Raw genomic sequence first — 57,237 nt, forward strand, 5'->3', positions numbered from 1 at the left:
TCAGGAACTGGCCTGTGTAGCTTTCCGGGACTACGGCAATGTCTTCCGGGGTGCCCTGGGCGATGACCAAGCCGCCGCCGGAGCCGCCCTCGGGGCCCAAGTCGAGGACCCAGTCGGAGGTCTTGATGACGTCGAGGTTGTGCTCGATGACGATGACCGTATTGCCCTTGTCCACCAGGCCGTTGATGACAGTCAGGAGCTTGCGGATGTCCTCGAAATGCAGACCGGTGGTGGGCTCGTCGAGGATGTAGATGGTGCGGCCGGTGGAACGCTTCTGGAGTTCGGCGGCCAGCTTCACGCGCTGGGCCTCACCGCCGGAGAGCGTGGGGGCGGACTGGCCGAGACGAACGTAGCCGAGGCCGACATCCACCAGGGTCTTGAGGTAGCGGTGGATGGAGGTCACCGGCTCGAAGAATTCCGCCGCCTCCTCGATCGGCATATCGAGGACCTCGGCGATGGTCTTGCCCTTGTAGTGCACCTCGAGGGTCTCGCGGTTGTAGCGCGCACCGTGGCAGACCTCACAGGGGACGTACACGTCCGGGAGGAAGTTCATTTCGATCTTGAGGGTGCCATCACCCGAGCACGCCTCGCAGCGGCCGCCCTTCACGTTGAAGGAGAACCGGCCCGGCTGATAGCCGCGCACCTTGGCCTCGGTGGTGGCCGCGAACAGGGTGCGGATCTTGTCGAAAACGCCTGTGTACGTAGCCGGATTCGAGCGCGGCGTGCGGCCGATCGGCGACTGGTCGACCTGCACCAGCTTGTCCAGGTGATCGAGACCGTTGACGCGGGTGTGGCGGCCGGGCACCTGCCGCGCGCCATTCAGCTTGTTCTGGAGAACAGTGGCCAGAATGTCGTTGACCAGCGTCGATTTACCCGAACCCGACACGCCGGTGATCGAAGTCAGCACGCCCAGTGGGAAACTCACGTCGATGTTCTTCAGGTTGTGCTCGATCGCGCCGACCACCGTGAGCTGCTTGCGTTTGTCGATCGGCCGCCGCACCAGCGGCACCTCGATCTGCTCACGGCCGGAAAGGTAAGCGCCCGTGAGCGATCCCTTGTCCTTCAGCAGCCCCTCGTACGGACCCGAGTACACCACCTGACCGCCGTGCTCACCGGCCAGCGGGCCGATATCGACCACCCAGTCCGAGGCGTGAATGGTGTCCTCGTCGTGCTCGACCACGATGAGCGTATTGCCGAGACTCTTCAGCCGCGTGAGGGTTTCGATGAGCCGGCGATTGTCGCGCTGGTGCAGGCCGATCGACGGCTCGTCCAGCACGTACAGCACGCCCACCAGGCCGGAACCGATCTGGGTGGCCAGGCGAATACGCTGCGCCTCACCGCCGGACAGCGTGGCCGCGGCGCGCGAGAGCGTCAGGTACTGCAGACCGACATCCAGCAGGAAGCCCAGACGAGCCTGGATCTCCTTGATCACCTGCGCCGCGATCGCCGCCTGGCGATCGTCGAGGGTCAGGGAGTTCAGGAACTTCGCGGCATCACCGATGGACAGATCCGACAGGTCCGCAATGGATTTGCGCTCCGGCCCCGCCGACAACGTGACCGCCAGAATCTCCGGCCGCAGTCGCGCGCCATTGCAGACGGGGCACGGGATGTCCCGCATGTACCCGTCGTAGTGCTCCTTCATCGCCTCCGATTCGGTGGCGTCCATGCGCCGCTGCAGGAACGGCATCACGCCCTCGAAATCGGCATAGTACGAACGCTTGCGGCCGTAACGGTTGGTGTAGGAGACGTGCACCTGCTCGGAGCTGCCCTCCAGCACCGCCTTGCGGGCCTTGAGCGGCAACTGGTTCCACGGCGTGTCCATGGAGAAGCCGATGGCCTCGGCCAGGCCCGACAGCAGACGGGTGAAGTATTCGGCGGTCTGGCCGCGCGACCAGGGCGCGATCGCACCGTCAGCGAGGCTCAGATCCGGGTCCGGCACAACGAGATCCGGATCGACCTCCTTCCGGATACCCAGACCCGTGCAATCCGGGCAGGCGCCGTAGGGCGAGTTGAAGGAGAACGATCGCGGTTCCAGATCCTCGATATCGAGGGGATGCCCGTTCGGGCAGGCCAGCCGCTCGGAGAAGCGCCGTTCGCGATCGTGGGCGTGCTCGTCGCGATCCACGAAGTCCAGCACCACGATGCCGTCGGCCAGCCGCAGCGCGGTTTCGATCGAATCGGTCAGGCGCTGTTTGGAACTCGGCTTCACGGCGAGGCGGTCCACGACCACCTCGACGTCGTGCTTCTCCTGCTTCTTCAGCTTCGGCGGATCGGTCAGCGGATGCACCACGCCGTCGACCCGAACCCGCGAGTAGCCCTGCGAGTTCAACGACTCGAACAGGTCCACGAATTCGCCCTTGCGGGTGCGCACCACGGGCGCGAGCACCTGGAACTTGGTGCCCTCCTCCATGTCCAGCACCTGATCCACGATCTGCTGCGGGGTCTGCTTGGCGATCAGATGACCACAGACCGGGCAGTGCGGGGTGCCCGCGCGCGCGAACAGCAGACGCAGATAGTCGTAGACCTCGGTGATGGTGCCGACCGTGGACCGCGGATTGCGGTTGGTCGACTTCTGGTCGATGGACACCGCCGGGGACAGGCCCTCGATGAAATCCACATCCGGCTTGTCCATCTGCCCCAGGAACTGGCGGGCATACGCGGACAGCGATTCGACGTACCGCCGCTGACCCTCGGCGAAAATCGTGTCGAAGGCGAGCGAGGATTTTCCGGACCCGGACAGACCAGTGAAAACGATGAGACTGTCGCGGGGTAGGTCGAGATCGACCCCTTTGAGGTTGTGCTCCCGCGCTCCGCGCACCGTCAGGCGATCCGCCACTGGCCATCCTTCCAACGTTTCAGCATCCAGACATACCCCCGACGCCATGCTAGGGGCACCCACCGACAAGTTTGATTACGCGTGCTGAAACGCTGGTCACAGTCTGTTTATTGCGAGATGTGACTAGACCGGCCGATCGGCGGGCACGGCCGTGGCGCCCGCCACACTCGGCAGCGCCCGCCGCACACAGCCCGCGATGGCCCGCGGCTGCAGGACCCGATCCCGGTCCCGGTCGCGCGAGCGGCCCTCGGCGCCGGCCGCGGTGACCAGCGCGAGATCGCCGTCGAAGCGCCGATACAGCAGCCGACCGCGGCGAGTATCGGCATCGGTGAAGAACAGATAGGGCAGCCCGCCCAGGCACAGCCGGGCCCTCGCCTCGTCTTCGAGCAGGACCGGCACGCCGTCGCGCATCCGGCCCTGGGTCCGCACGCCGAGCGGACCGGTCCAGCAGACCACCGCCTCGGATCCGGTCTCGGCATCGATGAACAGGTGCGCGTCGTAATCCATGGCATCCAGCACCCGCGCCGCAGCGGCGGGTGTGGCCACCTGTAATCGACAGTCCTTGCGCCGCACGATCGGTCGCGGCTCGGTCACCGCGGACAGCGAGGGCCGCGCGGGATCCGGCCAGGGCCGGGACAATTCGTCCGGCGGGCAGCCCAGCCGCAGATCCAATCGCTCCAGCGCGAAGGTCGCCGCGAACCGCCCCGGCCCGGCGACCTGCACCCGGAACGCCTTCGCCGGCGTCCGGACACCCGCCTGCACCAGCGTGGTCTCGTCCTCGGAGTCGGGCCAGCGCAGGCGTGCCCGCACCGGCCCTTGGACCCCGTGCCGGCGCAGGATCCTGCCCAATCCGCGCACCACCCGGGTCACCTCCCCCGACGGGACGGGCCCGTGCGTGGTCACCACGAAATCCGGATCGAGTCCACTCGACCACACGTCGAATGCGCCCATAGCCGACCCCGCTCTCCCTGTTCCGACCCGGCAACGCGCCTCCATGGCAACACACCACGGTCACCCTCGACAGTGCCGAAGGTCCCGAAACAGACCACTTTCGGGGAAGAGTCTCCGACAAAAGATTGCCGGATAAATCTCCGGACTGTTCGGGCGCCGGAAATTAGGGACCTTCGGCGGTATCCGCACCTCTTCCCGCGAGATACGTTTGCCCCTACCATTTCGCGCGCCCACGACCCGAGCTTGGAGGCCGTCGTGATCAAAGTCTTCCTGGTCGACGATCACGAGATCGTCCGCCGCGGTCTGACCGACCTGCTGGAGGAGGATCCCGAACTGACCGTCGTCGGCGAGGCCGGTGACGTCGCCCAGGCACTGGCACGGATCCCGGCACTGCGCCCCGACGTGGCGGTGCTGGACGTACGCCTGCCCGACGGCAACGGCATCGAACTGTGCCGCGACCTGCTCGCCGACATCGACGACCTGCGCTGCCTGATCCTCACCTCCTACACCGACGAACAGGCCATGATGGACGCCATCCTGGCCGGCGCCAGCGGCTACGTGGTCAAGGACATCAAGGGCATGGAGCTGGCCAAGGCCATCAAGGAGGTGGGCGCGGGCCGTTCGCTGCTGGACAATCGCGCGGCCGCCGCGCTCATGACGCGGCTGCGGCGCAGCACCGAATTCGACGGCCCGCTGGCCGGTTTGACCGATCAGGAACGCAAGCTGCTGGACCTGCTCGGCGACGGCCTCACCAACCGGCAGATCGCGGAACGGATGTTCCTGGCAGAGAAGACCGTCAAGAACTACGTGTCCCGGCTGCTGGCCAAACTCGGCATGGAACGCCGCACCCAGGCCGCCGTCCTGGCCTCGAAATTGCGTACGGGACAGCCACGTTCGGCATGACGACCATCCGGCAACCTCGACCCGAATAGAATCCCGCTTGCCGTGTCGTATCCGCCGGACCGCAGGACAACCATGCACGACACACCCCGCACCGGTCCCTACTCGGTGCGTGAAACGCTGTCGCAGTTGCGATTACGCGAACTACTCACCGAGGTCAAGGACCGGGTCGAACAGATCATCGACGCCCGGGATCGCATCGACGGGCTGGTCGAGGCCATGCTCGCGGTCACCTCCGGCCTCGATCTGGACCAGACCCTGAGCACGGTCGTGCGCGCCGCCACCATCCTGGTCGACGCCCGTTTCGGGGCGCTGGCGGTGCGTGGGCACGAACAACAGCTCAGCCAATTCATCTTCCGCGGCATCGACGAGCAGACCCGGGTCCGGATCGGCGCGCTGCCCGAGGGGCACGGTGTGCTCGGCCGGCTACTCGATGTGCCCGAACCGCTGCGCCTGGACGACCTCGCACGCCATCCGGCCGCGACCGGATTCCCCGCGCACCATCCGGTCATGCGCACCTTCCTCGGCATGCCGGTGCGAATCCGCGGCGACGTCTTCGGAAACCTGTATCTCGCCGAGAAATCCGGCGGGCACCCCTTCACCGAGGACGATGAGGTGCTGCTGCAGGCGCTGGCCGCCGCGGCCGGCATCGCCGTCGACAATGCCCGGCTCTACGAGCAGGCCCGCACCCGGCAGGCATGGATCGAGGCCACCCGCGATATCGCCACCGAATTCCTGGCCGACACCGAACCCAGCAAGGTGCTGGCCCACGTGGTCGAGCATGCCCGCGAGCTGACCGCCTCCCGACAGGCGCTGCTGGCCGTGGTCGCCGATCCCGACGACACGCCCGAAGACGTCGCCGAACTCGTTGTGGCGCAATGGTCCGGCCCCGACGAGCCGGCGGACGGGCACGCGGTAAGCACGGTGTCCACCGCCGTCGGGCAGGCCCTCATCACTCGCACCCCGCTGCGCTTCGACGACGCCCGCCACATCGATCTGGGCACGCCCATCGCCGATATCGGCCCGGCCCTGGTGCTGCCGCTGCACACCCCGGACTCCACCCTGGGCGTGCTGATCACGCTGCGCGCCGCCGAATCCGCGCCCTACACCGACGAATTGGTGGAGCTGATCGCCGCCTTCACCGATCAGGCCGCGCTGGCCATGCAACTGGCGGTGGCACAGCGCCGCATGCGCGAACTCGACATCCTGACCGACCGCGACCGGATCGCCCGCGACCTGCACGACCACGTCATCCAGCGGCTGTTCGCCATCGGGCTCTCGCTGCAGGGCACGGTGCCGCGCGCCCGGGTCCCCGAGGTGCAGAAGCGGCTGGCCGACGCCATCAACAATCTGCAGGACGTGGTGGAGGAGATCCGCACCTCCATCTTCGACCTGCACGGCGGCGACGGGCACAGCACCCGGCTGCGCCAGCGCATCGAACGCGCGGTCAAGCAGCAGACCACCGCCACCGACATCCGGGCACTCATGCACATCACCGGACCGCTGTCGGTGGTCGAGCCGGCGCTCGCCGATCACGCGGAAGCCGTGGTGCGCGAGGCGGTCTCGAACGCGGTCCGGCATTCCGGGGGCGACACCATCACCATCGACATCGGCGTGGCCGACGATCTCACCATCGTGGTCTCCGACAACGGCCGCGGCATTCCGGACGACATCACCCCCAGCGGCCTGACCAACCTGGCCCGGCGCGCCGAACAGTCCGGTGGCAGCCTGGCGGTGTATCCGCGGCGCGATCCGAGCGGCGACGGCACCGGGACGAAACTGCACTGGTCGGTGCCACTGCATTGACTCGCTGAGATCGAGCGTTATCGACTCGGCGAGATCTCGGGTGTCGTCAGCCGACCGGGCCGAGCACCACCGCGGAGTTGTTGCCGCCCATGCCCAGCGCGGTCTTCACCGTGATGCCGTCGACGCCGTGCCGGACGCCGTTGACCAGATTGGGATGCGCGGGCGCCACGATCGGGGCCGACACCAGCAGCCCGCGCTCGTAACCCATTGCCGCGACGGCCACTTCGACCCCGGCCGAGGCGGCCTGGCAGTGCCCGACCAGCGGCTTGAGCGCCACCACCGCCGGGCGATCGTCGAAAAGCTCCGCCAGCAGCGCGGTTTCGGCTGCGTCGCACTGGGCGGTGCCGGAACCGTGCGAGTTGAGGTAGGCGACCTCGTCGGGACGGACATCGGCGCTGTCCAGGGCGCAGCGCACGCACTCGAAAATCTGGGAGTAGGACGGCTCCACGGAGATCACATGGTGGCCGTCGTTGGACATGGCCCCGCCGAGCATCGCCGCATAGGGTCGCTCGGCGTCGCGGGTCGCCAGGAACGCGACCGAGGCCTCGCCGAAAACGAAGCCGCGGCTGCCCTGCTGGAAGGGCCGGCAGGCATCGAGGGGGTCGGCGTCGTCGACCGCCGCGCCGAGTGTGACGAACGGCTGCACCATCTCCGGAATCCCGGACAGGTCGGTCGCGACCACCAGCACGTCGTCGGCGATGCCCTGGGCCAGCCACAGCTGCGCGGTGACCAGGGCCACGTTCGCCGAGGAGCAGGCTGCGGTCACGTTCATGGCCGGGCCGTGAAACCCGAACTCGCTCATCAGCATCGACACCGGGGTCGAGGGAAGAAGTCGAAGATAGTCGCGCGAGCGCCGCTGCCCACCCTCGACGGTGTAGAAGTCCCGCCACTCGTAGGCGTTTCCGAGCACGATGGCGTGCAGCAGGCCGACCGTCCGGCCGGGCCGCCAGCAGCGTTCGCGCGCGTCGGCCACCGCCTCGCGCGCCGAGCCGATGACCGCCCGTAGGTAGCGGCTGGGCGGTAGATCCGGATCGCCGCCGTTCGGTATGCGGGCAATCCACCCCTGCCGATCGCGTCCGGGCCCGTACCCTGGAAAGAGCCGGGCTGCCGGTTTGCCGGTCAGCAAACCTTCCCAGAGGGTTTCGCGGCCCCAGCCGTACGCGGTGACGGCGCCGATGCCGGCAAGCGTCATATGATCTTGATGCCGACCTGCGGTCACCGGGACGGGGATGGTGCCAGGCATTTGCATCGCTCCTCTCGGGCCGTTGCCCGTAATGATCACCACTCACGGGCCGATGCTGTGTGGAACTGTGATTCATTCAATACGGTCAGCAAGGGGCACCAGCAAATTTGTAGATAACAGAATGGTGCCGTGCTCCAGTGACGTGTCGGAACGACGATCAGGGGGTGCATGACGTGATGGGTAACGATCGGGCAAATGACTCGGCCAATGCCGAACAGCTGGCCCAGCGATACCGGTCCCTGGTGGACTACAGCCCCGACGGGGTCGTGGTCCACGAGCGTGGCACCGTCGTCTACGCCAACCCGGCGATGCTGCGGCTGCTCGCCGCCGCAGATCCGGAAGATGTGATCGGGCAACCGGTCACCAATTTCGTCGAACCCGGTTCCGTCTCCGCCATGCTCGACCGCATCCGCCGCCTCACCATCGCGGGCACGGCGTCCGACCCCGCCGAGATGACGCTGATGCGATGCGATGGCGGCAGCGTCGAGGTGGAGACCGTGTCGGTGCTCACCGCCTGGCACGAACACCTCGCCTACCAGGTGGTGGTGCACGACCTCACCCCGCAGCGCCGCGCCGAGGCCGCCCAGCAGCGCGCCGAACATTTCTTCACCGCGGTGGTGTCGCAATTGGAGGAGGGGGTGGTGGTGATCGACCGGCACGGGCGCATCGAATCCGCCAATCCGGCCGCGCGCCGCATCTTCGGCTACGACGCCGACGATCTCGTCGGCGCCCACATCTACGACATCCCGCTGAGCCTGCTGGACGCCAATGCCCAGCCCATGCCGACGTCCTGGTATCCGGTGATCCGCACCCTCGCCACCGGGGAGACGGTGACCCGCTTCGTGTTCGGGCTCGACCGGCCCGACGGGCAGCGGCGCTGGCTCTCGGCCAACAGCCGGCTGCTCAACCCCAGCGATCCGGACTCGGCGGCGGTGTCGTCGTTCAACGACATCACCGAATTCCGGGCCAGCCGAAGGCAATTGGAGTACCAGGCCACCCACGACCCGCTCACCGGGCTGGCCAATCGGGCGCTGGTGCTGTCGCGGCTGGCGGCGGCCCTGGGCACCACCGAGACCCTGCCCGTGTCCAGTGTGCTGTTCATCGACCTGGACGGGTTCAAGGCCATCAACGACACCCTCGGGCACGCCATCGGCGACACCGTGCTGCAGATCGTGGCGCAGCGGCTGCAGCGCGGGCTGCGCTCCGAGGACATCGTGGGTCGTATCGGCGGTGACGAATTCCTGGTGCTGCTGTCGGGCCGCACTCTCGGCGACGATCTCGACACGCTCATCGCACGGCTGCGCCAGAACATGGCCGAACCGATCATCGCGCGTGGGCACCGCATCCAGGTCGACGCCTCGATCGGGGTGACGGACCTGTGCACAGGCGACAATCGCACCCCGGAGGCCGTCCTGCACGACGCCGACCTGGCCATGTACCGGGCCAAGCCGCCCAACCACCAGAACGGAACCCTCGGCCGGCGCAGCGACAGCACGCATGCCTCCTGAATCTGGCAGTTTCGGGGCTTGTTACCTGGCGGTACGGCGCGCGAGGGAATCGCGAACTAGACTCGACAACTCTGTTCTCGATGCTTCGCGCCCCGTACCCAACACGGCGGACGTGGTGAAGAAGGAGTTCCGTTTTGCCCGACCTCACCGAGGAGCGTTCCGTGTCCGATTCCGCTAACGCGGCTTCCCCGGACCTGGAGCGCGAGCAGCAGTACCTCACGAAGCTCTACGAACAGCTGGACGGCATGCGCGCCTATGCCCAGCGGCGGCTGCGTACCGTGCTGCTGGAGACCGGCGGCACTCCGCAGGCCCGCAGTGAGCGCGAGTCGTTCACCCAGCTCTACTCCGAGGACCTGGCCAAGTACGACGCCGCCGAACACGGCCTGTGCTTCGGCCGCATCGATATCGCCGAGAACGGTGACAGTGAGCACCGCTACATCGGGCGTATCGGCATCCTCGACGAGAGCGCCGATTACGAGACGCTGCTGCTGGACTGGCGCGCTCCCATGGCCCGGCCCTTCTACCTCGCCACCACCGCCGCGCCCGACGGCGTGACCCGGCGGCGGCACATCCGCTCGCGCAACCGCACGGTCACCGGGGTCAATGACGAGTACCTGGACCTGGATGCCGCGCAGCGCGCCGGGGTGATCGGCGGCGACGGCGGCGTGGGCAGCGAGAGCGCCCTGCTGGCCGCGCTCAATGCCGCCCGCACCGGGCACATGAACGACATCGTCGAGACCATTCAGAGCGAGCAGGACGCCATCATCCGCTCCGAGCACAAGAGCGTGCTGGTGGTCCAGGGCGGCCCCGGCACCGGCAAGACCGCGGTGGCGCTGCACCGCGCGGCGTACCTGCTGTACACGTACCGACAGCAGCTGGACAAGGCCGGTGTGCTCATCATCGGCCCGAACTCGACCTTCCTCGATTACATCGGCCAGGTGCTGCCCTCGCTGGGTGAGACCGGGGTGCTGCTGTCCACCGTCGGCAACCTGTACCCGGGAGTCCAAGCGACACTGGAGGATTCGCTGCGCGCCGGGGAACTCAAGGGCTCGCTCGACATGCTCGAGGTGCTCAAGAAGGGGGTGCGGGACTGGCAGGAGGTGCCCCGGGAGCCGATCCAGCTCTACTTCGACGGGCACCAGCTGGAACTGGACCGCAAGATCGCCGCCAAGGCCCGCGGCCGCGCCCGCTCCTCGCGCCGCCCGCACAATCTGGCCCGGCCCGTCTTCGCCGCCGCCGTCGTCGACGCGCTCACCGATCAGCTGGCCGCCGCCATCGGCGCGAACCCGCTGGGCGGGCGAAACCTGTTGAGTCAGACCGATCTCACCGAGATCCGCGACGAGATGCGGGCCGATCCCGAGATCCAGCGCGCCATCGCCGGACTGTGGCCCATCCTCACCCCGCAGGAGGTGCTGGGCGGGCTGTGGGCCGACCCCAAGCGCCTGGCCGATGCCGCCGGGCAGCTGAGCCACGCCGACCGGGCCGAGCTGTACCGGTCCGACAGCGGCGAGTTCAGCGACGCGGACGCGCCCCTGTTGGACGAGCTGGCCGAACTGCTCGGCATCGACGACAGCGAGGAGCGCGACCGCGCCCGCCGCCGCTGGCGCGCCCAATTGGCCGAGGCCCAGGACGCGCTCGACATCCTCACCGGTTCCGCGCCCCAGGATCTCGAGGACGATCTGGATCCCGAGCTGCTCATGGCCTACGACCTCATCGACGCCTCCCAGCTGGCCGAGCGCCAGCAGGTGCGCACCCGGCAGACCACCGCCGAACGCGCCGCCGGCGACCGCACCTGGACCTACGGCCACGTCATCGTGGATGAGGCACAGGAGCTTTCGGCCATGGCGTGGCGTATGGTCATGCGCCGCATTCCGAATCGCTGGATCACCGCCGTCGGCGACGTGGCCCAGACCGGCGACCCGGCGGGCGCCTCGTCCTGGCAGCAGGTGCTGGAACCCTATGTGGCCAAACGCTGGAAGCTCACCGAGCTGACGGTCAACTACCGCACCCCATCGGAGATCATGGCGGTGGCGGCGGACGTGCTGACCGCCATCGACCCGGCCGCGCCCGCGCCGCGCTCGGTCCGCGACTCCGGCTTCGAGCCCACCGCGACCCGGATGGCGGCCCCCGAGCTGGCCGACGAGATCAAGCGGCTGATCGCCGCGGAGGCCGAGCATCCCGGCACCACCGTGGTCATCGTGCCGCACGACCTCGCCTCGGAACTCGCTCACCTGACCGATGATTCGGTGCGCGTGCTCACCGTTCACGACGTGAAGGGCCTGGAGTTCGACGCGGTCATCCTGGCCGAACCGCACCGGATCCTGGGCGAATCGCCGCGCGGCCTCAACGACCTGTACGTGGCGCTCACCCGCGCCACCCAGCGCCTGGCGGTCGTGCACTCCGCGGACCTCCCCGAGGTCCTGCACCGGCTGCGCTGACCAGGACGGCGAACAGCGAAGCGGCCGAGCCCGCATCGGGCTCGGCCGCTTCATTGGAACGGGCTCCGCTCTCTTGGAACGGGAGTTCGCTCAGCGCACGGTGTGCACGATCAGCACGTCGCAGCGGGACTTGCGGGCCACGTCCGACGGCACCGAGCCGAGCAGGCGACCGGCCAGGGTGTTGAGGCCGCGGTTACCGACGACGAGCAGGTCGGCCTCCACCTCCTTCACCAGGTCCAGCAGCGAATCGACGGGCTCGCCGACGACGGCCTTCTCCACCACGTTCACCGCGCCGACGGAGACGGCCTTGTCCCGCGCGACACGCAGAATCTCGCTGGTCGGCGCGGAGCCGCGCACCTGGTAGGCCTCGTCCTTCAGCACATCCGCGGCCGCGGCCACATCGCGGTCGTCGGTCGGGAAATACGCGCAGGCGATGTACAGCGTGGCGCCCTCGTCGCCGGCCAGAGCCGCGGCCCGCTCGACGGCGACGTACGACGAGTCCGAGCCATCGGTACCGACGACGATCGTCCGGTAGGCGGTCATTTCTCCTCCAAGTACAAGGGTCGGGGCCGCGGAATCCTCGACGGTGGGGTTTTCACCGCGGCAACTTCGCCTGACAATAGCGGCATAACCGGCGGAAATATTCGATATCGCAACACATCACACTTCCGTGCCGTGATCGGGTCCGGGCACATTCCGGTTCCCGCCGCGAAGACGGCCTCGGCTACCAGCGAATTTCCGAAGCGCCGCGACGTGGCCCACAATATGCCAACGGTGTTGCGTCCCTGGGAGATTCGTCACAAGTCCGATATGCCCCGGACCGGCGGCGGGCCGTTCGTTGTGACATCGCACAACGAACGGCCCGCGAAACAGTGACTTGGCTTTGCCTCACAGCTCGCGATATTCGGCCCACAACCAGCCGAGAATCGCGCTGAGGATGGACATGCGATCCTCTTCCCTCCGGCCGATCAATGACGCGCAATACTAACGCGGCCGGATCGGATCAGAGGCTGAAAAGCGGTCCGGTGAGCGTCAATCCGAGATCCCCGCCGGTGTGGGCGAAGAACGCGAACAGCATGAGCGCTGCGCCGGCGAGCGCGATGTCCTTGTTGAAGTGCACCATCTCGGTCTGCTTGGCCTCCGCGTCGGTCTCCTTCCAGAAGGGGTGCATGAGGAGGACGGTCGGCAGCAGGAAGACGAGCAGCAGCAGCGTGCCCAGGTCGGCCCAGACGCCCAGCAGCACGCTCAGCCCACCGGCCAGCAGGAGTACACCCGACGCGGGCACCGCCAGATCGGCCATGGGCACCCCCTTGAACTGCGCGTACTGCACCATCGTCTTCCGCTGCGCGAGATGCCCGAAGCCCGAGCCGAGGAACAGCAGTGCGAACAGGATCCGTCCGATCAATACCAGCACGTCCATAGCCCGCTCCTTCGATGATCGATATGCCATTAGGTGACATGGCAACCAACTTTGGGGGTACTGAAATTATTCCCGGACCAGCAGTTATCAGGATGGTAGCGAGATGCGGGCGTATTCGAGCGGAGGCAGTCCGATCTCCTTGGCGAACTCGTTGGAGAAGTGCGCCTGATCGAAGTAGCCGAGCTCGACGGCCAGCGCGGCCAGGTCCGAGGTGCGGCCCTCGGCCAGCAGATGTGCGCCGTCCTGGAGGCGATAGCGGCGCAGCACCCACTTCGGGCCCGCACCGACATAGCGGCGGAACAACCGCTGCAGGGTCCGGACGGGAATATCGAAACGCTCGGTGACCTGGTCGACCCGGGTCAGATCGCGATCATGCTCCATGACCTCGATGATCGCCAGCACCTGGCGATAGGCGGTGTCGTCGCCCCCACCGGCCTCCTCGCGCCGGACCCCGACCAGGAAATCCTCGATCAGGTCCCGACGGCGTTCGGCATCGTCGGTCGCGAGTACAGCCGCCGAGAGGGCGTCGGCCGCCGGGAAGATATCGGTTGCCGGGACCGAGGTATCACTGAGTGCCCCGACGTCCAGGCCGGTGAACGCGCCGAAGCCACCGGCCCGGAACTTGACCCCGAAAGTCTCGCCCTCCCCGGCCAATTCACGCACGTACTTGGTGGTCCACACACCGGTGACGAAGGCGCCGGTGCGTTCATGGGTGCGCTCGAAGGTCAGATTCACGCACGGATAGGACAGCACCTCGGCCCGGAAGGGCGGCTGGCCCCGGCGATCCCAGCGCACCGCCCAGTACCACTCGACAAAGCGGGACACCCGCGGGTTAGCGGGCAGCCGGGAGTGGTTGTTGGCCCGGTTCTGCTGGCGGGGCCACAGAATGCCCTTGGCGGTCTCCGGCGGTGGCACCGGCCGCGGCGAGAACCGGCCTCCGGCAGTGCTTCCGCCGACACCTCCGGCAGTGTTTCCACTGGTCATCGCGCCTGTCGCTTTCTTACAAGACCATCGCCGCCGCGGCGACGAGAGTAGTGCGCATGAGCAACGCAGTGAATCCGATCCCCGAGGGCTACCACTCCATCACCTGCTTCCTGGCCGTCCCCGACGCCAATGCGGCCATCGAGTTCTACTCCGCCGTCTTCGGCGCGAAGGTACTGAGCCGCAACGATCTTCCCGACGGCCAGGCCGCACACGCCGAACTCCTCATCGGCGACTCCACCATCCAGGTCGGCATGCCCATTCCCGACGAGGGCCTGCGCGCCCCCGCCGACGACTGGGTCCACACCAGCGTCGTCCACTACTGCCCGGACGTGGACGCCGTCTCGAAGCTGGCCTCCGAGAACGGCGCCCGGTTCGTCGCCGAACCCGCCACCTTCGTCACCGGCGACCGCTTCGGCCGAGTCATGGATCCGTTCGGCCACCGCTGGATCGTCATGACGCGGGTCGAAGACGTCTCTCGCGAGGAGGCCGAGCGACGCGTGAATGAATGGATGGCCAGTTCCGCCTCTCCGAGCCTTTAGCAGACGGCTGAGTGCCGCTGACGGATGGCAGCCCGTGCCGGCGGTTGGGTGCCGAACCGATTCTGGACGTACCCGGCGAGTTACCCCCGCCTGCACGAAATCAGTTGTTACGTCAGCAATTTCCCTCACGATAATCCAGCGGCATCCATACCGCGCAGTTCCTTCTTGAGGTCCGCGATTTCGTCGCGGAGGCGGCCGGCGAGCTCGAACTGCAGCTCACGGGCCGCGTTCATCATCTGCGCGGTCATGTCCTTGATCAGGTCGGCGAGTTCGGCGCGCGGCATGTTCTTCACATCGCGGCCCTCGTAGACACCGGCGCTCACCGCCCGCCCTGGCTCACCCTGGGCGCGGCGGCCGCGGCTGACATTGCGACCCGAGCCGCCCACCTCGACCTCGGTCTCCTCGGCCTCGCGATACACCTGGTCGAGAATGTCGGCGATCTTCTTGCGCAACGGTTTCGGGTCGATGCCGCGCTCTTCGTTGTAGGCGATCTGCTTGGCCCGGCGGCGTTCGGTCTCGTCGATGGCGTGGCGCATGGAGTCGGTGATCTTGTCCGCGTACATGTGGACCTCGCCCGAGACATTGCGCGCCGCACGGCCGATGGTCTGGATGAGGCTGGTGGCCGAACGCAGGAAACCTTCCTTGTCGGCATCGAGAATCGCGACCAGCGAGACCTCGGGCAGGTCAAGACCCTCACGTAGCAGGTTGATACCGACCAGCACGTCGTATTCACCCAGCCGCAGCTGCCGCAGCAATTCGACACGGCGCAGGGTGTCGATCTCCGAGTGCAGATAGCGCACGCGCACACCGAGTCCCAGCAGATAATCCGTGAGATCCTCGGCCATCTTCTTGGTCAGCGTGGTGACCAGCACGCGCTCGTCGCGGTCGGTGCGCAGCCGGATCTCGTGCACCAGATCGTCGATCTGCCCCTTGGTCGGCTTGACCACCACCTGCGGATCCACCAGGCCGGTGGGCCGAATGACCTGCTCGACGAATTCGCCGCCGGTCTGGCCCAATTCGTACGGGCCGGGCGTGGCCGACAGGTACACCGCCTGCCCGATCCGATCGGCGAACTCCTCCCAGGTGAGCGGCCGGTTGTCCACCGCCGACGGCAGTCGGAAGCCGTATTCCACCAGGTTCCGCTTGCGCGACATATCGCCCTCGTACATGCCGCCGATCTGCGGCACGGTCACATGCGATTCGTCGATGACGAGCAGGAAATCCTCGGGGAAGTAATCCAGCAGCGTGGCCGGCGCGGTTCCGGCGGCACGGCCGTCGATATGCCGCGAATAATTCTCGATACCGGAACAGAAACCGACCTGCCTGATCATCTCCAGATCGTATTGGGTGCGCATCCGAAGTCGTTGCGCCTCCAGCAATTTGCCCTGCTTCTCCAAATCCGCGAGCCGCTCGTCGAGCTCCGCCTCGATATCCCGTACGGCCCGCTCCATGCGTTCCGGGCCCGCCACATAGTGGGTGGCCGGGAAAATCCGGACCATATCCACCTGACGCACCACGTCACCGGTCAGCGGATGCAGATAATAGAGCGCCTCGATCTCGTCCCCGAAGAATTCGATGCGCACCGCCAATTCCTCGTAGGAGGGAATGATTTCGACGGTGTCGCCGCGCACCCGGAAACTACCGCGGGTGAACGACATGTCATTGCGCGTGTATTGCACATCCACCAGCAGGCGCAGCAGCCGATCGCGATCGATCTCGGTGCCGACCTCCAGCTGCACCGACCGATCCAGGTACGACTGCGGCGTGCCGAGGCCGTAGATGCACGACACCGACGCGACCACCACCACATCCCGCCGCGAGAGCAGGCTCGACGTGGCCGAGTGCCGCAGCCGCTCGACATCGTCGTTGATCGAGCTGTCCTTCTCGATATAAGTGTCGGTCTGCGCGATGTAGGCCTCGGGCTGGTAGTAGTCGTAGTACGAGACGAAGTACTCGACCGCGTTGTTCGGCAGCATCTCGCGCAGCTCGTTGGCCAGCTGCGCGGCGAGGGTCTTGTTCGGCGCCATGACCAGCGTGGGCCGCTGCAACCGCTCGATCAGCCAGGCCGTGGTGGCGGACTTACCGGTACCGGTGGCGCCCAGCAGCACCACGTCCTTCTCGCCGCCCCGGATGCGCCGCTCGAGCTCCTCGATGGCGGCGGGCTGATCACCGGCCGGCCGATGCTCGCTGACGACCTGGAACTGCCCGTCGATGCGCTCGACGTCGCCGATGGGTCGGTGCTCGGAATGAGCGAGCGGCAGGTCGTCCGGGATCTCGGTTGCAAAGGCCATGTCCCCAGCCTAGGACCCCCCACCGACAATCCGGTCCGCCTCCCCGTGCCTGCAGCGGACGGCCGAGAGCCGTTGACAGTGACAACGCCGCGCCGGCGGTTGGGTGCCGAACCGATTCTGGTCGTCCTCGGCGAGTTACCCTCGCCTCGCGAAATCAGTCGTCGCTTCGGGCACGGTTGCCGGGAGTTCAACTCCGTGCCCGCCGGGTCGCTTCCACCCGGTTCCCCATGCCCCGCACACGATTTCGTAAACCGTCGGTAAATGTCCGAATTGACCGTTACCCCAAGGGTTTTCGCGCCGTGTGCGCGTCGCGATGTCGCGTAGATCTCAGTCCGTTCACGACGGTTTGAATCCCGGTTCCCGGGTGTACTCTGAGCTCGCTGGTCGCACGATTCGAGAAGAGGCAGGGCGATGACCGGTCTGCATACGCCACAGCGGAATTCCGCCAATGGCGCACACCCCCACGGCACGATCGGCAACACTCCTCCGGTGTCTCCGCATCGCCCCAGGCTCGAATACTTCAATCTCGCGGATCTGTCGTGGACCGATTATCGCGGGTTCCTACATCCCGTGGAGCGTTTACACGCAGAACCGTTCGGCCTGTATGTCGAACGGACAGTGGACAATCCGCGTTTCCACTACATCGAGTCCTGGCTGCTGCCCGAGCTCACGCTGCGCGCCACCGTCTACCATCTGCGGCCCGGCCACGATCGCAGCCAGACCTACTATCTCGACATCGGCGAGTACGGCCCGTGCGAGGCCAAGAAGTGGCGGGCCGAGAGTCACTACCTGCACGTGGTGGCGCGCCGGGGCCAGGCGCCCGAGCTGGTCGGCATCGATCAGCTGCTGAGCGCCCATGCCGCAGGACATTTCGACACCGCGCGCACCCATCTCGCCATCGAGCGGGCCGCCGCCGTGGTGGACGGCATCGCCGGCTGCGGTCACGACGTCGACCGCTGGCTGGCCGGGCAGGGCATCACGCTCAGCTGGCTGTAGAAACGAACCCGCCCGGTCCGTGCGGCACGGACCGGGCGGGTTCGAACAGGTCTGTCCGTCCTCCGACTAGCCGGACAGGCTCGGCAGCAGTCCGTTGAGTCCGCAGCCGAAGCTACCGAAGCTGCTGGCCGGATCCACCTGGACGGTGATCGACTTCGAGATCAGATCCTGGGTGGCGGTCAGCGTGTGCGAACCGGTGGTGCTGGGCGTCCATTTGATGGTCACCTTATCGCTCAGCAGCGACGGGCTGACCGGGCTACCGGTGAGCTCGGTGCCGTTGTCGCTGAAGCTCACCGAGAGCAGGTGGTCGACCTGGACGGTCGCGGTGAGAGTGTAGGAGCAGCCGACATTGTGGGAGGATCCGCCCGAGACTTGCAGATCGGACGGCCACGCGCCGGCCTGCGGCGCGGCCAGGACGATGACCCCGGCTACCGCACCGAAGGTCGTGACTCCCAGGCCGACCCGGCGAGCGCGGGCTGTATGTGCGTTCATGCAGGTATTTCCCTTGGGTTGAGGCACCCGCCCAGGCGCGGCGGGTCGAAAGCGCGCGAAAGAACAGCGCAGCCGCACAATAGCGAAACACGACCGCTTCAGATTGGGTTTTCGAAAAATTCGGCCCGGTCGGCACCGGATTCCAGCAATCTGTCGGCGACGCGACATCCGCTCCCCTGGACGACCGCCGCCCGACACGCGATGCTGAATGGCATGACTCGGGCACCCGCGGTAGATCTGCACCGACCCAAGGTGGAGTACTTCAATATCGACGAGCTCACCAATATCGATCCCAAGGGTTTCGTGCGGCAGGTGGAGCGGTACCAGGTCGAGCCGTGGGGGTTGTACATGGCCCGCACCTCCGACCATCCCGAGTTCCACTACATCGAATCCTGGCTGCTGCCAACGGTGTCCATCCGCGCCACGGTGTTCCATTTCACCCCCGCGCACCTGCGCGACCAGGACTACTACATCGACATCGGCGAATTCGCGCAGGTCGGCCCGAAGCAGTGGAAGTCCGTCGACCACTACCTGGATCTGGTGGTCCGCCAGGGCCGCGAGGTCGAGCTGCTCGATGTGGACGAACTGCTCGCCGCGCACGCCGCCGGCTACCTGACCCTGTCCGAAGCTCAGCAGGCCATCGAGTCGGCCACCTCGACCATCGACGGAATCGCCGCGCACGGCCACAGTTTCGAGGCCTGGCTGGCATCCAAGGGCATCACGCTGACCTGGATGTAGGCCCGAGACGGCGGGGCCGTCCGCACCGAGGGGTGCAGACGGTCCCGCTACCGTCGTGGGAGCTCCGGCGGCCGGTTCAGACGCCGAGAATCAGATTGACCGGGCGGCCCGGGTCGGCGTTCGCGTGCAGGCGCTCCCCCGCCGCAAGATCCACACCCGACGCGGCGAGCAGCGCGTCCCCGGCGGCGACCGGCGGGAAACCGATGTCCGCCAGGCGATCCCGCAGGCCGTCCATGGCGGCGCCATCGGCGACCGTGATCCGGATGTCGAGGACATCGGCGGCCGGTTTGCCCGCCACCGAGGTCGGTCCGATGTGCTCGATGCTCCGCGCGTCCGCGCCGCACGCCACGGCGAGCCGCGCGATCACCCGCTGGGCCTGCGCGGGCCACTCCGGATTCGCGTCCGCCACGGGCAGTTCCGGCCGGGCGGCGGGTGTGCGGGTGCGCAGGTTGCGTTCGAAGGGAACCAGGCGCTCGTCCCAAAGCCGGTGCACCTCGGCATCGATGACGCCGGTCGCGCCATTGTTGTCGAGCAGCACGTCGGCCACGGCCCGACGCTGGGCGTCGGTGGCCTGGGCGGCGATGCGGGCGCGCGCGTCGGCCTCGTCGATGCCGCGGAACTCCACCAGGCGGCGCAGCCGGGTCTCCTCGGCGGCGTCCACGATGACCACCAGGTTCATGAAGGGTGCGAGGCCGTTCTCCACCAGCAGCGGAATGTCCTGCACCACAATGCCGTCTGCGGGGGCGGCGGCGATGAGCGCGGCGGTGCGCTTGCCGACCAGCGGGTGGGTGATGCCGTTGAGGGTGGCGCGCGTTTCGTCGGAGGAGAAGGCCTTGGCGGCCAGGGCCGGCCGGTCGAGGCTGCCGTCGGCGGCGAGAATGTCCGTGCCGAAGGCCTCGACGAGGGCGGCCAGCCCCTCGGTGCCGGGTGCGACCACTTCGCGGGCGATGACGTCACTGTCCACCAGCACGGCTCCGCGCTCGGTGAGAATGCGGGCCACGGTGGATTTGCCCGCGCCCATGCCTCCGGTGAGACCGATTCGCAACATTCGTTCAGTCTCGCATCAGCGCCGGTCATCGCGCCCATCAGGGTTACCCCCTCCGGGCTGCGGTTTCACCTGCAAGTGCAGTACTTGGCCATTCCGTGACACCCGTGAGACCGTTTCGCAACTTTTTCGGTAAATACGGACCGTTTGTCGGCAAGATTCCGACACGCCGGGGCGAACGTCGCGCAAAATTCGGTGACGCACACTTTTGTTCGGCTAAGGTTCGCCGCAGGCGATCTTAGGCCGGTAACACGCAAGAGAAGGAACATCAGTGGGCACCAAAAAACTCCAGACGGGTCGCCACCGCCTGGGCCTGGCGGGCACCGTACATTGCATCGAGATTCCCGCCATCGCAGCCGCTCTCGTCGAGCACCGCCGTTCCTGGCTGAGCACACTGCTCAACCCGGCCCGGCACAGCGTCGCGGCCCTGCGAAAACGGTCGCCCGAGACTCCCGTCGTGCGGCACTGGGTACCTGCTACCGCCGCCTGATCCGGCGCGGCCGGCCGATTTGCCGCCCGGTGTGATCCCCTGAAACGCACGGTGGCCCGGTCCGATTCGGACCGAGCCACCCTTTTGCGTGCGTGTCACACGATGCCGCTCGGGTATTCACCCGGCGGCACCGAAGCTCCTACACGATTCCGCTGGGCCGGCGCCGCGTGCCGGGGTCCTGCTCGGGCATGGAGTTCGGCGGCACCGGATAGGGCGTGCCGACGGTCGCGGTGCCCAGGGCGATATTCGGCCCGCACTGCGCCACGGCGGCGTCGACCTTCCGATTCGCCGGGGCGAACGCGGGTTTCGTGGCGTCCGGGGCCGAGGCGAAGTCGAAGGCCGAGGTCATATCGCCGGTCACGCCGCGTCGCCACGCGGTCAGGTTGGGCACGTCGACCCCGAAGCGGCGCTCGATCAGGCGCAGCTGCGAGGTGTGGTCGAAGGTCTCCGAGGCCACCAGGCCGCCGCGGCTGTAGGGCGAAACCACCAGGCAGGGAACGCGATAGCCGAGGCCGATCGGACCGGTGACGCCCTCGAACTTCTTGTCCGTCGGCACGGTGATGAACTCACCGGGCGTGCCCGCGGGCGGGGTCGGCGGAGTGACGTGGTCGAAGAAGCCGCCGTTCTCGTCGTAGCTGATGATCAGCGCGGTCTTCTCCCACACCGCAGGATTCGAGGTGAGGATGTCGAGCACCTGCATGATGCCGACCGCACCGAAGGCCGGGGGCAGTGCCGGGTGCTCGCAGTTGAGCAGCGGCGGAATCACCCACGACACGGACGGCAGCTGGTTGGCGGCGACGTCGGCGGCGAAGTCCCGCGGGTACTCCGGGGCCTTACCGCGGCGGGCCAGTTCGGAATTCGGGTCGGCCGCCTGCTTGAAGCAGCCCATCATCCCGTCCAGCAGGACCGAGGACAGCGGGCCGATATCGCGGTTGTTGTAGATCTTCCAGCTGACCCCGGCCTCGGAGAGGTTCTCCGGCATGGTCCGCCAGCTGTAGGCGTTCTGCGGAATCAGCGTCGGGGTCTCGAGCAGCGGTCCGCCATCGCGACCGTCCGGGTCGATGGTCGCGGACACCCAGTACAGGCGGTTGGGGTCGGTCGGGCCGAGCACCGAGCAGTGGTAGCTGTCGCACAGGGTGAAGGCATTGGCCAGGTCCCAGTGCACCGGGATGTCGTCCTGGGTGTAGTGACCCATGGCGGCAGGGCCGTTTCCGACGCCGACCGACGCGATGGACATGGGCATCCAGCCGTCGTTGCGGCCGTTGTTCCACGCCTTGTGCATGCCGACCCAGCTGTGGTCGGGGTCGTTGATGCATTCGCCGTCGAGGGTCGCGCCGCGGGTGGTGTCGAGGCGGAAGGGGTTGATGAAGCCGTCCGCGGTCGGGCCGACGCCGGGCGCGTACCCGTACTGGTTCCAGGCCGGGGACGGGTCGTCGAAGCCGCGCACGCCGGACATGGTGCCGAAGTAGTGGTCGAAGGACCGGTTCTCCTGCATGAACAGCACGATGTGCTCGATGTCGCCGAGCCCGCCCATGCCGGCCGGATCCGCGGCGTAGGCCCGCTCGATGATCGGCCCGGCCAGCGAGGCGAGCGAGGCCGCACCGCCCGCGGCCATGGCTTTCGCCAGAAAGTCGCGCCTGTTGATTCCGGCGAACACGCCCATGCTCCGGTAGTGCCTTCCCGCTAGGAGTGAAAGGAATTGAACACAGCGAACGCATCAGGTCGCCTGTCCAGTTCGCATCCAACCTTCGAATGGTGACGGCTCAGCGAACCATTCGTAACCGTAGCGGGTCCAGTCGTGGATTCCTGACAGTGACTTGCACCTCATTGTCGGATCGGCCTAAACTGTCGGCCATACCTGAGAGTGACTTTCAGGTATCGTCCGTGGGAGCCTTCATGACCCGTCCGGCGCTCGCCGATCCTCCCCGATTCCCGGACTCCGCACCGCGATTCGGCGTCGTCGGACGCTGGGGCGAATTCGTGGCCCGGCATCCCCGAGTCGTGATCGGCGTGTGGCTGGTGCTGATCATGGCGTGCGGCGCGGCGTATCCGGCCCTGCACGCGCGACTGGGCGCACCCGACTACAGCGTGCCGGGATCCGCCTCCGCCACCACCGAAGACCGCGTCGCACAACACTTCTCGCAGCTCGGTGCGGAGCAGGACCTGATCGTGCTGCATTCGGACCGATACACCGTGGACGATCCGCGCTTCCGGGCAGCCGTCGAGCGCGTGCTGGGCGCGGCCCGCGGGGTCCCTGGCGTCGCGGGCGCGGTCGGGCCGTTCGAAGGCGATGCGAGACACCAGATCTCCGCCGACCGGCACACCGCGTTCGGCATCGCGGGCATCGACGGCGGCATGTCCGAGCGGATCGACGTGGCCGCCCGCCTGCAGACCGCGCTGATCGCCGCCTCCGATGCCGAGGTGCGGGCCGGCCTGACGGGATACTCACCGGTCGAGGGCGAACTGATCCGGATGGAGACCGCCGACATCACGCGCGGCGAGGCCATCGGCCTGCCGATCGCGGCGGTCGTGCTGGTGCTGGCGCTGGGCGCGGCCGTCGCTGCCACCCTCCCCATCTCGGTCACCGCCGCCGGGATCGCGCTCGCCGTGGGCGTGCTGTTCGGGCTGGCAAGTCTGCTGAGCTTCGACTCCTTCGTGCTGTCGGTGGCGACCATGATCGGCACCGGCACCGCCATCGACTACGCGATGTTCCTGGTGAGCCGATTCAACGAGGAACTGACCCGGCGGGGGGTGCGGGATCGCAAGGCTCGCCAGGAGATTCGCGCCGCCGTCGGCGCGACCTTCGACACCACGGGCCGCACCATCCTGGCCTCCGGGCTCATCGTCATGATCTCGCTGTGCTCGCTGACGGTGGTCGGCCTGCCCATGCTCGATGGCGTAGCGCTGGGCGTGGTCACCGCGGTGACGGGCACCCTGGCCGCCGCCTTCACGCTGCTGCCGGCCCTGCTGTCGATGCTCGGCCCGGTCGTCAATCGGGGTGCGCTGCCCGCGCGGTTGCGCCCGGCCGAGACTCGGTCGACAACGGCGTCGAGCAGCTGGGCGCGCTGGGCGCACCTGGTGATGGGCAGACCCGTGGTGTTCGGCATGCTCGGAATCGCGCTGCTGGTCGTGGCGGCATTGCCGATCACCGGTATCCGCTACGGCATCGACATGGGCCTGAATTCGCTGGGCGATCGGCCCACCGGACAGGCGACTCGCCTGGCGCAGCACGATTTCGGCCCCGGCCTGCTCTCCCCCATTCAGGTCGTCGCCTCCGGACCCGGCGACACCGCGCTGTCCGCTGATGGCCGCACCGAGGTGCTGCGCCTGGTGACCGATCTGGCCCGGGATCCCCGGGTGGCCACCGTGCTCCCCCAGCAGGCCGATGGCCGCTACCTGGCGACCATCGTCCCCAGGGATGCCTTCGACTCGACGACCGTAGGCACGCTCACCGGCGATATCCGTTCCCGCGCAGCGACTGTCGAGTCCGCGGAGGTGCTGGTGGGTGGAACGCCGGCGATGTTCACCGATGTGTCACAGCTGATCTCACGTGGCTTCCCCTGGGTCATCGCCCTGGTCCTGACCGCCTCGCTGATCTTCCTGACGGTGACCTTCCGCTCGATCGTCCTGGCGCTCGAGGCGATCCTGCTGAATTTGCTCGCCACCGGCGCGGCCCTGGGCATTACGGTCGCGGTCTTCCAGCGCGGTGTCGGCCAGACCCTGCTGGGTTTCCACAGCGCCGGCTTCCTCCAGGTCTTCCTGCCCACGCTGGTCTTCGCGGTCCTGTTCGGATTGTCCATGGACTACGAGGTTTTCCTCATCCGGCGCATGAAGGAGGCCTGGGAGCGCACCCACGACAATGCCGCCGCCGTCGCCGAGGGCCTGCAGCGCACCGCCCGGCCCATCACCGCCGCGGCCGCCATCATGGTCGCGGTGTTCGCCAGTTTCCTGAGCGCGGATGTCATGGAGCTGAAGGAGATCGGCTTCGCCCTGGCCGTCGCGGTCGCCATCGACGCGGTGATCGTCCGCCTGATCCTGGTCCCGGCCTGCATGCGGCTGCTGGGCCGCTGGAACTGGTGGCTGCCGACTCCGCGCCGTCAGCGGAACATGGCCTCCAGCGCGACCACGATGGATTCGACGACTTCGCGGTAGACCTCGCGCAGCCGCGCGGCGAAACCCGTTCCGGCCCAATGGTCCAGCGCCGCCATGGAACCCCAGATGGCGATCGCCGAGGCCAGGCGCATCTGCACGTCGTTGCGGTCTCGGCCGGTCCGGTCGGCGAGCAGTATCCGGAACTGGTCCTCGAGCTCTCGCATCTGCTGCGTCTGTCCGAGCTTCACCTCGGGAATGGTCCGGACGTAACCCATGCGCAGCCGCGTCCGGTACTCGACCTCATCGGTCACGATCTCGTCGATGAGTACCGGGATGAGCGGCCGCGCGGCCGCCAAAAGGTCGAGAGGAGTGCGGGTTTCGCCGCCGCCGACCGTCCGCACGATTTCCAGGAGCTTCGGATCGGTCTCGTCGTAGAGGACCAGATTCTCCTTGGTCCCGAAATACCGGTAGATCGAACTCGGCGACACACCCGCGGCACCCGCCACCCGCTCGACGGTGACCTCCCGATACCCGTGCTCGTCGAACAGCTCCAGCGCTACCCGCTGGATACGGCCCATGGCCTCGATCTTGCGGCGTTCCCAGAGCGATGGGCTCGACTCGACGGTGGATTCGGACATGTCACGTCCGAGAATACCTGCTCACAGCAACGATTCCGGCAGGACCGCATCCCCCACGTCCGAGCCCTGCTCACCCATGGAAAATCCCCCCGGGTCCGTTCAGGACCCGGGGGGATTCTGCGTTGCCTATCCCGTCAGGGAACGCGAATTACGCGTTGCCCGACAGCTTCTCGCGCAGAGCAGCCAGCTGGGCGTCGCTCGCGAGCGAGCCACCGGCCGGCTCGGAGGACGAAGCCGCAGCCTGCGAACCCGACTCCGAGGAGTAGTTCGACGGACCACCGTTGGCGGCCTCGGCGGCGGCGTCGGCGGCCATCTTCTCCATCTGAGCGGTGTGCATCTTGTGGCGACGCTCGGCCTCGGCGTACCGGGTCTCCCACTCCTCACGCTGCTTCTCGAAGCCCTCGAGCCATTCGTTGGTCTCGGAGTCGAAGCCCTCGGGGAAGATGTAGTTGCCCTGGTCGTCGTAGCTGTCGGCCATGCCGTACTTCGACGGGTCGAACTCGGCGGTGTAGTCCTCGTTGGCCTGCTTCAGCGACAGCGAGATCCGGCGACGCTCGAGGTCGATGTCGATGACCTTGACCATGGCGTCGTCGCCGACGGCCACAACCTGGTCCGGGACCTCGACGTGGCGCTCGGCCAGCTCGGAGATGTGCACCAGGCCCTCGATGCCCTCTTCGACGCGCACGAACGCACCGAACGGAACCAGCTTGGTGACCTTGCCCGGCACGATCTGGCCGATCGCGTGGGTGCGGGCGAACTGACGCCACGGGTCTTCCTGGGTCGCCTTGAGCGACAGGGAGACACGCTCGCGGTCCAGGTCGACGTCGAGAACCTCGACGGTGACCTCGTTGCCGACCTCGACAACCTCGGACGGGTGGTCGATGTGCTTCCAGGACAGCTCGGAGACGTGCACCAGACCGTCCACGCCACCCAGGTCCACGAAGGCACCGAAGTTGACGATGGAGGAGACCACACCCTTGCGGACCTGGCCCTTCTGCAGCTGGTGCAGGAACTCGCTGCGGACCTCGGACTGGGTCTGCTCGAGCCAGGCGCGACGCGACAGAACCACGTTGTTGCGGTTCTTGTCGAGCTCGATGATCTTGGCTTCGATCTCCTTGCCGACGTACGGCTGGAGATCGCGCACGCGACGCATCTCGACCAGCGACGCCGGGAGGAAGCCGCGCAGACCGATGTCCAGGATCAGGCCGCCCTTGACGACCTCGATGACGGTGCCCTTGACGGCCTCGTCCTTCTCCTTGAGCTCCTCGATCGTGCCCCAGGCCCGCTCGTACTGAGCGCGCTTCTTCGACAGGATCAGGCGGCCTTCCTTGTCCTCCTTGGTGAGAACGAGGGCCTCGACCTCATCGCCCACGGAAACGACCTCGGCCGGGTCGACATCGTGCTTGATGGACAGTTCGCGAGACGGGATCACGCCTTCGGTCTTGTAACCGATGTCGAGAAGGACCTCATCGCGATCGACCTTGACGATGGTTCCTTCGACGATGTCGCCATCGTTGAAGTACTTGATGGTCTTGTCGATGGCGGCGAGGAAGTCCTCGGCAGTGCCGATGTCGTTGACGGCAACCTGCGGCGAGGTGACAGTGGTGGGCATGTGTTGGGAGGCTCCGGACGGATTGTGGTCGGTAGTGGACATGTGGACTTTCGGTATTGCTGCGAACAGCAGGCGTTGGAACTAACGTTGGTCATGCACAGCACACCGCTGCGACGCTGCACAACGCTGCCCTGGAAAGCATGCGGACCCACAGCACGATTGTCTGCTCTACGCGGTCTCGAGAAACCGGGTACAGAAGACACTCGCGGAAAACAGCGTACGCGACGTGTGTTGTACCAAGCAAACATGGGTCCCGGCGCGCGGGTCGATAGGGTGATCCCATGTCCGAAGATCACTCCGTCACCACCGACGATGCCCGGCACGCCGAAGCCAACACCCTGCTCGGGACGGTGGGAGTGACGCGGACGAAGGTCGACTCGCAGTCCAGTCAGCGCGCCAGCCGCAAGTGGTGGGATGCCGATGCCGCGGCCTACCACGAAACCCACGCCGACTTCCTCGGCGTGGACTCCCCCGCCGGCGAATTCGTGTGGTGCCCGGAGGGATTGCACGAGGGTGACTGGCATCTGCTGGGGGATGTCACCGATAAGCGGATCCTGGAGATCGGCTGCGGCTCGGCCCCCTGCTCGCGCTGGCTGGCCTCGCACGGCGCACACCCCGTCGGGCTGGACATCTCGCGCGCCATGCTCGACCGCGGTCTCGCCGCCATGGCCGCGGGCGGCCCCCGCGTCCCGCTCATCCAGGCGGGTGCGGAGGAATTGCCCTTCGCCGACGAGTCTTTCGATCTGGCCTGCTCCGCCTTCGGCGCGGTGCCCTTCGTCGCCGACTCCGCTCGGGTGATGCGGGAGGTCCACCGCGTCCTCAAACCCGGTGGCCGCTGGGTTTTCTCGGTGAACCACCCCATGCGCTGGATCTTCCCCGACGACCCGGGGCCCGAGGGCCTGCGCGCCACCATCCCCTACTTCGACCGCACCCCGTACGTCGAACTCGACTCCAACGGCGAACCCACCTACGTCGAACACCACCGCACCATCGGCGACCGCGTCCGCGAGATCGTCGCCGCCGGCCTGGTCCTCACCGACATCATCGAACCCGATTGGCCCGAGTGGCTCGACCGCGAATGGGGTCAGTGGAGCCCGCTCCGCGGCGAGATCTTCCCCGGCACAGCCATTTTCGTCACCGAGAAGCCGCGCTGACGGTCGCAGCGGCAACGCGTCCGGCACACTCGTTCCCACCGGCCGGAAGCACGCCCGCCGGCGGTGCGCCGTACCCTCGTCGTGAGTAGGGGGTACGGCGTGGAGGAGAGCTCGTTCGGTCGCTACCGGCTGCTCGAATTGCTCGGCGCAGGCGGGATGGGGCAGGTGTTCCGGGCCTACGACACCGGGACGAACCGGGTCGTAGCGCTCAAGGTGCTGCCGCCGGGGCTGGCGCACGACCCGGTGTACCGGGCGCGGTTCCGCAGGGAGGCGCAGGCGGCGGCGCGGCTGAACGAGCCGCATGTCATTCCCATTCACGACTACGGGGAGATCGACGGGCGGCTGTTCCTGGACATGCGGCTGGTCGAGGGAGTGGATCTGGGCTCCCGGCTCGCGACCGAAGGGGCGTTGTCACCGAAGCTGGCGGTGTCCTGCACGACGCAGATCGCGGCCGCGCTGGATGCGGCGCATCGGGCCGGGCTGGTACATCGGGATGTGAAGCCGTCCAACATCCTCACCACCGCGGACGATTTCGCCTACCTCATCGACTTCGGTATCGCTCGCGGCGGCGATGACACGGGGCTGACCAGCGCCGGCGCGGCGGTCGGGACCTTCGCCTATATGGCGCCCGAGCGGCTCGAGCACGCCGGCTGCGACGCCCGGGCCGACGTGTATTCGCTGGCCTGTGTGCTCTACGAATGCCTGACCGGTTCGAAACCGTTTCCCGGTGGCAGCGTCGAACGCCAGATCGCCGCGCATCTCGCGGCACCGCCGCCGCGGCCGTCGGTCGCGCACGGCCGGATTCCGGTGGCGTTCGACGAGGTGATCGCGAGCGGGATGGCCAAGGATCCGCGGGAGCGGTATCCGTCGGCCGGTGTGCTGGCCACCGCCGCGCAGGCGGCCCTGCACGGCACCGACCTCCCGACCGTCCCGGCGATTCCGATGGCGGCGGAACGCGCTGCCGCGCAGTTCGATTCGCAGTCCACCCGGCAGGTCACCGAGCCCTCCGGCCCCGCAGCGCAACCGGTGGAGTTCCGCCCGCCCGCGCCCGATCCGGCCCGGCGGTCGCTGAGCGCGCTCGTCTGGGCGGCCTCGATCGCGGTGGCGGCACTGGTCGCGGTGACGCTGGTGACCACTCAGCTGCGCCACGGCGGGAACGATACGGCGACCGCGCCGTCGGCGGGCACGAGCAGCGCCACGTCGGGCACCGCCCACAATTCCGCGACACCGACGAGCTCGCCGCTCAACCCGTCCTCGATCCCGGCCCCGATATCGGCGAACACGATGTCGGACTACATCGGGCAGTACTACTCGATGCTGCCGGGCAATACGATGGCGGCCTGGACCTGGCTGACCACGCGGTATCAGGGTGAGATCGGCGGCTACGACGCGTACCGAAGCTTCTGGGGCACAGTCGATTCCGTCACGGTGCGGGATGTCTCCGCGGATCCGGCGCAGCTGACGGTGACCTATCGCCTCACCCTGCGCTACCCCGACGGCCGGAGCGGGACCGAACTGCGGCGGGCGCAGCTGGTCCCGCTCGGCGGGGGCTATCTGATCGACAGTTCGAACGTGGTGTCGTGACTATTTCGGATCGCGCCCAACCTGTTTCAGGGCGAGGCGCAGCGCGAATTCGATTTGGGCGTTGATGCTGCGGAGGTCGTCGGCGGCCCACTTGGCGATGGCTTCGTGGACCGCCGGATCGAGCCGGAGCAGCACCTTTTTCGGCTCGCGCTTGACCATCAGGAGTAGAGGGTTCCGGCGTTGACGACGGGCGAGGCGGAGCGGTCGCCGCACAGGACCACCAGCAGGTTGGACACCATTGCCGCCTTGCGCTCCTCATCGAGTTCGACCACGCCCTGGTCGGCCAGTCGGTCCAGGGCCATGCCGACCATACCGACCGCGCCCTCCACGATGCGGCTGCGGGCGGCGACCACCTGGGCGGCCTGCTGGCGGACCAGCATGGCCTGGGCGATCTCCGGCGCGTAGGCCAGGTGGGTGATGCGGGCCTCGATGATCTCGATGCCGGCCAGTTCGGTGCGGGCGCGCAGTTCGGTGGTGAGCTCGCCGGCCACTTCGGACCCGTCCCGCAGGCTGGCGGTGTTCGCGTCGTCGGACTGATACGGGTGGGTGGTGGCCAGGTGCCGGACCGCGGTCTCGGACTGGGTGCGGACGAAGTCCTCGTAGTCGTCGACGGCGAAGGCGGCCTTGTAGCTGTCCACCACCTGGTACACGACCACGGCCGCGATCTCGACCGGGTTCCCGTCCAGATCGTTGACCTTCAGCTTCTGGGTCTCGAAGTTCCGGACCCGCAGCGAGATGCCGCGACGGCTGGACAGCGGGGTGACCCAGTGGAAACCGGACTCGCCGACCGAGCCGATGTACTGGCCGAAGAACTGGATCACCTTGGCCTGGTTGGGATTCACCACGACGAACCCGCTCGCCGCCAGCACCGCGGCCAGGAGCGTCACCGCCAGCGCCACACCCAGGATGGTCGGCGAACCACCATCGCCGCCCCTGGTGTTCAGTGTGTGCGCCTCGACGGCGATCGCGATGATCAGCAGTATCAGGACCCCCAGCATGAGGAATCCGTTCAGCCGGAAGGCTCGACGCAACTCCATGACACTCTCCTAGTATCGAAGTGATATCACGACGATAGCGCGCAAGCGGGCCCACGCCAAGCCCGGAAACGCGGCCGGCCCCGCCACGGACAGGTGTGGCGGGGCGAGCGCGCGTGGACCGGACGCGGTCAGTGGGGACGAATATTGCGGTTGTTGCGGAACAGGTTTGCCGGGTCGTACTTCGCCTTCAGACCCGCCAGCCGGTCGTAGGTGGCGGGGCTGTATCCCGCCCGGGTCTGCTCCTCACCGGCCTGATCGCCGCCGCCGTACAGGAAGTTCAGGTTCTGACCGAGAGTCCAGGGCTGCAGGGTCTTCAGCACGAGGGACAGCCGGTCGCCGATCTGTTCCGCGTTGTCCGGGTTCGGCATGGTCAGGACGCGGGCGATGTACTCGGCGTCACGGTGGTCCATGGCGATGCCGTTCGGCCCCGGGCGGCCCAGCGCGCCGCCCAGGTGGCGCAGCCCGGCGATCACCGGTACCGGCGAGTCGGGGCCGGTGGCCTCCAGGAAGGCGTCCGTGGCATCGGCGGGCAGGTCGGACAGCAGCGCGTTGGTGGCGAGGTAGGGGTGCGGGTGTTCCGGATCCCGGTAGATGGCATGGCTTTCCGTGTACGGCATGACCCGCAGGTCGTCGGCCATCCGCGCGCCGACCGCGCGCAGCGGGGCGACCAGGCGCTCGCCCTCCTCGGCGGAACCGGTGAACGCGATATTGATGGTCGCGACGTACCGGCCGCGCAGGTGCGGCGGGAATGCCGGAATGTCGGGGAAGGCCATCATGGTGATGGCCGAGGTCATCTGCTCGGGCACGTCCCGGGTCCACAGTCGCCACGCCTCCAGCGCCGGCGCGACCAGCGGGGTGTCGAATTGCAGCTGACCGCCGTACACCGTGGTGATCGGCAGCAGCGCCAGCTCCAGTGCGGTGACCACCCCGAAGTTGCCGCCGGTGCCGAGCACCGCACCGAACAGCTCGTCGCCGGGTTCCAGCCGCCGCAGCCGGCCGTCGGCAGTGACGATCTCGATGCCGCGCACATGCTCTGCGGCATAACCGAATTCGCGGGCCAGGATACCGATGCCGCCACCGAGGGTGTAGCCGACCACGCCGACCGAGAGCGACGAACCGTTCAGCGGCGCGAGGCCGTGCGCGGCGGCCGCCTCGATCAGGGCTCCGGCCTGGACGCCCGCCGCCACCCGGGCGGTCCGGGCTGCGGTGTCGATGCGAATGTCGGTCATGCGGCGGGTGGTGATGAGCACGCCGCCGTCGGTGGCGACCGACAGGCCGTGGCCGGTGTTCTGCACGGCGACCGAAAGGCCGTGGCGCGCCGCGTATTCCACGGCGGCACGGACGTCCTCGGCGTGGGCCGCGCCGACGACCACGGCGGGGCGGTGGGTGTAAGCGGTTTGGAATCCGGCGATCTCGGCGTCGTAGCCGGTGTCGTCGGGCTGGAAGACGGGGCCGGTGGTGGCGGGCAGTTCGGTGATCGCTGTCTTCGTCATGTCACCAACTCTGCACGGCTCCGATCAAGAACTCCAACAGATAGTTTTTCTCGTAGCTATAATCAATAGTTATGGAGCTCCGGCAGCTGCGGTACTTCGTGACGGTCGCCGAGGAGGCCAACTTCACCCGGGCGGCGGCCCGCCTGCACCTGGCGCAGCCGGGGCTCAGCGCGCAGATCCGGCAGCTGGAACGCGAACTGGGACAACCGCTTCTGGACCGTTCCAGCCGCTCGGTCACGCTCACCCCGGTCGGCGAGGCGGTGCTGCCACTGGCCCGGGCGGCCCTGGATCAGGTCGAGCGCATCACCCACACGGTGGACGAATTCACCGGTCTACTGCGGGGCCATGTCCGAGTCGGCCTGATCTCCGGCGCGGCGGGCGAGGAGATCGATATCGCCGCGGTGCTCGCCGACTTCCACCGCGATCATCCGCAGATCGGCATCTCCCTGACCGAGGACACCTCCGACGCGATGTACGGCGCGGTCCGCCGCGGCGACCTGGATATCGGCCTGCTCAGCATTTCCGCCGATCTGGACCCGGGCATCAGCGTCGAGAACATCTACGACAGCTCGATTGTCGCGGCCGTGCCGTCGGCCGCCGCCGACTTCGGCGAGCGGATCACGCTGTCCGAGTTGTGCGAACATCCGCTGATCTGCCTGCCGTCCGGGACCGGCCTGCGTGGGCTGCTCGAAACAGCTTGTGCCGCAGCTGGTCTCGTGCCGAACGTGGCATTCGAGGCGGCCGCTCCCCCGCTGCTGATCCGGCTGGCCGCGCACGAGCTGGGTGTCGCGATCGTGCCCCGGATTCCCCCGGCCGACGCGGCCAGGCTCGGGGTGCGGACCCTCGAGGTCGATCCCCCGATGCGCGGCCGGCTGGTGCTGGCCTGGAATGCCGAGCGGCCCATGAGCCCGGCCGCGAAAGTCCTGCTCGGTCAGCTTCGGATCGCGCTGGCGCGCTGGAAGGATCCGGCGCCGATGTTCGTCGAGCCCTAGCGTTCGTCACGCCCTGTCTGTTCGTCGCACTGTAGCCGCGAACACCGCCCGCAGTCCGCCGTCCCGAATCGCCTGGACACCGACCAGCACCAGCAGCACCACGCCGGTCATGATGTGTTCGACGGCATCGCCGCGGTGGTTCGGGAAGCTGAACATCAGCACGCTGTGCGCGAACAGCGCCCAGATGCCGACCACGAATCCGCCTCCGACAGCGGCGATCACGCAATACCAGGCGGCCCAGCGCTTGCGCAGCGCGGCCACCAGCGCGGGCGTGAAAAGCAGCAGTCCCGCGAGTCCGTGCCAGCCGTTGTAGTCCATGCCGAGCACGGGGGTGGCCGGGGCGTGCTCACCCATGGCGAAGCTGGGTTCGGCGACCCAGCCTGTGATCGCCCAGACGATGTGGACGGCTCCGACCGCGAGGACCGCCCATTGCAGGAAACTCCACCGCGCCGATTCGACCGGATGCTCCGCTACCGCCGTGAACCCCATGTCGCTGCCTCCCACAGTGCGGCCAAATGTCTACTACACAATGTAGTTTAGTTTGACGGCCACCGTAAGGCCCGTCACATAGTTACCTAAACTTCCCTATTGCGGTTACAAATAGGGAAGTTTAAGGTAGTTTTCGTGACAGATCGTCTGTACTCCGTCGACGAGGTAGCCGAGCGTCTCGGCCTGCATGTCCGCACCGTTCGCGGCTACGTGCGCGACGGGAAGCTACCCGCCACCCGCATCGGCAAGCAGTACCGCATCGCCGCCACCGATCTGGAGGCCTTCACCGGCCTGCCCGCACCCGGTAGCCCGCGCGAATCGGTTGCCCGGCACCCGTATTCGGAGGCATCGACCATCATCGAGGTCGATGCCGTGGATCCCGGCACCGCCGACCGGGTCAGCACCCTGCTGACCGGCGCCGCGGCCACCCGGGGACCGGACGGACAGCCCCTGCGGGTCCAGACCTTCCACGACCGCGAACGCGCTCGCCTGAAGGTCATTCTCGTCGGCGGTCTGGGCGACACCGCCCGGCTGCTCGAATACATGGAAGGAGTCCTCGCGTCGTGAACGCGATCTACAAATCCGAAGCCGGCCGGGCGGCCATCCAGGCCCGTTACCGGGATGCCCTGCGGCAGTGGCCGGTTCCCGCCGAGCAGCTGCACCTGCCGACCCGCGAGGGCGACACCTTCGTGCTCGCGTCCGGCCCGCAGGACGCCCCGCCGGTGATCCTGCTACACGGCTCCGGTTCCAACAACTCCGCCTGGCGCGGCGATATCGCCTCCTGGGCACGGGATTTCCGGGTCTATGCGGTCGATCTGCCCGGCGAACCCGGTGGCAGCACCGAATCGCGCCCGGCCCTCGGCTCCGAGGCGCTCGCCCAGTGGCTCGACGATGTCCTTGCGGGCCTTCAGCTTTCGTCCGCGAGCGTCGTCGGCATATCACTGGGTGGCTGGATCGCGCTGGACTACGCCGTCCGCCGGCCCGACCACGTCACGAAACTGGCCCTGCTGTGCCCCGGCGGCATCGGCAAGCAGCGCTTCGGCTGGATCTTCAAGAACCTGGTCGACCACCTGTTCAGCAATCACGATCTGCGCCGCTCCGCGGCCATTGTCACCGGCCTGAACCTGACCGACCACGCGGAGATCCTGGACGATGTGACCCTCACGTTCACGCACTTCACTCCGCGTACGGGCAAGCTGCCGATCTTCACCGACGCCCAGCTGCGCAGCCTCACGATGCCGGTCCTGGTGATCGTCGGCGAAGACGACGTCATGTTCAAATCCGCCGACACCGCCCGCCGCGCAACGCAATCCATCCCGGACGCGACCACCCTGGTCCTCCCCGGTGTCGGCCACGCCATCCTCGGGCAGACCACCCCCATCGAGGAGTTCCTCCGGAAATAACAGGATCAGGGAGCTGTCACCGCGCGGAATCCGGGTGAATTCCGCCGGGACAGCTCCCTGATCCTGTTGTGCGCCTACAGAATGCGAGACAGGAAGGTCTTGGTCCGGTCGTGCTGGGGGTTGGCGAGCATCTCACGCGGGTTGCCCGCCTCGACGACGACGCCGCCGTCCATGAACACCAGCTGATCGGCCACCTCACGGGCGAAGCCCATCTCGTGGGTCACCACGATCATGGTCATGCCGGATGCCGCGAGTTCTCGCATGACGCCGAGGACCTCGCCCACGAGCTCGGGGTCCAGCGCCGAGGTGGGCTCGTCGAAGAGCATGAGCTTGGGGTCCATGGCCAGGGCACGCGCGATGGCCACGCGCTGCTGCTGACCGCCGGAGAGCTGGGCGGGGTAGGCATCGGCCTTGTCCGCCAACCCGACTCGGTCCAGCAGCTCCCGGGCACGGGCGACCGCGGCGGCACGCTTGAGCTTCTTGACCTGGGTCGGCGCTTCGATGATGTTCTCCAGCGCCGTGCGGTGCGGGAACAGGTTGAAGTGCTGGAAGACCATGCCGATGTCGCGACGCTGCTTTGCGGCATCGCGTGGGTGCAGCTCGTAGAGCTTGCCGTTCTTCTCGCGGTAGCCGACGAGATCGCCGTCCACATAGAGACGTCCGGCATTGATCTGCTCGAGATGGTTGATGCAGCGCAGGAAGGTGGACTTGCCGGAGCCGGAAGGGCCGATCAGGCAGAGCACCTCGCCGCGCTTCACCTCCAGCGTGATGCCCTTGAGCACCTTCAGTGCGCCGAAGCTCTTGGCCACCCGGTCGGCGCGCACCATCGGCACGTTCGAAGGCGGCAGCGCGTCCTCGACGAGCGGAATCGGATCCTTGGAGAACGACATCGAGTCCTCGGACATATCAGCGTTCACCTATCCCGTTCCGCCGGCGACTTGCGCCTGAGCCAAGGCGCGCAGCTGCTTGGCCGTCAACTGCCGCGACGAACCCCGCGAGTAGTACCGCTCCAGGTAGTACTGGCCGATCATGAGCACGCTCGTGATGAGCAGGTACCAGGTGGCGGCCACCAGCAGCAGCGGGATCGGCTGGAAGTTGATGCTGTAGATGTCTCGGGCCCGGCCGTAGAGGTCGGTGGTGAGCGGGATGGCCGTCACCAGCGAGGTGGTCTTCAGCATGGAGATCAGCTCGTTGCCGGTGGGCGGGATGATCACCCGCATGGCCTGCGGCAGCACCGTGCGGGTCATGGTCTGCGACCACGACATGCCCAGCGCCACCGACGCCTCGCGCTGCCCCTCGCCCACGGAATTGATCCCGGCGCGGACGATTTCGGCCATGTAGGCCGCCTCGTTGAGACCCAGGCCGATCATGGCGAAGAAGAACGGCGCGGACCAGTGCTGTACATCGAAGTGGGTCAGCGACGGGCCGAACGGCACGCCCACTGTCACGGTCTTGTACAGCGACGGGAACAGACCCCAGAACACCAGCTGCACATAGACGGGCGTCCCGCGGAAGATCCACAGGTAGGCCCATGCCACCGAGCGCAGCACCGGATTGGGCGACAGCCGCATGACCGCCAGCAACACGCCCAGCACCACACCGATCACCATGGCGAACACGGTGAGTTCCAGAGTGACCAACGCGCCCTGGGCGATTCGCTTGTCACCCAGATACTTGAAGTAGGTGTCCCAGTGGTACGCCTCGTTGGTCTTGGCGCCCCAGACGAACAGAGCCAGGGCAATCAGAATGATCGCGGCGGCGATCCACCGGCCCGGCCGTCGCAGCGGAATCGCTTTGATCGGCTCGGGCTCGGTGCTCGCGACCGCTGACGCAGCCGAGGCTGCGGATTTGGTCTCGTCCTGCATAACGGCTTAGCTCGTCGCCCCGTTGATGCCCGACTTGGTGATCGCGCCCTCCTGGACGCCCCAGTTCTCGGCGATCTTCTTGTACTGGCCGTTGTCCATCAGGTACTGCACGGCTTCCTGCAGCACCGGCGCCAGCGGCGAGCTCTTCTTGAGCGGCCAGCCGTAGGGCGCCGAGTCGAAGATCGGGCCCGCGGGCTCGATCTTGTCGCTGGCCTGCTTGATGGCGTACGCGGTCACCGGGGAGTCGGCGGACATGGCGTCGACCTGACCCTGCACCAGCGCGTTGGCGGCGGCGGACTGCTCGTCGTAGGCGACCTTCTGGATCTCCGGCTTGCCGGCGGCGACGCACGCCTTGGACTTGGCCGGGATCTCGTCGGTGTCCTGAACGGTGGTGCGCTGCACCGCGACTCGCTTGCCGCAGGCATTGTTCGGGTCGACCGGCTTGCCCTTCTGCTGGGCCCACTGGCTGCCCGCGGAGAAGTAGTCGACGAAGTCGGCGGTGGCCTCGCGCTCCTTGTTGTCGGTGAAGGAGGACATGCCGAGATTGAAGGTGCCCGCCTCGATGGAGGGGATGATCTTCTCGAAGTCGGCTTCCTTGTAGTCGGCCGACAGGCCCAGCACCTTGGCGACCGCGTCCATCAGATCGACGTCGAAGCCGACGATCTTGCCGCTGCTCGGATCCCGGTACTCGTTGGGCTGATAGGGCACGTTCACACCGACGATCAGCTTGCCGGAGGACTTGATGTCGGCGGGCACCTTGGCGGCGATGCTGTCGACCTTGGCCACGTCGACCTTGGCCACAGCGGGGCCGCTGGACTCGGAATTGCTGGTACAAGCGGTCAGTGCGAGGGCGCCGCCGGCAACGACGACAGCGGCCCGCAGGACACGCCCGCGAAGAGAGTTACGAACAGACACAGCAGTCCTCCACAGTTCGGGTGCGCGACATCCGGGCGTCGCCCGCCGTTTGAAATGTAAGCGAGTGACAACGTCCGCGTCGGTCGGTAACCGAACATTAATCGGCGACACGCCATCGCGTGGCCGAACACGCCCGGTCCCGGAAGTGCGCGCTCACCAGCGGTGCAGCCGGGCGCGCACCTGCTCGGTGAATTCGGAGGTAGAGGCTAGCCCACCCAAATCAGACGTCGCAACACCGGCCCGCAATGTCTCCGCAACCGCACGTTCCACTCGCTCGCCCACCCGCCGCAGGGCGCTGTAGCGCGGGGTCCGGCTCATCCAGCGCAACATGCCCGCGGCGGAGTTGAACAGTGCCACCGGATTCGCGCGATTGCGCCCGGCCAGCGTGGGGGCCGCGCCGTGCACCGCCTGCGCCATGATCTGCGTGTCCGAACAGTTCACCGACGCCGCCATGCCGAGCGAACCGCTCAACTCGCCCGCCAGATCGGAAAGGATGTCACCGAACAGGTTTTCGGTGACGATCACGTCGTAGTCCTGGGGCGCGCGGACCAGATGCGCGGCCGCCGCGTCGACGTGCTCGTCGCCGACCTCGATGTCGGGATACCTCGCAGCCACCTCGTAGCAGATGTCACGGAACATGCCCATGGTCATCGGCAGCACGTTCGCCTTGTGCACGATGGTCACCTTCTTGGAGCGCTCGCTCGCGATCTCGAAACTCAAGTGCGCGATACGCTCGATCGCCGGGCGGGTGAACACGCCGACTGCCAGCGCCACATCCGGCGACGGCTGGAACTCGCCGGAGCCCGCGGCCATATTGCGGTCGGCGTAGAGGCCCTCGGTGTTCTCGCGCAGGATCAGCAGGTCCATGTCCGGAGCGACCGAGCGCACGCCCTCGAGGGTGCGGGCCGGGCGGATATTGGCGTAGAGCCCGAAGCGTTTCCGCACCCTGCCCGCCGGCGGCAGGCCGGTACGGTGCTCGGGCGCGTAGGAGGCGCTGTCGTGCGGGCCCATGATCCAGGCGTCGAGCTCGGCCAGACCGTCGAGGGTCTGGTCGGGTACCGGGTTGCCGTACTGCTCGATCGCCGCGTGTCCCAGCGGCAGCGTCACCCATTCCACCGGCGGCAGACCTGTGGCCCGGAAGGCATCGTCGACCACATCCCGGGTCGCCCGCACGATTTCCGGGCCGATGCCGTCGCCCTCCAACAGGCCCAGGCGTACTGGAGTGTCGCTGTCGCTCATGGGAGCCATCCTCGCGCAACCCCCGCCGCGGCGACGCTCCGGCACACAGCCGCGCATGTTTCGAGATCTGGGCGTAGGTTCGGGACACCATGGTGCAATCGGTGGAACTGGTGCTCGACGCGACAGCCGAGGCCGAGATGCGTCGACAGTGGACGCTGCTGCGCGAAATCGGATTGCACGCGCCCGGGCCCGAGCACCGGCCGCACATCACCCTCGCGGTCGCCTCCGAGATCTGGCCGCGCCTGGATAAAGTCTTGGCGCGCCAGGAGTTTCGACCCTTTCCGATCCGGCTGGGCGGACTGTTGGTGTTCGGCTCACGCACGCCCATTCTGGTCCGGGCCGTGGTGCCCTCCGCACCGCTGATCGCCTTGCAGCACAGGCTGTTCCGCGTCATCGAGGAGTGCCCGGGTATTCCCGCCAACGTGCGCCCGGACATCTGGACGCCGCACGTCACACTCGCGCGGCGGCTGCGGCCGGGACAACTGGAGGCTGCGCTCGATGCTGTGGCCTGGGACAAGGACTTCCGGGCTACCGTAGAGGGCATCCGGCGATGGGACGGTGACCGGCGTGACGAGTGGCCCATTTCCGGGACCGAACGACTCTGAACGACCGACCGGCTGATCACCCAGGGAAGATAACCAGTGGGCCCCGTGTTGGACCGGGGGACATCGATACGAGAGGAAACCATGGCCACCCAGACCCTGACCGAGCAGAACTTCGACGAGGTAGTCACCGGCAACGACGTCGTTCTCGTCGACTTCTGGGCATCGTGGTGCGGCCCGTGCCGCAGCTTCGCCCCGACTTTCGAGAAGTCGTCGGAGACCCACCCCGACGTGGTGCACGCCAAGGTGGACACCGAAGACCAGCAGGGCCTGGCGGCGGCCGCGAATATCCGCTCGATCCCGACCATCATGGCCTTCCGCGAGGGCGTGCTCGTCTTCGCCCAGCCCGGCGCGCTGCCCCCGGCCGCCCTCGAGGACCTGGTCACCCAGGTGAAGGCCCTCGACATGGACGACGTCCGCAAGCAGATCGCGGAGCAAGAGTCGAAGTAAGCCGCGCGCCCCGCGAACTCAGCGCCGCAACCCCGGAAGGAGTTGCGGCGCTTGGCTTTTCAACCGACACCTCGCGCAGCCCGACCCCGCTGCCTCGGCAGCGGGGTCGGGTTCCCGCTTCTCTCAGAAGTGCGAACCGAGCCGGTTGATGCCGGCGATCATGGCGCGGATGGTGGATTCGGCCGGGTCATCGGCGAGCGCGGCGCCCCAGCCGCGGCGGCCGTTGAACTCGCACTGGACGAAGGTGGCCATGCCGTCCGCGGTCCGGCGCTGGTGGAACGCGAGGATCTCCACCGGGTAGCCCTCGTCGTAGAGGGCCGAGGTCAGCGCCGCCACCGGGCTGCCCGTCGCCACGACGGTGCGCAGGTGATCGGCGATCTCCAGGGTGGCCGTACCGGCGCGGTGGCCGATCGGGGTCCAGTCGCTGAGCTTGACCGGGCCCGTCGGGGCACAGTACCGGTCGTGGAACTCGGCGGGGGTCAGGCCGATGCACTCGGCCCGCAGACTCGCGGGGGCAGCGGCGATGAACGTGGCGGTATCAATGGTGATGGTCATTGAACTAGGTCTTCCCGACTTCTTCCGAAGAAAGTGACAGAGGGGACCAGCAAGAAAAGTTCATTCGGCCGCAGCGAGGGGCCGGTCCGAATCAGACCCCGCTACGGCGGCGAACTACGAGTACGCGCGCGCCAGCCACACTCGCGGTGAGCGAAATGAGCGCGGCGCGGTCGCGGTCGGCGACATCGAGCGCTGCGCTGCGGCTGTAGGCGGGATTCGACACGGAGTCGAGCATAGGGGGACAACCACGCAATGGCAACCATATTCGCAATCGACCCATGAGTAACTTCGCCGCAGGTCACCGGATATGCGACGGGCGCCACACCGGCTCGCGAAACAGTGCGAGCAAACACCATGGGGCCCGCAGACATCCGATACGTGAACATGCCCAGCTCACGGCTGGTCCGCCTCCCCGAAACTTCAGCGGACAGCAGTGTGCCGTCGGAGTCACACACCCGTGCCTGGGGTCAGGTGGGTGCCCAAATTTTGGACGTACCCGGCGAGTTCCCCATGGCGCAGCGAAATCAGTTGTTGCGTACCGAACGCCTCGACAGCGCTGGCCGCGCTTGCCTCTAGTGCGCGGCCGAATCCCAGCTGCGGCCCACGCCCACCGAGACCTCGAGCGGCACCGAGAGTTCGATGGCATTGGACATGTGCTCGCGCGCAAGCGATTCCAGTCGCTCGCGCTCGCCGGGAGCGACCTCGAAGACGAGTTCGTCGTGAATCTGCAAGAGCATCCGGGACTTCAGCCCGGCCGCCCGGATCGCCTTCTGTGTGTCGATCATGGCGACCTTGATGATGTCGGCGGCAGTGCCCTGGATGGGGGCGTTGAGGGCCATCCGCTCGGCGGCCTCACGACGCTGCCGGTTGCTCGAATCCAGATCCGGCAGATAGCGGCGGCGGCCGAAGAGGGTCTCGGTGTAGCCGGTCTTGCGGGCCTGCTCGACGGCGTCGCGCAGGTAGTCGCGGATGGCGCCGAAACGGTTGAAGTAGATGTCCATCTGGACCTTGGCCTCGTCGGCGCTGATCTTCAACTGCTGGGACAGGCCGTAGGCGGACAGACCGTAGGCCAGGCCGTACGACATGGCCTTGATGCGGCGGCGCAGTTCCGGATCCACCTCGGAGATGGGGATGTCGAAGGCCTTGGAGGCGACGAAGTTGTGCAGGTCCTCGCCGGAGTTGAAGGCCTCGATCAGGCCCTCGTCCTTCGAGAGGTGGGCCATGATCCGCATTTCGATCTGGCTGTAGTCGGCGGTCATCAGCGACTCGAAGCCCGCGCCCACCACGAAGGTGTCGCGGATGCGGCGGCCCATATCGGTGCGGATCGGGATGTTCTGCAGGTTGGGCTCGGTCGAGGAGAGCCGGCCCGTGGCCGCGACCGTCTGATTGAAGGTGGTGTGGATGCGGCCGTCGTCGGCGACCGACTTGAGCAGGCCGTCGACGGTCACCTTCAGACGGGTGGCGTCGCGGTGCTCGAGCAGGTGCCGCAGGAACGGGTGCTCGGTCTTCTCGTAGAGGCCCTCGAGCGCATCGGCATCGGTGGTGTAGCCGGTCTTGGTGCGCTTGGTCTTCGGCATGTCGAGCTCGTCGAACAGCACCACCTGCAGCTGCTTGGGCGAGCCCAGGTTGATCTGCTTGCCGATCACGCCGTAGGCGTTGTTGGCGGCCTCGGCGACGCGGTCGGCGAACTCGCGCTGCAGCTCCTCCAGCTGGTCGGAGTCGACGGCAACGCCCGCGGCCTCCAGATCGGCGAGCACGCTCAGCAGCGGGAGTTCCATATCGCGCAGCAGGGCGGTGGACTCGATGCGCTCGAGTTCGGCGTCGAAGGCGTCGGCGAGGTCCGAAACCGCACGGGCGCGCAGCATCTGGGCATTGGCGACCTCGGCGTCGACCTGCTCCTCGTCGTCGAGCAGCGACAGCTGGGTCTCGCCGCCACTGTCGACGCGCAACTCCCGGCTCAGGTAGCGCAGTGACAGGTCCTCGAGGTTGAAGGTGCGCTGGCCGGGCAGGATCAGGTAGGCAGCGAGCGCGGTGTCACTGGTGAGCCCGCCCAGTTGCCAGCCGCGGCCGCGCAGGGCGTGCATCGCGGTCTTGGCCTCGTGCAACGCCTTCGGGATCTCGGCGTCGGCCAGCCAGGCGCCCAGCGCCTTCTCGTCTTCCGGGGTGAGGGTGTGCACGTCGATGTAGGCGCCCTCGCCGTCGGCGGCGGCCAGCGCGATGGCCTGGGTGTCACCGTGGATCGGCGAGCCGGTGCCGACCACGGAAACACCGTGCCGCACACCGGTTCCGGCATGCTCGGCCAGCCAGTCCGCGACCGTGCCCGCCGCGAGCGCGCTGCCGCTGATCTCGAAACCGGCCTCGGCCTCCGGCTCCACCGGGGCCAGGGTGTCGAAGAGGCGATCGCGCAGGACGCGGAACTCCAGCTCGTCGAACAGCTGGTGGATCTTCTCCCGGTTCCACGGCTGCACGGCCAGCTGCTCCGGGGTATAGGGCAGCGGCACATCCTTCACCATCTCGGTGAGCTGACGGTTGAGCACGACGCTGGACAGGTTGGCGCGCAACGCGTCTCCGACCTTGCCCTTGACCTTGTCCACCTGGTCGACCAGCGTGGCCAGATCACCGTATTCGCGCACCCACTTGGCGGCGGTCTTCTCCCCCACACCCGGAATGCCCGGCAGGTTGTCGCTCGGGTCGCCGCGCAGTGCCGCGAAGTCCGGATACTGCTGCGGGGTGAGCCCGTACTTCTCCTCCACCACCGCCGGGGTGAACCGGGTCAGCTCGGAGACGCCCTTCTTCGGGTACAGGACGGTGACGTTGTCATTGACCAGCTGCAGCGAATCGCGGTCACCGGTCACGATGAGCACCCGGAAACCCTCGGGCACGGCCTGCGTGGTGAGGGTGGCGATCAGATCGTCCGCCTCGTACCCCTCGATGGCCAGCACCGGAATCCCCAGCGCCCCCAGCACTTCCTGGGTGGTCTCCACCTGGCCCTTGAACTCGTCGGGCGTGCTGATCCGGTTCGCCTTGTATTCGGGGAACGCCTCGGTCCGGAAGGTCTTCCGGCTCACGTCGAACGTCGCCGCCACATGCGTGGGCTTCTCGTCCCGCAGCAGATTGATCAGCATCGCCGTGAACCCGTACACGGCATTGGTGGTCTGCCCACTGTGCGTCTTGAAGTTCTCCGCCGGCAGCGCATAGAACGCGCGATAGGCCAGCGAATGCCCATCCAGCAGCAGCAGGGTCGGCTGCTCCCCGGACGCAGATGCGGGCACAACACCAGGACGTTGATCAGTAGAGGCAGGGGTCACCCGACAGAGTCTAGGTATCCCCTCCGACATCCGTGGGCAGCGGGCATACTCGGCCCGTCGCCGCAGGTCAGCAAAACCGATTTCATCGCGGCCGGGCTACCTGGTAGCGTATGCCCTCGCCAAGGGGTGTAGCTCAATTGGCAGAGCAGCCGTCTCCAAAGCGGCAGGTTGCAGGTTCGATTCCTGTCGCCCCTGCAGAAGGCTTCGGGCCGGTCACCGGAAGGTGACCGGCCCGAATGCTTTTCGGGGCCGGGGCGTCAGCCGACGCCGAGGTAGGCGGATTTGACGGCGGGGTCGTGCAGGAGGGCCCGGCCGCCACCGGTTTTGGTGACCTCGCCGGTTTCCAGGATGTAGGCGCGGTCGCTGCGGGTCAGGGCCTGCTGGGCGTTCTGCTCGACCAGCAGGACCGTGGTGCCCTGGGCGTTGATGTCGGCGATGATGCGAAAGATCTGCTGGATCACCATGGGGGCCAAGCCCATTGACGGCTCGTCCAGCAGCAGCAGCTGGGGGCGGGCCATGAGGGCGCGGCCGATGGCCAGCATCTGCTGCTCGCCGCCGGAGAGGGTGCCGCCAACCTGGCGGCGGCGTTCGAGCAGTCGCGGGAACAGCTCGTAGACCCAGTCCAGGGTGCGGGTGTAGTCGGCCTTGGCCTTGAACGGTCGTGCGTGACAACCCATGTCGAGGTTTTCCTGGACCGTCATGCCGGGGAAGACACCACGGCCCTCGGGGGCCTGGATCAGGCCCGCCACGACGCGTTCGTGGGCCTTCATACGGGTGATGTCGCGACCCTGGAACATGATGCGGCCACGGGTGAGTGGCAGCAGGCCGGAGAGGGCACGCATGGTGGTGGTCTTGCCCGCACCATTGGCGCCCAGCAGGGTCACCAGCTCGCCCTGGCCGACGGACAGCGAAATGCCGTGCAGGGCTTGGATTCTGCCGTAGTTGACCACCATGTCCTCGACCGTCAGCAGGGGCTGATCGGATGGGTTTTCGGGCACGTCCGGCACCGGGATGGGCTTGGTCAGGTCCGGGATCGGTTGTGCGCCAGGCTTGCCCGGGTCCACATCCACACCGCCGTGCGGCGCCATCGCGGCCTGGTCGGTGCCGCTGTCCGCGACCTCCGCCTCGTCGGGCACGCCCAGATACGCGTTGATCACCGCCGGATCCTGGCGGATCCGGTCCGGCAGCCCGTCGGCGATCTTACGGCCGAACTCGAGCACCACGATGCGGTCGGTCACGCCCATGACCAGCCGCATGTCGTGCTCGATGAGCAGCACCGTGTAGCCGTCGTCGCGGATCTTGCGGATCAGATCCATGAGCGCCGACTTCTCGCTCGGGTTGAAGCCTGCGGCCGGCTCGTCCAGGCACAGCAGCTTCGGTTCCGTCGCCAGCGCGCGGGCGATCTCCAGGCGGCGCTGATCGCCGTAGGACAGATTGCGCGCCTTCTCCACCGCGTGCGCGGCGATGCCGACGAATTCCAGCAGCGCCATGCCTCTTTCGAGCGAGTCGCGTTCCTCGCTCCGGTGCCGGGCGGTGCGGAAGATGGCGCCCGGCACCGAGGTCCGGTGCCGCGCGTCCGCGCCCACCACCACGTTCTCCAGCGCGGTCATCTCGCCGAAGAGCCGGATGTTCTGGAAGGTGCGTGCGATACCGAGGCGGGTGATCTCGTTGCGCTTGGTCTTGGTGAGCGGCTTGCCGTCGAAGTAGACGGTGCCGCCGGAGGGCCGGTACACGCCGGAGATGGCGTTGAAGCAGGTCGTCTTGCCCGCGCCATTGGGTCCGATGAGCCCGAGGATCTCGCCGCGGCGGATCTCGAAGCTCACGGCGTCCAACGCGGTGAGACCACCGAACTTCACCGTCAGCCCGTCGGTGCGCAGCAGCGGCGCGCCGATTGCGGTCTCGATCTCCCGGTGCGGCGCAACGACTTCCGCGACCACATCGTGGTCCTTGTAGACCGGCAGCACCTCCGTTACGTCCAGCGTGCCCGCGCTGGGCTCGGTCTCCGGCGCCGCATACCCGGCGGCCATGTCCTCGTTGTCGAAGAGCGCGTCGCCCGGCCCCGTCATTGCCCCGCTCCCGTCGCCTGCGCGGCCACCACCGGCCGTCGCACCGCCCGATACACCTGCCGCCCGTAGGCGAGCAGTTTCTGCCGAGCCGGGAACAGACCCTGCGGCCGGAAGATCATCACCACCACCAGCGTGAGTCCGAAGAACAGATACTTGTAGTCGCCCAGCGACTGCCCGCCCACATTCACCGACATGAATCGGTTGGGCAGGTACACGATCAGGAACGCGCCGACGATCACGCCGAGCTTGTTGCCCTGGCCGCCCAGCACCACCGCGCACAGGAACAGCATCGAGTTGATGACATTGAATCCCGCCGGGTTGATGAACTGCACCTGGCCCGCGTACAGCGCGCCGGACAGGCCGCCGATGGCCGCGCCGATGGTGAAGGCCCACAGTTTGAACTTGAAGGTGGGCACACCCATGATCTCGGCGGCGTCCTCGTCCTCGCGGATGGCGACCCAGGCGCGGCCGACACGGCTGCGCTCGAGATTGCCGACCAGCATCAGGACGCCGACCACCAGCACGATGCCGAGCCAGTACCACCAGGTGCCGGAGTTGGCCCGGTCCAACGGATTCCAGCTGCTCGTATCGCCCAGGTTGCCGGAGGAGAAGTAACCGCCGGGGTGACTGTCCGACTCGCCGAGCTTCGGATACTGGATCCGCGACAGCCCGAGGCTGCCATTGGTGATCTCGGGCAGATTGTCGGCCAGCAGGCGCACGATCTCACCGAAGCCGAGGGTCACGATGGCGAGGTAGTCGCCACGCAGGCGCAGGGTGGGCGTACCCAGGATCAGGCCGGAGATGGCCGTCAGCAGGATCGCGATCGGCACACACGCCAGCCACGCCCACTTGGGGTCCAGGAAGCCGCCGTTGGTCTGGTTCCACGGGCTGTTCGGACTGGTGAGCAGACCCACCGAATACGCACCGACCGCGTAGAAGCCGACATATCCCAGGTCGAGCAGACCGGCCTGTCCCACAACCACATTCAGGCCGATGGCGATGAGGGCGTACATGGCGAACTGCGCCATCACCCCGCCGAAACTGGTGCCGGGGGTGTCCAGCAGCGGCAGCTTGAACAACGGCAGAACGGCCAGCACGATGACCGCCGGGACGCCGAACGCCCACTGCGCCGGGCGGGACAGCCCGCCCCACCAGTTCCGGACGGCGTCGCCGACGCCCCGCCCGGCGGGCGAATTCTGTGGCATGGGGGCCGGTTTCGTCGTCGTCATGCCCGCGCCCTCCCCAGGCTCTCGCCCAGAATGCCGGTCGGGCGAATCATCAGCACGCCGACCAGCACCACGAAGGCCACCACGTCACGCCACTGCGTGCCGAACAGGATCTGCCCGTAATCCTCGGCCAGACCCAGCAGCAGGCCGCCCAGCAGCGCGCCGCGCAGGTTGCCGATGCCGCCCAGCACCGCGGCGCTGAACGCCTTGATGCCCAGGATGAATCCGCCGTTGTAGATGATGCCGTTGGGGATCTTGAGCGTGTAGAGCAGCGCGGCCGCACCCGCGAGCACACCGCCGATGAGGAAGGTCAGCATGATGACCCGCTCCCGGGAGACCCCCATCAGCGTGGCGGTATCGGGGTCCTGCGCCACCGCGCGAATGCTACGGCCGAATTTCGTTTTGTTGATGAGCAATTCGGTGGTGAGCGCCAGCGCGATCGCCGCGAGCACGATCACCAGCGAGATATTGGTGACCGAGGCGCCAAAGATCTGGAACTGCTCGGTGGGCTTCACCAGCACGATCGGCTGCTGCGCATTGGTGCCGCCGAGCTTGTTGCTGGTCAGCTTCGGCAGCACGTAGTGCACGAATTCCTGCAGTACGAACGACATTCCGATCGCGGTGATCAGGAAGATCAGCGGTTTCGCGCCGCGTTTGCGCAGCGGTCGGTACGCGACCCGCTCCAGGCCCACCGCGGCCGCGCCGGAAACCAGCATGCCGAAAACCATTGCGGCGCCCAGATAGATGACGGTCGAGACGACGCCCTGGGAATACACGTCGCCGCTGGCGGCGAATCCGAAGACCATCAACCCGACCAGCTGGCCGAACATGCCCAGCATGAAAACTTCCGAATGGGCGAAATTGATCAGGCGCAACACACCGTAGACCAGTGTGTATCCGACCGCGACCAGGGCGTAGATCGAACCGTACGTCAAACCTTCGACTGTCAGCCGCCAGAATTGGTCGACTACGCCGGAGACATTGAATTCGATGGAACTGCTCGCGAGGAGGGTCACATCGGCCAGAGCGGGTGCAGACATTCGTTACTTTCGCCGTCCGAGGAAAACAGCGTGCGCCGAAACCGATTCGGCACACGCTGTTCCGAATAGTGAGTGCTACTTGACCTGGTACATCCAGATCAAAGCGTTCGCCAATTCACCGGTGGGGCCCCACTTGTATTCGCGGGCCAGGCCCTGGCCGTCGTAGTTGCGCACGTAATCGACCAGATCGGGGCGGGAGACCTTACCGGCCTCGATACCCTTGAGCACGATGGTGGTCAGGTCGTAGCCCTCGGTCGAATAGGTGCCCGGTTCATAGTTGTTGAATGCCTTGTAGGCGGTAGTGAACTTGTCCGACGCCGGACCACACGGGCACGACAGCAGCGCGTCCTTGGAGGAATTGCCCGCCTGCTTGACGAACTCGACGTCCTTGGTGCCGTCGTCGGAAATGAAGGTCGCGGTCACGCCGCCATTGCGCAGCTGGCTGACCAGCGGGGACGCCTCGGCGTAGTAGCCGGCGTAGAAGATGCCGTCCGGCTTGGCCGACGCCATCTTCGACACCGTCGCGGAGAAGTCCTTGTCCTTCTGCTTGACGTTGGCCGCGCAGCTCGGGTCGGCGATCGAACCAAGGCCCTCGGTGACGGTCTTGGCCAGGCCGGTGCCGTAATCCGAGTCGTCGGCGATGACGCAGATCTTCTTGAACTTGCCGGTGCCCTTGAGGTATCCGGCCACGGCCGGACCCTGGATGCCATCGTTGCCCAGGCCGCGGAAGAAGTTGTTCCAGCCGTTGGTGGTGAGGGTGACGTTGGTGGCCGACGGCGTCAGCGACAGCAGATTGGCCTGGTTGAGGATCGCGCCGGTCGCCTTGGTCTCACCGGAGAAGGTCGGGCCGATCAGGGCCACGATCGACGGATCGCTGACGATGGTCGGGATGACCTGGGTGGCCTTCTGCGGGTCGCCCTCGGTGTCGAATTCCTTGACCGTCACCTGGCAGCCCGGGTTGGCCTTGTTGTGCTGGTCCAGCGCCAGCTTCACGCCGCGGATGATGTTCAGGCCGAGGTTGGCGTTGTCACCGGTGAGCGGGCCCGCCATCGCGATCGTCTGAGGTGCGCACTTACCCTTGCCGTCGCCGGCCGGATCCGCGGCCGCGCTGGTGTCCTTCGCCGGAACTTCCTTGCCCTGGCCGTCCACCTGTACGAGAGGCTGAATGGTCAGATTCGAGCCGCCGCTCGAATTATCCGTTGATTTGCTACTACATCCCGCCGACGCCAGAGCGAGTACGGCCGCCGCTCCGATGACCACCGCTCGCGCCGTGCGACTGCGTCGCAGGGACGACGTGCGCGTCAATGAACCAAGCACGATTCACCTCATGTTCTGTGCTCCCCCGGGGTGACCGAGGAGGGCCGCCCCATCGATCGGCCCGTCCAGAACATAGCCCCGCTACGTTAGCTCCGCATCACATTCGAATCATCCATGTGACATCGCAACAAAAGCAGAAGGCCCTGCTGTTACCGCACTGTTAATTTCTCCAGTGCATTAGCGGCAACAACAGGGCGACGGCGTGGCAAATGCGTCTTACTTCGGCGCGAGGTTCTCCAGCACCACTTCCGCGACCGCCTTCATGGTGGTGCGACGATCCATGGCCGTGCGCTGTATCCACTTGAACGCCTGCGGCTCTGACAGCCCCTGGGTCTGCATCAGCACACCCTTGGCACGCTCGACCAGCTTGCGGGTCTCGAGCCGGTCGGTCAGATTCGCGACCTCGCTCTCGAGCGCCGCGATCTCATGGAATCGAGATGCGGCCAATTCGATGGCCGGCACCAGATCCGACTTGGTGAACGGCTTCACCAGGTACGCCATCGCACCCGCGTCGCGCGCCCGCTCCACCAGATCGCGCTGACTGAAGGCAGTCAGGATGACCACCGGCGCAACGCGTTTCGACGCGATCTCGGCCGCCGCGTCGATGCCGTCCCGACGCGGCATCTTCACGTCCATGATCACCAGATCCGGCCGTAGCTCCTCGGCGAGATCCACGGCCTGCTGACCGTCTCCCGCCTCACCCACCACGTGATAGCCCTCCTCCGAGAGCATCTCCACCAGGTCCATCCGGATGAGCGCCTCGTCCTCGGCAACCACCACCCGCTTGGGGGCGGACGCCGCAGCGTCCTTCTTCGAACCGCCCCCTGCTGTCGTTCCCATAGATGAACCCCTGTCGCTTCCGAATACCGATACCCGATGCCACCTCGCCTTGCGCCACCCTCGCAGGATCGGCACGCATCGAGTCACCCAAAGAGTACCGTTCACCCGCCCCTACAACCCACGTACCCAGGGCAAACCGACCAGTATCACAACCCCGTAGCCCCCGGACCCCCTCGATTAGTCTCTTCCCCCTCCACCCGCTATCATTTGTTCCCGGTGCGCCGGGTTGGCGGAACTGGCAGACGCGACGGTCTCAAAAACCGTTGTCCGAAAGGACGTGTGGGTTCGAGTCCCACACTCGGCACCACTTGTGATTCCGGATCCGGAGATCATTCACCCACCCCACTCCGGGGGGCACTCCCAATGAGGGTCGGCGGCTCTGCGCTGTCCGGGGACTTCCATTGAACCGCTCGGGCACAGTCGGCCCGGCAGAGGAATTCGGCTCGCGCTCAGGGGGTTCCGGGGTGGGGTGTGAGAAGTGGTGTCCGGCAGGGGGTTCGGGGATGGTCAACCTTGGGTTGACGGGCTAGGGTGGCGGGATGCGCGTTGTGTTTGCCAGCCTTGCGACTGTGGGGCATGCGTATCCGCTGGTGCCGTTGGCGGTGGCGGCCCGGGAGGCGGGGTGCGAGGTGCATTTCGCAGTGGGCGCGGGGATGCACGGGGTGATGGGGCGGCATGGGTTGGGCGCGTTTCGGCCGGGGGATTGTTTTTCCGAGATGTATGCGGGGGATATTGCGGGGGATTTGGAGCGGTTGCGGCCCGATCTGGTGATTCATGAGTGGGGGGTGCCGGGGGCGGCGATTGCGGCGCGGCGGGCGGGGATTCCGGGGGTGTGGCATGGGTTCGGGCGGATGTTTCCGGAGGGGATCAGGCTGGAGAATCCGTTGGGGATCGCCGGCGTGGAGCGGGTGCCGCATATTGATATTTGCCCGGCCTCGCTGCAGGACAAGGCATTTCTGAAAGAAGAACGGATCGAGTTGCGGCCGGTTCCGTATCCGGAGAAAGGGGAACTCGCCGCGCTGCCGGGCATACCGACGTCCCGGCCACTGATCTATCTGACGCTGGGCACCGTGTTCGGCACACCGGGACTGCTCACGCAGGCCGTATCCGGACTGTCTCGGCTCGACGCCCAGGTCATTGTCGCCGCGGGGCGGCTGGATCCGGACGAGCTCGGTGCACTGCCTGGCAATGTCGGTGTTCACGGGTGGGTGCCGCAGTCTCGGCTACTCCCCCATGTCGATCTCGTCGTGCATCACGGGGGCAGCGGGACCACGCTCGGTGCGTTGAATTTCGGAGTGCCTCAACTGGTCCTGCCGCAGGGGGCCGATCAGTTCGCCAATGCGGATGCGCTGGAGGCGGTGGGGGCGGCGATTCAGCTCGGGGCCGGCGAGGTCGACGCGGATACGGTCGCCGAGCGGGCGGCGACGTTGCTGCCGCGGCGGGGCAATTCTTATCGGGAGGCGGCCGAGGCGGTCGCGGCGGAGATCGCTCGGATGCCCGGGCCGGATGAGGTCGTCGAGCGGCTGCGCGACTACGTCGCGAGCCGATAGGGGAACCCCGGGCTCCCGTACCGGGTCGGGCGGGGGATAAATCGGGGCGAACAGTCGGATTTCACTACGGCGGGCCGCCGCGTCGCGCATCATCGGTGTCCGTAGGTCCGAGAGCATGGTGGAGGTTGCATGCGAATCCCGATATCCACGTGGGCGAAAGTGGGGCCGGCCGGGGTCGGCCTGGCGGTGGTGGTTGTGGCGTTGTGCGCTGGGTGCGGGACGGAAACAGGCGGGTCGGCGGTACCGGCCGGGGCAGGATCGACGGCGGGAGAGACGACCGTGGTCAAGACGACGTCTTCCAAGGAATCGAACCAGCCGGCGGACGGGCTGCCGGCGGCCTCGAACGGGACCGATCTCAGCGCCTGCTCCAACGGCAATTGCGAGGTCCGGGTCGACGGGCCGACCACGATTCCGGTTCCCGGATTCTCCCGGATCAGCAGTGTCCGGATCGGGCAGATCAGCCCGGGCTTGGTCACCGCATCGACGACGGTGTTCGGGTTGCCGGTATCCGGTTCGACCGGGGTCGGTGGCACCATCTTCCTGAACGGCCTGACCGTGAAGATCGTTGCCGTCCAGGGCAATTCGGCTGTCCTGCGACTGAGCACCTAGTCGGCGCGCCGGGCCGCGTCACGTTCCGGCAGCGCACCACACAGCGGACTAGACTTCGGTCAAGACGATCGAACAGCGGTTTCGAACCGCGACCACAGCGGCGCCGTAGTCCCGCACAGATCAGCGAAGCGTGCGGAGGTCACGAATGCGGGTGAAGAGAATGACCGCGGACCTGTCCGAATATCCGGATCTGGTCGTGATCCTGCTGGGGATGCGCGTGCGCCGGCCGCGGGGAATCCTGCGGCTGCTGGGCGTCGGCCCCAAGCTGTATCGATCGCATCACGATATGCCGGACGGGCTCCTGTCGCACGAGGATGTGGTGTGGTCGCTGTGGCCGCCGCACTGGGGTGCGCGGCAGTACTGGCGGGATCTGGAGAGCCTGGAACGGTGGACGCGGTCGGACCCGCACCGGCAATGGTGGCAGCAATTCCTGCGGGATTCCGGCGGCACCGGATTCTGGCACGAGGCCTATTTCGCCAGGGGCGGAATCGATTCCGTGTACGACGATATGTCCGCCCCCACCGGGCTGGCCCGGTTCGCACGAACCGTCCCTGCTCGAGGGCGGTTGTTCTCGACGCGTGGCCGGGTCGGCGATACGATCCAGGCCGGAGATCGGGCCGTGCCCGAAATCTCGCCCGTGATAACGGAATCCGCGTTGTACGACACGGTGGACACCAATAACTGTTCGGCTATTGATTTGCCGGAAGCGAACGGGCATGCTCAGATTCCAGGGGCGTTGACCTGTTGCCAATCGGACACTCCGGTGAACGAGAACCAACATCAGGTGAGCGACATTCGACCGCGCGATGAACATCGCGATTGAAACGTGTGATTCGGTCACGGAACTGTTTCGAAGCGACAACGGCGGGCATAAGTTATCCGCATGCATGTGCTGTTCGTGTGCAGCGGAAATGTTTGCCGATCCGTCATTGCCGAACGCCTCACCTTGGCGGTGGCCGCCGACCACGGACTACAGGAGCTGTCCGCCGAGAGTGCCGGCGTGCGCGCACTGGTCGGATTCCCCGTGGAACCCCTTGCCGCACAGACGATTGTGGGCCTCGGCGGCAACGCCGACAATTTCAAGGCCCGGCGCCTCAAGGCCGACATGGTGCACCGGGCCGATCTGGTGCTGGCCATGACCGAGAAGATTCGCGACCAGGTGCGCGAACTCGTGCCCGAGGCGCTCCCCCGCACCTTCACGCTGCTCGAGGCGTACCGGATCGCCAAGGTCAGCGGCGCGCGCACCGTAGTCGGACTGCACGCCGCGCGCAACGATCTGGCGTATGTCGGCCGGGAGAACATCTCCGACCCGGTCGGCCTGTCGCCGCAACAGTTTTGCGATGTCGGCGACCGCATCGCCGAGGCGCTGGTGCCGCTGCTGCTCGCCTTGCACGCCCATCAGCATCCACAGGCCACGCTGCACCCGCGCAGCGCCGCGGACGGGCAGCCGCCGCTGCTGGTGATAGACGGCGGTCGGGGCGAGCAGAGCAGGCGAGCAGAGCCCCCGCGGCCGGCCGAATACTACGGGCCGGCAGTCGAACCGACCCGGCACGCGGCGGAATCCGCCGGATAGCAGGCAAATCCGGCATCCCCGGCCCTGGACCCCGCGTGTCAATACACCTTGCTGCCTGGTTGGTCCGGCAAGGGATTACACTCTCGCGCGGAACACCTATCCGTTCCGCCGAACGCCACTGCCGGTGGTTCGACACAAGAACAGGACCAAGGACATGCCGAAGCGAATTTCGGATGTTTCGCTCCATGTTTACGTGACACCTCAGACCCTGCACCGCGTCACCGAGACCGTGTGCCGCGTGGTCGATGAATACGTCGCCGATCGAGATATCTTCGCGTGGCGCTTCACCCTCCCGGTGGAGTGCGACGAACCCACCCACACCGTGCTCGAAACCCAGTGGCGGCTGGACAATCCCGGCGTGGAGCCGGGCGCCCGCCGCACTTACGAGATCGCGCTCAGCCTGGTGGGCGAGGCCCGTCAACTAACCAAGGCGGGCATCGCCAAGCTCGAGCAGCGCCTGGTGCTGGAACTGTCCGCCGACGAACCGATCCCCTACATCGTGCACGCCCTGCAGCGCGAGAACTTCGAACTCGAAGAAAACCGCGAGTTGATCTAGGCCAACTCTCGGGACTCTCCGGGGCTTCGCCCCCGAACCCCCTGGAGATTTCGGGGGCTCCGCCCCCGGACCCCCGAGATTCGCCCTGCCCACACCCGAGATTCGCCCTGCCCGACACCCGGAACGCGCCACACCCATCGCCTGGAACGCGCGTCGGGCCGCGCCCCGAAGGGCACGGCCCGATCATTTGTGCGTCGTTGTCCGAGCGCTCGCGTCTCAGCGTCGCGCCGGGAAGTGGCGGATCACGCCTTCCTGCACGGTCGTCGCGAGCAGGTCGCCGTTCCGGGCGTAGAAGTGGCCGCGGGCCAGGCCGCGGGAACCCGCCGCCACCGGGGACTCGGTCGCGTAGAGCGACCAGTCGTCGAAGCGGAAGGGCCGGTGGAACCAGATGGAGTGGTTCACCGTGGCCGCGATGATGCGATCCCAGCCCCAAGACAACCCGTGTGTGGTGATGATGGAGTCCAGCACCGTGGTATCGGACGAATACGCCAGCGCCGCAACGTGAATCAGCGGGTCATCGGGCAACTGCCCGTCGGTGCGCATCCAGACCCGGTTGTGGCCGAGGCTCTCGCCCTTGCCCTTGAGGATCCAGGCCGGGTCGTTGGTGTAGCGCATCTCGATGGGATGCGGTGCGTTGACGAACATCTGGAGCTTGTCCTCCAGACCCGAGAACGACTCCTCCACGCGCGGAAGGTCATCCGGCCCCGGGACGTCGGGCAGGGGCGCGCCGTGCTCGAGCCCCTTGCCCCAGTCCTGGAAGGCGGCGAGCATGACGAACAGCTCCTGCCCGTCCTGGTACGCCGTGACCGTGCGGTTGGCGATGGAGCGGCCGTCCCGATGCCGGTCGACGTGGTATTCGATCGGCTGCTTCGGGTCTCCGCCACGCACGAAGTGCGCGTTGACCGCGTGGATCGGGCGCTCCGGACCCACCGTCCGTCCCGCGGCGATGATCGCCTGCGAGACCAGCTGGCCGCCGAACGTGCGGCTCCACACCTTCTCGGGATGGTGACCGAGGAAGATGTCGGGGCCGTTCTCCTCCAGATCGAGCAGGCGCAGCAGCTCCCGCAGATCGTCGGATCGACCGGTCCCCTCGGGGTCCGCGACGACGTCCGAAGACGTCGCGTCCAGCGACGCATTCAAATTAGTGGTCCTCCTCGCCGATGCGATGCACGTGGATCAGGTTGGTGGACCCGACGGTACCCGGCGGCGAGCCGGCCACGATGACCACGAGGTCACCCTTCTTGTACCGGCCGATCGAGAGCAACGCGTTGTCCACCTGGTGGATCATCTCGTCGGTCGTGCCCACGGGAGGAACGATGAACGTTTCCACGCCCCACGTCAAGGCGAGCTGACTCCGAATCGCGGCCTGCGGGGTGAAGGCCAGCAGCGGCAGCGGGGTGTGCAGGCGGGCCAGGCGGCGCACCGTGTCACCGGACTGCGTGAAGGCAACCAGCGCTTTGGCATTCAACCGCTCGCCGATATCGCGGGCGGCGTAGGAGATGACACCGCGCTTGGTCCGCGGCACGTGGGTCAGCGGCGGCACCCGGGTCGAGGACTCGGATTCCACGGCGTGCACGATGCGGGCCATGGTGCGCACGGCCTCGATCGGGTAGTCGCCGACCGAGGTCTCACCGGAGAGCATGACCGCGTCCGCGCCGTCGAGCACGGCATTGGCCACGTCGGAGGCCTCGGCGCGGGTCGGGCGGGAGTTGGTGATCATGGACTCCAGCATCTGGGTGGCCACGATGACCGGCTTGGCGTTCTCGCGCGCCATCTGCACCGCGCGCTTCTGCACCAGCGGCACCTGCTCGAGCGGGAGCTCCACGCCGAGGTCGCCGCGGGCGACCATGATGGCGTCGAAGGCCAGCACGATGGCTTCCAGATTGTCGATGGCTTCGGGCTTTTCGAGCTTGCCGATGACCGGCACCCGGCGGCCCACACGATCCATGATGTCGTGCACCAACTCCACATCGGAGGGCGAGCGCACGAAGGACAGCGCGATGAAGTCCACGCCCAGCTTCAGGGCGAATTCCAGGTCGTCGATGTCCTTTTCGGACAGCGCGGGCACGGACACATCCATGCCGGGCAGCGAGACGCCCTTGTTGTTGGAGACGGGGCCGCCCTCGGTGACCCGGCAGATGACGTCGTTGTCCTCGACACGCAGCACGGTCAGCCCGACCTTGCCGTCGTCCACGAGCAGCCGGTCGCCGGGCTTGGCGTCCTTGGCGAGGTGTTTGTAGGTGGTGGAAACCCGGTCGTGAGTTCCTACGATGTCGTCGACGGTGATACGGACTTCCTCGCCGGTGTTCCAGACGGTCTTGCCGTCGCCCTCGAACCGGCCCAGCCGGATCTTCG

Annotated in this window: 49 protein-coding genes, 2 tRNA genes and 2 pseudogenes (2 of these 53 running past the window's edge); 23 read left to right on the plus strand and 30 right to left on the minus strand. The window is 67.1% G+C overall.

Features of this window, described 5'->3' with window-relative positions; translation table 11 throughout:
* Nucleotides 1–2,836, minus strand: partial view of an excinuclease ABC subunit UvrA gene (gene uvrA / locus ABZ909_RS23160; RefSeq protein WP_357002911.1) — the 5' portion only. The gene continues 164 nt to the left of window position 1, outside the view; only the first 2,836 of its 3,000 coding nucleotides appear in the window; it begins with the start codon at nt 2,834–2,836; the stop codon falls past the left edge of the window.
* A 123-nt stretch (nt 2,837–2,959) separates the two neighbouring features.
* Nucleotides 2,960–3,787, minus strand: a complete 828-nt coding sequence (locus tag ABZ909_RS23165; RefSeq protein ID WP_357002913.1) for a sigma 54 modulation/S30EA ribosomal C-terminal domain-containing protein — start codon at nt 3,785–3,787, stop codon at nt 2,960–2,962.
* Between the two features lie 255 nt (nt 3,788–4,042).
* Here ABZ909_RS23165 and ABZ909_RS23170 point away from each other — a divergent pair, with 255 nt between their 5' ends.
* Nucleotides 4,043–4,690, plus strand: coding sequence for a response regulator transcription factor (locus ABZ909_RS23170; protein ID WP_357002915.1), 648 nt, complete (start codon nt 4,043–4,045; stop codon nt 4,688–4,690).
* A gap of 72 nt (nt 4,691–4,762) precedes the next feature.
* Nucleotides 4,763–6,493 (plus strand): GAF domain-containing sensor histidine kinase, encoded by a 1,731-nt coding sequence (locus ABZ909_RS23175; RefSeq protein ID WP_357002917.1) that lies wholly within the window; start codon nt 4,763–4,765, stop codon nt 6,491–6,493.
* 46 nt (nt 6,494–6,539) lie between these two features.
* Here ABZ909_RS23175 and ABZ909_RS23180 read toward each other — a convergent pair whose 3' ends face one another.
* The gene (locus tag ABZ909_RS23180; protein ID WP_357002919.1) at nt 6,540–7,685 is read right to left on the minus strand and encodes a beta-ketoacyl synthase N-terminal-like domain-containing protein; all 1,146 of its coding nucleotides are present in this window, start codon (nt 7,683–7,685) and stop codon (nt 6,540–6,542) included.
* Between the two features lie 227 nt (nt 7,686–7,912).
* Between ABZ909_RS23180 and ABZ909_RS23185 the strand changes: the two genes are divergently transcribed.
* Both ABZ909_RS23185 and ABZ909_RS23190 read left to right on the plus strand, forming a co-directional pair.
* Entirely contained in the window at nt 7,913–9,244 is a 1,332-nt protein-coding gene (locus tag ABZ909_RS23185) for a diguanylate cyclase (protein WP_357003089.1), read from the plus strand.
* Between the two features lie 161 nt (nt 9,245–9,405).
* Nucleotides 9,406–11,682 (plus strand): ATP-binding domain-containing protein, encoded by a 2,277-nt coding sequence (locus ABZ909_RS23190; protein ID WP_357002920.1) that lies wholly within the window; start codon nt 9,406–9,408, stop codon nt 11,680–11,682.
* 90 nt (nt 11,683–11,772) lie between these two features.
* Here ABZ909_RS23190 and ABZ909_RS23195 read toward each other — a convergent pair whose 3' ends face one another.
* The 3 genes from ABZ909_RS23195 to ABZ909_RS23205 all read right to left on the minus strand — a co-directional run bounded on the left by ABZ909_RS23195 (nt 11,773) and on the right by ABZ909_RS23205 (nt 14,086).
* Nucleotides 11,773–12,225, minus strand: coding sequence for a universal stress protein (locus ABZ909_RS23195; protein ID WP_357002922.1), 453 nt, complete (start codon nt 12,223–12,225; stop codon nt 11,773–11,775).
* Between the two features lie 460 nt (nt 12,226–12,685).
* Nucleotides 12,686–13,102: a DoxX family protein gene (locus ABZ909_RS23200; protein WP_357002924.1), complete on the minus strand. Its 417-nt coding sequence runs from the start codon at nt 13,100–13,102 to the stop codon at nt 12,686–12,688.
* 87 nt (nt 13,103–13,189) lie between these two features.
* A complete protein-coding gene (locus ABZ909_RS23205; RefSeq protein WP_357002926.1) occupies nt 13,190–14,086 on the minus strand; it encodes a helix-turn-helix domain-containing protein in 897 nt (298 codons plus the stop codon).
* A gap of 56 nt (nt 14,087–14,142) precedes the next feature.
* Here ABZ909_RS23205 and ABZ909_RS23210 point away from each other — a divergent pair, with 56 nt between their 5' ends.
* Nucleotides 14,143–14,625 (plus strand): VOC family protein, encoded by a 483-nt coding sequence (locus tag ABZ909_RS23210; RefSeq protein WP_357002928.1) that lies wholly within the window; start codon nt 14,143–14,145, stop codon nt 14,623–14,625.
* A 125-nt stretch (nt 14,626–14,750) separates the two neighbouring features.
* Here the strand turns inward: ABZ909_RS23210 and uvrB are convergent, their stop codons facing one another.
* Nucleotides 14,751–16,916, minus strand: coding sequence for an excinuclease ABC subunit UvrB (gene uvrB, locus ABZ909_RS23215; protein ID WP_357002930.1), 2,166 nt, complete (start codon nt 16,914–16,916; stop codon nt 14,751–14,753).
* Between the two features lie 489 nt (nt 16,917–17,405).
* On the opposite strand from uvrB, the gene ABZ909_RS23220 reads away from it, so the two are divergent.
* Nucleotides 17,406–17,912 carry a hypothetical protein gene (locus ABZ909_RS23220; RefSeq protein ID WP_357002932.1) on the plus strand — a complete coding sequence of 169 codons (507 nt, stop codon included), beginning with the start codon at nt 17,406–17,408 and terminating at the stop codon, nt 17,910–17,912.
* Nucleotides 17,913–17,978: 66 nt separating this feature from the next.
* Here ABZ909_RS23220 and ABZ909_RS23225 read toward each other — a convergent pair whose 3' ends face one another.
* On the minus strand, nt 17,979–18,404 hold the full coding sequence (locus ABZ909_RS23225) for a hypothetical protein (RefSeq protein ID WP_357002934.1): 426 nt from the start codon (nt 18,402–18,404) through the stop codon (nt 17,979–17,981).
* Nucleotides 18,405–18,617: 213 nt separating this feature from the next.
* Here ABZ909_RS23225 and ABZ909_RS23230 point away from each other — a divergent pair, with 213 nt between their 5' ends.
* On the plus strand, nt 18,618–19,142 hold the full coding sequence (locus ABZ909_RS23230) for a DUF402 domain-containing protein (RefSeq protein ID WP_357002936.1): 525 nt from the start codon (nt 18,618–18,620) through the stop codon (nt 19,140–19,142).
* A 97-nt stretch (nt 19,143–19,239) separates the two neighbouring features.
* Here ABZ909_RS23230 and coaE read toward each other — a convergent pair.
* Nucleotides 19,240–20,190 (minus strand): annotated as a pseudogene (coaE, locus tag ABZ909_RS23235) (dephospho-CoA kinase); the annotation flags it as partial.
* Nucleotides 20,191–20,458: 268 nt separating this feature from the next.
* On the opposite strand from coaE, the gene ABZ909_RS23240 reads away from it, so the two are divergent.
* Nucleotides 20,459–20,677 carry a hypothetical protein gene (locus ABZ909_RS23240; protein ID WP_357002938.1) on the plus strand — a complete coding sequence of 73 codons (219 nt, stop codon included), beginning with the start codon at nt 20,459–20,461 and terminating at the stop codon, nt 20,675–20,677.
* A 139-nt stretch (nt 20,678–20,816) separates the two neighbouring features.
* Here ABZ909_RS23240 and ABZ909_RS23245 read toward each other — a convergent pair whose 3' ends face one another.
* Nucleotides 20,817–22,340 (minus strand): alkaline phosphatase family protein, encoded by a 1,524-nt coding sequence (locus ABZ909_RS23245; RefSeq protein ID WP_357002940.1) that lies wholly within the window; start codon nt 22,338–22,340, stop codon nt 20,817–20,819.
* Nucleotides 22,341–22,573: 233 nt separating this feature from the next.
* Here ABZ909_RS23245 and ABZ909_RS23250 point away from each other — a divergent pair, with 233 nt between their 5' ends.
* Complete coding sequence (locus ABZ909_RS23250; RefSeq protein ID WP_357002942.1) at nt 22,574–24,829, plus strand: MMPL family transporter; 2,256 nt, start codon at nt 22,574–22,576, stop codon at nt 24,827–24,829.
* Here the strand turns inward: ABZ909_RS23250 and ABZ909_RS23255 are convergent.
* Both ABZ909_RS23255 and rpsA read right to left on the minus strand, forming a co-directional pair.
* A complete protein-coding gene (locus ABZ909_RS23255; protein WP_357002944.1) occupies nt 24,775–25,407 on the minus strand; it encodes a TetR family transcriptional regulator in 633 nt (210 codons plus the stop codon). The two genes, ABZ909_RS23250 and ABZ909_RS23255, sit on opposite strands and share 55 nt — an antisense overlap.
* 148 nt (nt 25,408–25,555) lie before the next feature.
* On the minus strand, nt 25,556–27,019 hold the full coding sequence (rpsA, locus tag ABZ909_RS23260; protein WP_040856871.1) for a 30S ribosomal protein S1: 1,464 nt from the start codon (nt 27,017–27,019) through the stop codon (nt 25,556–25,558).
* A 281-nt stretch (nt 27,020–27,300) separates the two neighbouring features.
* On the opposite strand from rpsA, the gene ABZ909_RS23265 reads away from it, so the two are divergent.
* Complete coding sequence (locus tag ABZ909_RS23265; RefSeq protein ID WP_357002946.1) at nt 27,301–28,173, plus strand: class I SAM-dependent methyltransferase; 873 nt, start codon at nt 27,301–27,303, stop codon at nt 28,171–28,173.
* 81 nt (nt 28,174–28,254) lie between these two features.
* Nucleotides 28,255–29,757 (plus strand): protein kinase, encoded by a 1,503-nt coding sequence (locus ABZ909_RS23270; RefSeq protein ID WP_357002948.1) that lies wholly within the window; start codon nt 28,255–28,257, stop codon nt 29,755–29,757.
* Here the strand turns inward: ABZ909_RS23270 and ABZ909_RS23275 are convergent, their stop codons facing one another.
* The 3 genes from ABZ909_RS23275 to ABZ909_RS23285 all read right to left on the minus strand — a co-directional run bounded on the left by ABZ909_RS23275 (nt 29,758) and on the right by ABZ909_RS23285 (nt 32,287).
* On the minus strand, nt 29,758–29,916 hold the full coding sequence (locus ABZ909_RS23275) for a hypothetical protein (protein WP_357002950.1): 159 nt from the start codon (nt 29,914–29,916) through the stop codon (nt 29,758–29,760). It abuts the gene before it with no gap.
* On the minus strand, nt 29,916–30,794 hold the full coding sequence (locus ABZ909_RS23280; RefSeq protein WP_357002952.1) for an SPFH domain-containing protein: 879 nt from the start codon (nt 30,792–30,794) through the stop codon (nt 29,916–29,918). Before ABZ909_RS23280 ends, ABZ909_RS23275 begins: the two co-directional genes overlap by 1 nt.
* A 128-nt stretch (nt 30,795–30,922) precedes the next feature.
* Nucleotides 30,923–32,287, minus strand: a complete 1,365-nt coding sequence (locus ABZ909_RS23285; RefSeq protein WP_357002954.1) for an FAD-binding oxidoreductase — start codon at nt 32,285–32,287, stop codon at nt 30,923–30,925.
* Between the two features lie 71 nt (nt 32,288–32,358).
* On the opposite strand from ABZ909_RS23285, the gene ABZ909_RS23290 reads away from it, so the two are divergent.
* The gene (locus ABZ909_RS23290; RefSeq protein ID WP_357002956.1) at nt 32,359–33,279 is read left to right on the plus strand and encodes a LysR family transcriptional regulator; all 921 of its coding nucleotides are present in this window, start codon (nt 32,359–32,361) and stop codon (nt 33,277–33,279) included.
* Between the two features lie 6 nt (nt 33,280–33,285).
* Here the strand turns inward: ABZ909_RS23290 and ABZ909_RS23295 are convergent, their stop codons facing one another.
* Nucleotides 33,286–33,768, minus strand: a complete 483-nt coding sequence (locus ABZ909_RS23295) for a DUF4383 domain-containing protein (RefSeq protein ID WP_357002958.1) — start codon at nt 33,766–33,768, stop codon at nt 33,286–33,288.
* 135 nt (nt 33,769–33,903) lie between these two features.
* Between ABZ909_RS23295 and ABZ909_RS23300 the strand changes: the two genes are divergently transcribed.
* On the plus strand, nt 33,904–34,335 hold the full coding sequence (locus ABZ909_RS23300; RefSeq protein ID WP_357002960.1) for a helix-turn-helix domain-containing protein: 432 nt from the start codon (nt 33,904–33,906) through the stop codon (nt 34,333–34,335).
* Nucleotides 34,332–35,171, plus strand: coding sequence for an alpha/beta fold hydrolase (locus tag ABZ909_RS23305; protein WP_357002962.1), 840 nt, complete (start codon nt 34,332–34,334; stop codon nt 35,169–35,171). Before ABZ909_RS23300 ends, ABZ909_RS23305 begins: the two co-directional genes overlap by 4 nt.
* A 74-nt stretch (nt 35,172–35,245) precedes the next feature.
* On the opposite strand, the gene ABZ909_RS23310 is transcribed toward ABZ909_RS23305, so the two are convergent.
* The 4 genes from ABZ909_RS23310 to ABZ909_RS23325 form a co-directional block, all read right to left on the minus strand.
* Nucleotides 35,246–35,998, minus strand: coding sequence for an amino acid ABC transporter ATP-binding protein (locus ABZ909_RS23310; RefSeq protein ID WP_357003091.1), 753 nt, complete (start codon nt 35,996–35,998; stop codon nt 35,246–35,248).
* Nucleotides 35,999–36,088: 90 nt separating this feature from the next.
* Entirely contained in the window at nt 36,089–37,036 is a 948-nt protein-coding gene (locus ABZ909_RS23315) for an amino acid ABC transporter permease (protein WP_357002964.1), read from the minus strand.
* Nucleotides 37,037–37,042: 6 nt separating this feature from the next.
* Nucleotides 37,043–37,951 carry an ABC transporter substrate-binding protein gene (locus tag ABZ909_RS23320; protein WP_357002965.1) on the minus strand — a complete coding sequence of 303 codons (909 nt, stop codon included), beginning with the start codon at nt 37,949–37,951 and terminating at the stop codon, nt 37,043–37,045.
* Between the two features lie 153 nt (nt 37,952–38,104).
* Nucleotides 38,105–39,190 carry an isocitrate/isopropylmalate family dehydrogenase gene (locus ABZ909_RS23325; protein WP_357002967.1) on the minus strand — a complete coding sequence of 362 codons (1,086 nt, stop codon included), beginning with the start codon at nt 39,188–39,190 and terminating at the stop codon, nt 38,105–38,107.
* 89 nt (nt 39,191–39,279) lie between these two features.
* On the opposite strand from ABZ909_RS23325, the gene ABZ909_RS23330 reads away from it, so the two are divergent.
* Both ABZ909_RS23330 and trxA read left to right on the plus strand, forming a co-directional pair.
* On the plus strand, nt 39,280–39,795 hold the full coding sequence (locus ABZ909_RS23330; protein ID WP_357002969.1) for a 2'-5' RNA ligase family protein: 516 nt from the start codon (nt 39,280–39,282) through the stop codon (nt 39,793–39,795).
* An 81-nt stretch (nt 39,796–39,876) separates the two neighbouring features.
* Entirely contained in the window at nt 39,877–40,242 is a 366-nt protein-coding gene (gene trxA, locus ABZ909_RS23335; protein ID WP_357002971.1) for a thioredoxin, read from the plus strand.
* A gap of 123 nt (nt 40,243–40,365) precedes the next feature.
* On the opposite strand, the gene ABZ909_RS23340 is transcribed toward trxA, so the two are convergent.
* The gene (locus tag ABZ909_RS23340; RefSeq protein WP_357002973.1) at nt 40,366–40,797 is read right to left on the minus strand and encodes a 2-keto-3-deoxygluconate kinase; all 432 of its coding nucleotides are present in this window, start codon (nt 40,795–40,797) and stop codon (nt 40,366–40,368) included.
* 572 nt (nt 40,798–41,369) lie between these two features.
* Nucleotides 41,370–44,135, minus strand: coding sequence for a DNA polymerase I (polA, locus tag ABZ909_RS23345; protein ID WP_357002975.1), 2,766 nt, complete (start codon nt 44,133–44,135; stop codon nt 41,370–41,372).
* A gap of 92 nt (nt 44,136–44,227) precedes the next feature.
* Between polA and ABZ909_RS23350 the strand changes: the two genes are divergently transcribed.
* Nucleotides 44,228–44,300: transfer RNA gene (locus ABZ909_RS23350), tRNA-Trp, on the plus strand.
* A gap of 62 nt (nt 44,301–44,362) precedes the next feature.
* Here the strand turns inward: ABZ909_RS23350 and ABZ909_RS23355 are convergent.
* The 6 genes and pseudogenes from ABZ909_RS23355 to ABZ909_RS23380 form a co-directional block, all read right to left on the minus strand.
* Nucleotides 44,363–45,058: an ABC transporter ATP-binding protein gene (locus ABZ909_RS23355; protein ID WP_357003093.1), complete on the minus strand. Its 696-nt coding sequence runs from the start codon at nt 45,056–45,058 to the stop codon at nt 44,363–44,365.
* Nucleotides 45,059–45,217: 159 nt separating this feature from the next.
* Nucleotides 45,218–46,171, minus strand: a pseudogene (locus ABZ909_RS23360) (ABC transporter ATP-binding protein); the annotation flags it as partial.
* Nucleotides 46,168–47,400, minus strand: coding sequence for a branched-chain amino acid ABC transporter permease (locus ABZ909_RS23365; RefSeq protein ID WP_357002977.1), 1,233 nt, complete (start codon nt 47,398–47,400; stop codon nt 46,168–46,170). The pseudogene ABZ909_RS23360 and the gene ABZ909_RS23365, both read right to left, overlap by 4 nt.
* Nucleotides 47,397–48,437 carry a branched-chain amino acid ABC transporter permease gene (locus tag ABZ909_RS23370; RefSeq protein WP_357002979.1) on the minus strand — a complete coding sequence of 347 codons (1,041 nt, stop codon included), beginning with the start codon at nt 48,435–48,437 and terminating at the stop codon, nt 47,397–47,399. Before ABZ909_RS23370 ends, ABZ909_RS23365 begins: the two co-directional genes overlap by 4 nt.
* 75 nt (nt 48,438–48,512) lie before the next feature.
* Complete coding sequence (locus ABZ909_RS23375; RefSeq protein WP_357003095.1) at nt 48,513–49,691, minus strand: branched-chain amino acid ABC transporter substrate-binding protein; 1,179 nt, start codon at nt 49,689–49,691, stop codon at nt 48,513–48,515.
* Between the two features lie 279 nt (nt 49,692–49,970).
* Nucleotides 49,971–50,594 carry an ANTAR domain-containing response regulator gene (locus ABZ909_RS23380; protein WP_213560578.1) on the minus strand — a complete coding sequence of 208 codons (624 nt, stop codon included), beginning with the start codon at nt 50,592–50,594 and terminating at the stop codon, nt 49,971–49,973.
* A gap of 220 nt (nt 50,595–50,814) precedes the next feature.
* Between ABZ909_RS23380 and ABZ909_RS23385 the strand changes: the two genes are divergently transcribed.
* The 6 genes from ABZ909_RS23385 (at nt 50,815) to ABZ909_RS23410 (ending at nt 54,882) form a co-directional block, all read left to right on the plus strand.
* Nucleotides 50,815–50,901 (plus strand) — tRNA-Leu (locus tag ABZ909_RS23385).
* 232 nt (nt 50,902–51,133) lie between these two features.
* Nucleotides 51,134–52,144, plus strand: a complete 1,011-nt coding sequence (locus ABZ909_RS23390) for a glycosyltransferase (protein ID WP_357002981.1) — start codon at nt 51,134–51,136, stop codon at nt 52,142–52,144.
* Nucleotides 52,145–52,423: 279 nt separating this feature from the next.
* Entirely contained in the window at nt 52,424–52,753 is a 330-nt protein-coding gene (locus ABZ909_RS23395) for a hypothetical protein (protein ID WP_357002983.1), read from the plus strand.
* Nucleotides 52,754–52,898: 145 nt separating this feature from the next.
* Complete coding sequence (locus tag ABZ909_RS23400) at nt 52,899–53,576, plus strand: phenylacetaldoxime dehydratase family protein (protein WP_357002985.1); 678 nt, start codon at nt 52,899–52,901, stop codon at nt 53,574–53,576.
* A gap of 60 nt (nt 53,577–53,636) precedes the next feature.
* Nucleotides 53,637–54,326: a low molecular weight phosphatase family protein gene (locus tag ABZ909_RS23405; protein ID WP_357002987.1), complete on the plus strand. Its 690-nt coding sequence runs from the start codon at nt 53,637–53,639 to the stop codon at nt 54,324–54,326.
* 193 nt (nt 54,327–54,519) lie between these two features.
* Nucleotides 54,520–54,882, plus strand: coding sequence for a hypothetical protein (locus ABZ909_RS23410; RefSeq protein WP_357002989.1), 363 nt, complete (start codon nt 54,520–54,522; stop codon nt 54,880–54,882).
* A gap of 216 nt (nt 54,883–55,098) precedes the next feature.
* Here the strand turns inward: ABZ909_RS23410 and ABZ909_RS23415 are convergent, their stop codons facing one another.
* Both ABZ909_RS23415 and pyk read right to left on the minus strand, forming a co-directional pair.
* A complete protein-coding gene (locus tag ABZ909_RS23415; RefSeq protein ID WP_357003097.1) occupies nt 55,099–56,010 on the minus strand; it encodes an acyl-CoA thioesterase II in 912 nt (303 codons plus the stop codon).
* A 13-nt stretch (nt 56,011–56,023) separates the two neighbouring features.
* On the minus strand, nt 56,024–57,237 hold the 3' portion of the coding sequence (pyk, locus tag ABZ909_RS23420; RefSeq protein WP_357002991.1) for a pyruvate kinase. The gene runs 211 nt beyond the window's last position; the window shows 1,214 of its 1,425 coding nt (coding positions 212–1,425); the start codon falls outside the window, past its right edge; it ends in the stop codon at nt 56,024–56,026.

The organism is Nocardia sp. NPDC046763 (assembly GCF_040645495.1).
GTDB lineage: Bacteria > Actinomycetota > Actinomycetes > Mycobacteriales > Mycobacteriaceae > Nocardia.

Bases quoted from the DNA above. Each gene is read 5' to 3' on its own strand.
- ABZ909_RS23390 (WP_357002981.1), top strand. From the start codon at position 51,134: ATGCGCGTTGTGTTTGCCAGCCTTGCGACTGTGGGGCATGCGTATCCG.
- ABZ909_RS23180 (WP_357002919.1), bottom strand. From the start codon at position 7,685: ATGACGCTTGCCGGCATCGGCGCCGTCACCGCGTACGGCTGGGGCCGC.
- uvrB (WP_357002930.1), bottom strand. From the start codon at position 16,916: ATGGCCTTTGCAACCGAGATCCCGGACGACCTGCCGCTCGCTCATTCC.
- ABZ909_RS23200 (WP_357002924.1), bottom strand. From the start codon at position 13,102: ATGGACGTGCTGGTATTGATCGGACGGATCCTGTTCGCACTGCTGTTC.
- ABZ909_RS23325 (WP_357002967.1), bottom strand. From the start codon at position 39,190: ATGAGCGACAGCGACACTCCAGTACGCCTGGGCCTGTTGGAGGGCGAC.
- ABZ909_RS23280 (WP_357002952.1), bottom strand. From the start codon at position 30,794: ATGGAGTTGCGTCGAGCCTTCCGGCTGAACGGATTCCTCATGCTGGGG.
- ABZ909_RS23230 (WP_357002936.1), top strand. From the start codon at position 18,618: ATGACTCGGGCACCCGCGGTAGATCTGCACCGACCCAAGGTGGAGTAC.
- ABZ909_RS23210 (WP_357002928.1), top strand. From the start codon at position 14,143: ATGAGCAACGCAGTGAATCCGATCCCCGAGGGCTACCACTCCATCACC.
- ABZ909_RS23295 (WP_357002958.1), bottom strand. From the start codon at position 33,768: ATGGGGTTCACGGCGGTAGCGGAGCATCCGGTCGAATCGGCGCGGTGG.
- ABZ909_RS23205 (WP_357002926.1), bottom strand. From the start codon at position 14,086: ATGACCAGTGGAAACACTGCCGGAGGTGTCGGCGGAAGCACTGCCGGA.
- ABZ909_RS23185 (WP_357003089.1), top strand. From the start codon at position 7,913: ATGGGTAACGATCGGGCAAATGACTCGGCCAATGCCGAACAGCTGGCC.
- ABZ909_RS23290 (WP_357002956.1), top strand. From the start codon at position 32,359: ATGGAGCTCCGGCAGCTGCGGTACTTCGTGACGGTCGCCGAGGAGGCC.
- ABZ909_RS23275 (WP_357002950.1), bottom strand. From the start codon at position 29,916: ATGGTCAAGCGCGAGCCGAAAAAGGTGCTGCTCCGGCTCGATCCGGCG.
- ABZ909_RS23250 (WP_357002942.1), top strand. From the start codon at position 22,574: ATGACCCGTCCGGCGCTCGCCGATCCTCCCCGATTCCCGGACTCCGCA.
- ABZ909_RS23405 (WP_357002987.1), top strand. From the start codon at position 53,637: ATGCATGTGCTGTTCGTGTGCAGCGGAAATGTTTGCCGATCCGTCATT.
- ABZ909_RS23310 (WP_357003091.1), bottom strand. From the start codon at position 35,998: ATGGTGCGCGCCGACCGGGTGGCCAAGAGCTTCGGCGCACTGAAGGTG.
- ABZ909_RS23355 (WP_357003093.1), bottom strand. From the start codon at position 45,058: ATGGTGGTCAACTACGGCAGAATCCAAGCCCTGCACGGCATTTCGCTG.
- ABZ909_RS23315 (WP_357002964.1), bottom strand. From the start codon at position 37,036: ATGCAGGACGAGACCAAATCCGCAGCCTCGGCTGCGTCAGCGGTCGCG.
- rpsA (WP_040856871.1), bottom strand. From the start codon at position 27,019: ATGCCCACCACTGTCACCTCGCCGCAGGTTGCCGTCAACGACATCGGC.
- ABZ909_RS23340 (WP_357002973.1), bottom strand. From the start codon at position 40,797: ATGACCATCACCATTGATACCGCCACGTTCATCGCCGCTGCCCCCGCG.
- ABZ909_RS23225 (WP_357002934.1), bottom strand. From the start codon at position 18,404: ATGAACGCACATACAGCCCGCGCTCGCCGGGTCGGCCTGGGAGTCACG.
- ABZ909_RS23265 (WP_357002946.1), top strand. From the start codon at position 27,301: ATGTCCGAAGATCACTCCGTCACCACCGACGATGCCCGGCACGCCGAA.
- ABZ909_RS23175 (WP_357002917.1), top strand. From the start codon at position 4,763: ATGCACGACACACCCCGCACCGGTCCCTACTCGGTGCGTGAAACGCTG.
- ABZ909_RS23400 (WP_357002985.1), top strand. From the start codon at position 52,899: ATGCGGGTGAAGAGAATGACCGCGGACCTGTCCGAATATCCGGATCTG.
- ABZ909_RS23365 (WP_357002977.1), bottom strand. From the start codon at position 47,400: ATGACGACGACGAAACCGGCCCCCATGCCACAGAATTCGCCCGCCGGG.
- ABZ909_RS23285 (WP_357002954.1), bottom strand. From the start codon at position 32,287: ATGACGAAGACAGCGATCACCGAACTGCCCGCCACCACCGGCCCCGTC.
- ABZ909_RS23245 (WP_357002940.1), bottom strand. From the start codon at position 22,340: ATGGGCGTGTTCGCCGGAATCAACAGGCGCGACTTTCTGGCGAAAGCC.
- ABZ909_RS23195 (WP_357002922.1), bottom strand. From the start codon at position 12,225: ATGACCGCCTACCGGACGATCGTCGTCGGTACCGATGGCTCGGACTCG.
- polA (WP_357002975.1), bottom strand. From the start codon at position 44,135: ATGTCGGAGGGGATACCTAGACTCTGTCGGGTGACCCCTGCCTCTACT.
- ABZ909_RS23380 (WP_213560578.1), bottom strand. From the start codon at position 50,594: ATGGGAACGACAGCAGGGGGCGGTTCGAAGAAGGACGCTGCGGCGTCC.
- trxA (WP_357002971.1), top strand. From the start codon at position 39,877: ATGGCCACCCAGACCCTGACCGAGCAGAACTTCGACGAGGTAGTCACC.
- ABZ909_RS23370 (WP_357002979.1), bottom strand. From the start codon at position 48,437: ATGTCTGCACCCGCTCTGGCCGATGTGACCCTCCTCGCGAGCAGTTCC.
- ABZ909_RS23165 (WP_357002913.1), bottom strand. From the start codon at position 3,787: ATGGGCGCATTCGACGTGTGGTCGAGTGGACTCGATCCGGATTTCGTG.
- ABZ909_RS23255 (WP_357002944.1), bottom strand. From the start codon at position 25,407: ATGTCCGAATCCACCGTCGAGTCGAGCCCATCGCTCTGGGAACGCCGC.
- ABZ909_RS23330 (WP_357002969.1), top strand. From the start codon at position 39,280: ATGGTGCAATCGGTGGAACTGGTGCTCGACGCGACAGCCGAGGCCGAG.